The organism is Lentzea rhizosphaerae (genome assembly GCF_042649515.1).
Classification (GTDB): Bacteria; Actinomycetota; Actinomycetes; order Mycobacteriales; family Pseudonocardiaceae; genus Lentzea; species Lentzea aerocolonigenes.
Genome location: NZ_JBHRZI010000017.1, coordinates 57,672 through 114,335, shown reverse-complemented (window position 1 = coordinate 114,335; position 56,664 = coordinate 57,672). Strand labels below are relative to the sequence as shown.

The following is a 56,664-nucleotide window of genomic DNA, read 5'->3' as shown; positions in this document are numbered from 1 at the left end:
GACGGAGATCGCGGCGCTGCTCGGCGGATCCACCTACGGGGCCGTGGTGATCGACCCCGCCGGCGCCGTCTTCGCCATCAACAACAGCCACAAGGGCCTCAGCCGCGCTTACCGGATCACGGGCGCCGCCGCCGTGGAGCTCGCGTCGGGCCCGGCGATGGGCATGATCGACGCGGCGGGCTGCCTGCCGGCGCCGATGCCGCCCCGTGTCGAACCGCCCGCGCCCCGCCCCGAGGTGCCGGCGCCGCCACCGGCTCCGGTTCCGCCCCCGAAGGCGCCGCCTGCTCCGGCGCCAGCCGTTCCGGCGCCGCCTCCGCCCTCGACGGCCACGCCTTCTTCCGTTCCCCCGCAACCGGTTCCGGCGCCGGTGCGCGCCGCGCGACAGAAAACCGAGCCCCACAAGGACCTTCCGCTCGAAGCCGAGACGACGCCGCTGACGAAGTCCCGCAAGTGGGCGATGGTGACGATCATCCTCGTGATGCTCGGTGCCGGGGCGGCCGCCGCCCGCGCCCGCAAATAAATCGGTTGGCGCGCCGAGGCGACATCGCTAGCGTTGCGGACATGTTCTTCATCTGATGAAGCCCCGCAGCGCTCCAGCCGCTGCCTCCGCGACCTGACGTCGCCCAGGTGACCCTTCCGCGGGTCCTTCTCTCACGGCCGTTTTCCGCCGTGCCCTCGCACGCCCTCTTCACGAGGAGGCTTTCGCATGCCTGCCACCACCCCGCCCGAGCCGAGCAACCGCGCCGCCCGCCGCGCGCAGAAGCGAGGCAAGAACGACCAGAACACGCACTTCCAGCTGCCGCAGCAGCGTGTTCCGGCAGTCCAGCCGCGCCAGTTCGTGACCCGTCGCCGCGGAGGATCCGCGTAGCCGACGCCGAACCGGGCGCGACACCGCAGGGGGTGCATTCGATCGAATGCACCCCCTGCTCCCTTCGGGGTTTGATCTCCCGTTCTGTCCGGATCCGATCTAGCCTGAGTTGCTACCGGACCGACAGGATCGGAGGCGCCAGATGAGGATCGCTGACGTTTTGCGCACCAAGGGATCGGCGGTCGCGACAATCGACCCGGACGTCCCCGTGTCCGAACTGCTCAGAACGCTCGCCGAACACAACGTCGGCGCCATCGTCGTAGTCGGCCCGTCCGGCGTGGCGGGAATCGTGTCCGAGCGCGACGTCGTGCGCCGCCTGCACGAACACGGCGCTGACCTGTTGTCTTCACCCGTGTCGGCGATCATGACAACCGACGTGTTCACCTGCTCGCCGTCGGACACGGTGGACAGCCTCACGGTCGTGATGACCGAACGACGCTTCCGCCACGTGCCCGTTCTGTCGGACGGGCAGCTGGTCGGGATCGTCAGCATCGGTGACGTCGTGAAGAGCCGAATCGGACAGCTGGAACAGTCGCAGGACCAGCTGCAGGCGTACATCGCCCAGGGCTGACACCGCGTCCTTCCAACTCATCGCTGTTCGTCGACACCGTCGCCACCGAGCCGCGCTCGGTGGCGACGGTGTCCGCTGCCTGTCTGGCGGGTGGGGCAAGACCATGAGCCCGACGCCCGCTCACACCACCACCGCACCTGCTCGCATCCACGCGACACGCTGTTCTCCGGTGATCGCCGCCTCGCGCCTGGACAGACCTCACCGAGCTACACGGCAGTCCCATCCGCGCTCGCCCGCACCGCCCAACTGATATATCGGCTTATCAACCCACCCTGACCAGCTCCCTAGCAATGAGTCTTTTGACGACGTCGTCAAAAGACTCATTGCCAAAGACGGATTCACGTTCAGCGGGCCCTGCCGACGTTCGGGTCGATGGCGGGCGGCTCGGGGACGTTCTCGGACTTGGTGCCCGACGGCATCGCCCACATGAAGGCACGCATCATCACGTACTGGAGCTTCAGGCCGGTACCGACGTCGCCGGACTCGACGACCTGCTTGAGCGCGGCGAGGATGCCCTTCCAGGTGGCGTCGACCTTGTCGAGGCGCTTGACGCCCTCGGGCCAACCGGAGTTGCGCAGCGTGACACGCGTGCCGCCGTCGACCTCTTCCAACTCCCACGAGACGACGGTCCACGGATCGTCGCGCATGGTGAGCCGTTGAGTGTGGGAGAGCAGCCGCGGCGGATCGACCTCGACGACACGACCGACGACGAACACTCGCTTGCCATCGGGCGACCGGTAGTACAGCGGCGCGCCCGGCTTGAGCTCGGAGTCGAGCACCGCGTCCATCATGGCGCGCTGTTTGCCGTCGAGTTTGGTGATCTCCGCCCACACCTTCTCGATGGGCGCGGCGATCACGATGCTGTGCACCAGCTCGGTGCCGGGTTCAGCCAACGTCCTCATCCTCCTGTCCGGCGCTCTCGACCGCGTGCTTCAGGCCGACGAGCGCCGCGGCCCAGTTCTCCTCGTAGTGGGAGACCCACCGTTGGTGGATCTGCTGAATGGGCACGGGATTCAGGTGATTGACCCGCTTCCGGCCCCGCGGCTCCACGAGCACGAGATCGGCTTCGCGAAGCACACCGAGGTGCTGCATGACGACGTGCCGGCTGGTCTCCAGCGCCTCCACCAGCTCACCCGTGGTGCGCGGGCCAGTGCGCAGGACGTCGAGAATCGCGCGCCGCAGCGGGTTCGCGAGGGCGCGCCAGATGGCGTCATCATCATGTGGCATCTTCATTACGTAATGTTTCTAACACCTGTTCCGGTCACAAGTCGAGACTGTGTCTCGTCCTTGCGGGTATGAGCATTCTTCGAGCAGGTCTCGCGTTCCTCGCCCTGGTCCAGGCGATCGTCGGCGGCTGGTCGCTGCTGGGACCGCAGAACTTCTACGACAACTTCCCGTCGCCGACGAACCGGTGGGTGGCCTACTTCCCGCCGTTCAACGAGCACCTGCTGCGGGACTTCGGCTCGCTCAACCTCGCGTTGTGCGCGGTGCTGGTGTTCGCGGCCGTGACGATGGAACGCAGGCTGATCCAGGCGGCGCTGGTCGGCTACCTGGTGTTCGCCGTTCCGCACCTGATCTTCCACCTGGGTCACCTGTCGCACATGCCGCTGGTCGACCAGGTCGGCAACGTGGTCTCGCTCGCCGGTGTCGTGCTGATCCCGCTGGCGCTTCTGCCGTTGACCCTGAGGATCAGCCGGAACATTGACTCGGGAGTCAACCAGTGATGTGATCACGCCCGCACCCGAACTGGTGCAGACCTTTTCCCTGAATCCGCCGCCCTGGATCGTGGGGAGGAACGAACGTGGAGATCTCTCGGCGTTCGGCGTTGATCGGCGGAGCGGCAGCATTTCCGCTGCTCATGACAGGTTCCGGGCTCGCTCGGGCGGCTACCTGGAAGCTCAAGTGGAGCCCGCAGGCGAACAAGGACGGGCTCGGTGCCTTCGAGGGCGTCGAGGATGACCGGGCCGGCTCGCATCCGGGCACGAAGCACATCTACGCGTCGGGCAACGACTACCGGTTCGACATGCACACCCGCGACCGGGACACGTCGACCGACCGGCAGCGCAATGAGGTCCGCGGTATGAAGGCGGGCGGGAGCAATCTGGAGATCGACAACGGCGAGACGTGGAAGTGGACCTACTCCATGTTCATCCCGAGCTCGTTGAAGTCGACGACGTCGTTCACGCACATCATGCAGACCAAGATGCCCGGCCTCGGCTCCGCGCCCGTGACGGTCATGTCGCTGCGCCGCACCGGTGGCGTGCAGAAGATCGAGTTCAAGGTCACTGAAGGCAACGTCCTCGTCGGCAACGTCGACCTCGAGCCCCTGCACAACAAGTGGATCGACACCGAGGTCGAGATCAAGGTCGGCAACGGCACAGGGCGCGTCCGCTGGGTCGTTCGCGAAGGCGGCCGCACCGTCCTCGATGCGACGAGGAGCAACGTCGACACGTGGCTCGACGACCGGTTGCGCCCGAAGTGGGGCATCTACCGCTCGCTAGGCGACACTTCCGGCTCACTGCAGAACTGCTACCTGCTGCTGCGCAACCTGAAGGCCTATAAGTTCGAATGATGCTGCACGACGTCGCTGACGCCACGCACCAATATATTGGTTTGCTCGACGGGGACCAGCGCGAACACGCCATTCGCGCTGTCACCGACGACGACCTCCGGCATCGCTGGGCGTACACGCCCGGCGCACGACCAGGTCTCGTGCTCGGCGAGCTCAGGCGTGACCAGCGCAAGGCGGTGCACGGCATGCTCGCGACCGTGCTCAGCCCTCACGCCTATGCGCAGGCCGCGGCGGTGATGGCTCTGGAAGACGTGCTCGACCACCGCGAGGGAGGGAACCGCGACCGGCACAGCGGCGACTTCTGGACAGTGCTCTTCGGCACGCCCGGCGGCGACGAGCCGTGGGGGTGGCGCGTCGAAGGACACCACCTGTCGGTCAATGTGGTCGTCGCCGACGGTCGTGTCTCGGCGACCCCGTTCTTCCTCGGTGCGAACCCGGCCCGCGTCACCTACCGCGGCCGCGTCGTCGGCCAACCGTTGCGGCTCGAAGAGGAACTCGCCCGAAACCTGCTCGACCGCATGGGCCCAACCGCCCGCCGCCTGGCCGTCGTGTCGGAGACCGCACCGCACGACATCCGCACCGGCAACGCCCCGCGCGTCAGCCCGTCCGAACCGGTCGGCGTCACGCCGGCCCAACTCGGCAAGTCCGCAGGCGAACTCCTCGTCGACATCGTCCGCTTCTACCTAGACCGGCTGGCGTTCGAGCTCGCCGACGAGGAGCTCGCGCGGATCGACCCGGAGCGCCTGCACTTCTCGTGGGAGGGCTCGCTACGCCGCGGCGAGGGCCACTACTACCGCATCCAGGGCCCGGAACTGCTCATCGAGTACGACAACACGGCCAACGAGGCCAACCACGTCCACACCGTGTGGCGTCGTCATTCGGGTGACTTCGGCGATGACCTGCTCGCCGCCCACTACGACGCGTCACGGCACACTGTCGCCCGTGGAGTGGCCCAGAACGGTTGACCCCAGGATCGACGCAGCCATCGCACTGCAAGAGTGCCTGCGTACCCAAGTGATCACCACCAGCGCCCCTGACCTGCACATCAACACCGTCGCGGGCCTGGACGTCGGCTACCGTAGCAATGACACAGTTGTCGGCGTCTGCGTGGTGTTCGATGCAAAGACGCTGGTCGTCCTCAACGAGGTGGTCGTCGAGGACACCACCGACTTCCCATATATTGCCGGGCTCTTCGCGTTCCGGGAGATGCCCGTTCTGCTGCGCGCTCTCGATCAGGTGACGGTCACGCCGGACCTGTTGGTTGCGGACGGTCAGGGCCTAGCGCACCCGCGCAGGTTCGGTCTGGCATGCCACCTCGGCGTGCACACGGGGATTCCGAGCATCGGCGTCGCGAAGAACGCGATGGGAACCTTCGAGCAGCCTGGCCGCACTCGCGGCTCGATGAGCGACCTCCTCATGGACGACGAGGTCGTCGGCAGGGCGTTGCGGACGCAGGACGACGTGAAGCCCGTCTTCGTCTCGGTCGGGCACAAGATCGACCTGGACCGGGCGTGCGCCGAAGTGCTGCGTCTCGCTCCGCGCTACCGCCTGCCCGAGACCACTCGCCGAGCCGACACCCTCACGCGGCAGGCTGCTTCGTCGGCGTGAAGCTCAGCAGCACGAGCAGGATCGCGCCGCAGACCAGGGCGATGTCCGCGACGTTGCCCACGAACCAGCCGTTGTAGTCGATGAAGTCGACGACGTGCCCACGTGCGAAGCCCGGCGGCCGGAACAGCCGGTCGAGCAGGTGCGTCGTCGCGCCACCCAGCATCAACGCGAGCGCGGACGCCCGCAGCTTGGTCTGCGGCTGCATGCCGTAGCGGGCGAGCAGCACGACGGCGACGGCCGCGACGATGGTGAAGATCCACGTCGACCCCGCGCCGATCGAGAACGCGGCACCGGGGTTGTAGAGGAGCCTGAGCTGCAGGAACTCCCCGAGCACGGGAATGGGCGCGCGACCCGTCAGCGCGCTCTCGGCCCAGAACTTCGTGGCCTGATCCAGCAGCAGCACGAGCACGGCGATGCCCATCACGAGCGGCACGCGGCGAGAGGTGGTGGTGTCCATTTGCGGACGAGCGTAGTTAAGGACACCGCCACTCGGCATCAGACCCTGCTCACGCCCCGAACGGTGACGCTGTCGACGTCGATCGACGCCAGGAATTCCACCGTCGCGCTCGGCGAACCACTTCAAGCACGAAACGCTTCCGACAGGAACGGGTGGGCGTCGACGATCTTGCGCGCGACGTTGACCGAGTCGACCAGCGGATGAAGCGCGAGGGCCTTCACCGCATGCGCACGTTCGCCACTGATGGCGGCCCGGATGGTGGCGCGTTCGACGACCTTCAAAGCGGTGACGAGTCCGACGCCCTCGTCCGGCACCTGGCTGACCGCGAGAGGCCGGGCGCCGTTCGCGTCGACGAGGCTCGGCACCTCGACGACGGCGTCGGCGTCCAGGCAGGACAGCGTCGTCCGGTTCGGAACGTTGAGGATCAACGTGGTGCGGTTGTCGGACGCGATGGCGTGCATCAGGTCGAGCGCGACCTGTTCGTAGCCCCCGCCGTCGAGGTCGTCTGCGTCGCGTTCATCGTCGCGCGTCTCGGCCATGTAGGTCTGTTCGCGTTCGAGCCGCGTCCGATCCCAGCTCTCGAACGACGGCGCGGCGTAGAACCGCTTCTGCTGCTCCAGCAGGAACGCACCCCGCGACGCGCCGGATTCCACCGCCTCGCGCGTGAAGTAGTAGTAGTGCAGGTACTCGTTCGGGATAGCGCTCAACGTCCGCAACCACTCCGCACCGAAGAGCTTGCCCTCTTCGAACGACTCCAGCCGCTCTGTGTCGGCCAGCAGATCCGGCAGCACGTCCCGGCCCCGCACGTGAAACCCGCGCAACCAGCCGAGGTGGTTGAGCCCGGCGTAGTCCAGCCACGCGTCCTCGAGATGCGCGCCGACAGCCCGCGCCACTCGCCTGCCGAGCCCGACGGGGGAGTCGCAGATGCCGATGACCCGATTGCCGAGGTGTGCCGACATCGCTTCGGTGACCATGCCGGCGGGGTTGGTGAAGTTGATGACCCACGCGTCCGGCGCGTGAACTGATATACGGCGTGCGATGTCGAGCGCGACAGGCACGGTGCGCAGCCCGTATGCGACACCGCCGGCGCCGACGGTCTCCTGCCCGAGCACGCCGCACCCCGCCGCGACGCTCTCGTCGGCCGCGCGTCCTGCGAGCCCTCCGACACGGATCGCGGAGAACACGAAGTCCGCCCCGCGCAACGCTTCGTCGAGATCCGTCGAGGTCGTCACCGTCGGCGCATCCGATATATCAGTCGCCAGCTCCGCGAGAACACCGCTGACGGCTGCGAGCCGGGAAGCGTCGATGTCGTGCAGCACCACCTCGGTGATGCGACCTGGGGACCTGTCGGCGAGCAGTGCGCGATACACCAGCGGCACGCGGAAGCCGCCGCCGCCCAGGATGACCAGCTTCATGCCGCGACCAGGTCCATTCCGCATTGTTGAAGCGTACATTTCAGATGCGACGGACGACGAATTGTCGGAGCTCCCGGCTCGATCGCCTGCATTGACTGGGATCGCCACGCTCGACCACGAGCGGAACGGGCCACCTCATCGCCCGTAGTAGTGCTGATCGAGCCTGGTGGCCGCAGTGCAGGGTGGCGTTGATCCAGCTCAGCCGCATGTGCGTCGGTACACGCGCATTCATCTCGAATCTCGCGGAGGGTTCCGTGCGCCGATGAACTGTGATACAAAGAATGGCTTTGTATTTTCGGAATGAATTTTCCGGGAAGACAGAACTATTGTATCACAGGGGGCAAGGTGTTGGCGAGCGAACAGGCACGGATCACCTCTCTGTATGAAAGGCTCGACCACGAACGGAACAAAGCGGCCGCGAAGCTTGCGGCCGTGCTGCGGGACACCACCACCCAGAGGCTGGATCGCGAGGCCGCCGTCGGGGTGCTGACCGGAGAGGTCAGGAAGTACCACGCGGCGGAGGACGGGTTGTGCTTCGGCCGCATCGACTCGGAGAAGGGTGACTGCACCTACATCGGGCGGGTCGGGTTGTTCGACGACGACTTCGAACCGCTCCTGCTGGACTGGCGCGCACCGGCGGCGCGCCCGTTCTACACGGCGACCGCCGCGAATCCGGAAGGCGTCGTGCTGCGGCGGCACTTCCGCGTCCGTGACCGCGAACTGCGAGACTTCCACGACGACGAACTGTTGAGCGACGCGACCGCCCTGCTCGATGCCCTGAACGCACCGCGAACCGCGACGATGCGCGACATCGTCTCGACCATCCAGGCCGAGCAGGACGAGATCATCCGCTTCTCGGGCCCCGGCGTCCTGGTGATCGAAGGAGGCCCCGGCACCGGCAAGACCGCCGTGGCCCTGCACCGCGTGGCGTACCTGCTGTACACGCGCCGTGAACGCCTCTCGCGGCATGGCGTGTTGATCGTCGGACCCAACATCGGCTTCCTCCACTACGTCGGCGACGTCCTGCCGTCGCTGGGGGAGACCGACGTCGTGTTCGCCACGCCTGGCGAGCTGTATCCCGGCGTCGTCGCCGACGTCGAAGACACCCCGCCGCTGCAACGGCTGAAAGGCGATATATCAGTTCTAGACCTGCTGGCCGTCGCCGTCGCCGACCGGCAGGAGCTCCCGGACGAACCCATCGAGATCGAACTCGAGGACGTCGTCGTCCCGCTCGATGCCCACGTCGCCGCCGTCGCGCGCGAGAAGACGCGCTACTACGGCCTGCCGCACAACGCCGCCCGCAAGTACTTCTTCCTTGCGCTCGCCGAGGAGCTCGTCGCGCCGGCGATGCGGTTGATCGGCGTCGACTGGCCGGAGATCGAGGAGGACGTGCGCCACGAGCTCCGGCACAGCCCGGAGCTGCGCGACGCCGTCGACCGGTTGTGGCCTCAGCTCACACCGGAGCGGTTGCTCGCCGACCTCTACGCGGGCCGGTGCTTCCGGATCGGTGTGCCGGAGCTGTACCGGGAGGACGCCGAGGCATGGACGGTGTCCGACGTGCCGTTGCTCGACGAGCTGGCCGAACTGCTCGGCTCGGACGGGTCTGCGGAACGGGCGGCGCAACGCGAAGAGGCTAAACAGCTCGAGTACGCCCGCGGCGTCATGGACGTCCTGTCGATTGACGAGCGGGCAGACGACGACGATTACATCGTTACCGACTTCGTCAACGCCGAGGTGCTGGCAGCCCGGCACGACGTGCGCGATCAGCGTTCTCTGGCTGAGCGTGCCGCAGCCGACCGCACCTGGACGTACGGCCACGTCGTCGTCGATGAGGCCCAAGAACTGTCCGCAATGGACTGGCGTGTGCTGCTGCGCCGGTGCCCCAACAGGTCCATGACCGTCGTTGGCGACCTGGCCCAGCGTCAGGCAGCGGGTGGTGTCCGGAGCTGGGGTTCGGTGTTCGAGCGGTTCACCTACCGCCGGCTCGAGGTCAACTACCGCACACCCGGCGAGATCATGGCTGCCGCCACGCCGGTCCTGAAGCTCGTCGACCCCGACGCGTCGGCGCCGGTGTCGGTGCGCAAGACCGGCGTACGACCGTGGGCCCGCCGCGTGACTGATATATCGGCGGCGGTGCGCGACGAACTCGACGCACACGCCGATGCGCACCACGGACGCACGATCGCCGTGATCGGCGACGGCTGGATGTCGCCGCGTGCATCGAAGGGGTTGGAGTTCGACGTCGTCCTCGTCGTCGAACCACAACGCATGTCACCCGGCGAGCTGTACGTGGCGTTGACGAGGGCGACGCAACGGCTCGGCGTTCTGCACACGGAACCGTTGCCGCGCCATCTAAGAAGTCTCCTCTGAGACCCACGCGAGGTAGTCGTCGTTGCCCCCGACCACGGGGGTGACGATGACCTCGGGAACGTCATAGGCGTGATGCGTCTTGATGTGCGCGACGAGTTCGTCGGCGCGGTTGGCGGCCGTCTTCACGACGCACTGCCATTCCGAGTCGACACGCACCTCGCCGTCCCACCGGTAGACGCTCCGGATCGGCACGATCTGCACGCACGCGCCGAGCCGTGCCTCGACGATGCCCTTCGCCAGTGACTCCGCGGCCTCCGCGGAGTCGACCGTCGTCGTCACCACGCTCGCACCGGTCATAGCCCGTCGATCTCCTTCAGCAACTGGTCCTTCATCTCAGCCGGCGCGAACGACGCGCGCACGGAAGCTCGTGCGAGGCCGGCGAGCTCGTCACGGCTGAACCCGAACCGCTCGTGACACAGCAGGTACTCGCGGTCGAGGTCGGTGTGGAACATGCCGGGGTCGTCGGTGCTGATCGTCACCGGCACCCCGGCCTCCACGAGCCGCGGCAACGGGTGCTCGTCCAGCGACTTCACGGCACCGGTGCGGATGTTCGACGTCGGGCACACCTCGACGGAGACGCCCTCGTCGGCGAGATGCCGCAGCAGCACCGGATCCTGCACCGCACTGACACCGTGCCCGATCCGTTCGGCACGCAGATCCTGCAGTGCAGCCCAGATCTCGCTGGGCGGCGTCGTCTCCCCGGCGTGCGGCACCATGTGCAGCCCCGCGTCGCGCGCCATCGCGAACGCCTCTCGGAACTTCGTCCTCGGCGAGTCCGACTCGAACCCGCCCAGCCCGAACCCGACCAGCCCCTCCGGTCGGTACTCGGTCGCGAACCTCGCACTCGTCATGCCCCAGTCGCGATCCCACACACCGGGCACGTCGAAGATCCACTGCAACGCCACACCGTGCTCCGCGAGTGCCTCATCGAGCCCGGCCTCCAGCGCCTCGACGAGCTCGTCGGGCGCGATGCCGGCCCGCAGGTGGCTCGTCGCGCTGATCGTCAGCTCCGCATATCGGATATTGGTCCGCGCGGCGTCGCGGGCGTATCCGACGACGAGAGTACGGACGTCCTCGCCCGTGGTGACGAGGTCGTTGACGATGCCGTACACGTTGATGAAGTGCCGAAAATCCGTGAACTCGTAGAACTCCCGCAGCGCGGCCTCGTCCGTCGGTACCGGCCCGTCGGGGTGGTTGCGGGCGAGCGCGAGGACGGTGTCGAGGGAGGCCGCACCCACGAGGTGGACGTGCAGCTCGGCTTTCGGCAGCGCGTGGACGAAGTCGGAAATGTGCACGGCCCATGCTCTCAGGTCAAGAGCCGTTCGAGGGGTGACATGTCTTGCAGTCAAGGGGAAGGGTGCAGGGCGAATTCCTGTCACTGGATTCCGCATTGGGGGTGCCTCGTGAGGGGCGCACGAAGAGTCGCACTGCTGACCGCGGTGCTAGTTCTGCCATTCCTGCCCACTACCGCCCACGCAGCCGAGGGGCCGGTGTTCAAGGACGGCGAGGCGCAACCCGTCTTCGACCCGAAGGACGTGGTGAAGGAGAGCCTCTGGGTCCGTGCGCCGGTCGACAGCGACCGCGACGGCAAGGACGACGAGGTCTACACCGAGGTCGTCCGGCCACGCGCCACCGAACGCGGTCTGAAGGTTCCTGTCGTCTACATGGTCAGCCCGTACTTCTCGGGCGGCAACGACGTCGCCAACCACAACGTCGACGTCGAGCTGTACGTGCCGGACAAGCGCAACGGCCGTTTGCTGAAGTCCTCCTCCGACGAACGCATCACCGCTGCCCTCGGCCCGAACCCGATCACCTCGGGCCGGTACGAGGCGTACTTCATCTCGCGCGGGTATGCCGTCGTCTACGCCGAATCGCTCGGCACCGGCAAGTCGACGGGCTGTCCGACGACGGGCGACGTCAACGAGACCATCGGTGCGCGTGTCGTCGTCGACTGGCTCAACGGTCGTGCGTCTGCTCGTACCGCAACGGGTGAAGCCATCAAGGCGACCTGGTCCACCGGCAAGACCGGAATGATGGGCGTCTCCTACAACGGAACGCTGCCCAACGCGGTCGCCTCCACGGGCGTGCGCGGTCTGGAAGCCATCGTGCCGATCGCCGCGATCTCCAGCTGGTACGACTACTACCGCGCGGACGGCGCCGTCGTCGCGCCCGGCACGTTCCAGGGCGAGGACGCCGACGTGCTCGCCGAGTACGTCTACACGCGCGCTGACCGGGAGATCTGCAAGCCGATCATCGCCGAGATCGCGAAGGACCAGGACCGGATCACCGGTGACTACAGCAGGTTCTGGGACAAGCGGAACTATCTCAACGACGTCCGCAAGGTGCGTGCGGCCGTGCTGGCGGTCCACGGCCTCAACGACTGGAACGTCAAGATGACGCACGTCGAGCAGTGGTACTCGGCGTTGAAGAAGGTCGGTGTGCCGCACAAGATCTGGCTGCACCAGTCCGGGCACACGGACGCCGACACGCTGCGATCCGTCGAGTGGCGGCGCACGCTCAACCGCTGGTTCACCCAGTACCTCTGGGGCCACCGCAACGGCATCGACAAGGAACCGAAGGCGACGCTGCAGCGCGAGGACAAGACGTGGGTCGACGAGAAGGACTGGCCGGCTCCCGGCACGTCCGACGTGCGGCTGCGGCTGTCAGCGGGTGGATCTGCCAAGGGCGGCCTCGGGATTCTGCCCGGCCGCGGTGTGGAGAAGCTGACCGACGACGCGACGAAGACGGCCGAGTCGTTGATCGACCAGGCGACCTCGCCGAACCGGCTCTCCTACACCTCCAAGTCGACCGAGAAGCCGTTGCGGCTGTCCGGCAAGTCGACCGCGCACCTGCGGATCGCCTTCGACCGTCCCGCGGCCAACGTGACGACGCTGCTCGTCGACCGTGCCCCGGACGGCAAGTCGCACGTCATCACGCGTGGGTCGACAGACCCGCAGAACCGTGAGCGGCCGGACAAGACGTCGCCGATCAAGCCCGGCAAGTTCTACGACGTCGACGTGCCGATCGTGCCTGACGACTACATCCTGCAGGCCGGTCACCGGCTCGAGTTCGTGCTGATCTCCAGCGACTACGACTACACGCTGCGCCCGAAGCCGGGTGTCGGCCTGTCGCTGGATCTCGCCCGGACGTCGGTGGAACTGCCTGTCGTCGGCGGCTGGCGGGCCTTGTTCCAGACGTTCTGACGTGATGTCGCGCTTCGGCTCGTCTGGGCCGAAGCGCGGCAACGTAGCACCCACCCCCGACAAAACCCCGCGCCAGAGCGGCCCAAGATCTCAACCTGTCCACACCCTCTGAGTTGTCCACAACTTCCCCGCCACCCCGGTTCCCTCCCAGCCCCACCCTCCACAGTGGGCCCATGCCCACAACCCTCCCGAAACCGATCCGCCTCCGCGCCGCAGGCGACCTCTACGCCGCGATCCCGCACCTGATGGGATTCCATCCAGCCGAGTCCCTGGTCGTGCTGGTCCTGAAGGACCACCTGGTCAGCATGACCATGCGCGTCGACCTGCCGCGCCCGCGACATAGGGGCATGCTGGCCGCCCAGCTGGAAGCACCGCTGCTGGAACAGGACGCGGCCGAGGTGATCCTCGTGGTCGTGTGCGCGCCGTCCGCGAACATGCCGGAGCAACTGCCGCACGAGCCGCTCGTCACCGCGCTCCAGCACAGGCTGGGCGGTGTCGGCATCGAAGTCGTCGAGGCGGTCTGGCTCCCGTCCTGCGAGAAGGACGCGCCGTGGCTCTGCTACTTCGACCTCGACTGCCACGGGACGTTGCCGGATCCCCAGCTGTCCGCTGTGGCCGCCGCGTCGGCGCACGACGGCAACGTGACGTTCGAGTCACGCGCGGCTTTGGCGGCGATCGCTGCCCTGGATCCACCTGAGGCACTGGAACGCAGATCCGCGTTGCTCGACGAGCTCATGACGAACTCGGGCGAGCCTGACTCGAGCGTCGAACTGCGCCGGGTGCGCGACGCGATCGACGCCGTGGAGGAGCGCAAGGGACCGTTGCCGGACGCGGAGATCGTCGCGCTGGCCAGGGCCTTGGCGGTGCCCGAGGTGCGAGACGCGAGCATGGGTTTCGCGGCACAGGTGAAGTCCAGGCTGGCCGAACGGCTGTGGCTCGAGCTCACCAGGTCGAGCCCGGCGCCGGAACGAGCGGAACCCGCTTGTCTGCTGGCGTTCTACGCGTATCAGCGCGGCGACGGCGGGATCGCGTCCATCGCGCTCGATGCGGCGGAGGAGGCATGTCCCGGTCACACGCTGACCAAACTGCTGCGCGCCGCCGTCAGTGCCGCGTTTCCGCCTGCGGAGATGAGGGCGCTGTCCATCAATTACCTGGACAGCGCCCGTCGGTTGTTGTCCGGCTCTCAGAGCAGCTCGGGTCGTTCCCAGTCCTGATCAAGGACGTGCTCGGCGAGGAACGCCCACACCGTCTCGTACCAGACCCGAGAGTTTCCGGGGGTGAGAATCCAGTGGTTTTCGGTTGGGTAATAAAGGTACTTCGCATTCACGCCGTGGCGAATGAGGTCGAAGTACAGCCGATGCCCCTCACCGATCGGAACCCGGTAGTCCTTGTCCCCGTGGATGACGAGCATCGGGGTCTTGATGTCCGCGACCCGCAGGTGCGGGGAGTTGGCGAGGATCCGCTCCGGCTGCGTGAGGGGGTCGCCCATCTCCCGCATCCAGAAGTAGGAGCTGTCGGTGCCACCGGAGAACGCGTCGAGGTGCCACAGGGAAGCGTGGGTGACGATCGCGCGGAACCGGTCGGTCTGGGTGGCGATCCAGTTGGCCATGTAGCCGCCGAACGAACCGCCCATGGCCGCTGTCCGGGAAGCGTCGATGTCGGCCCGCTCGACCGCGACGTCCGTGATGGCCATGAGGTCGGTGTAGGGCTCGGCACCCCAGCGGCCCCAACCGGCCTGGATGAAGTCGGGTCCGTATCCGGTGGACAGGGCGGGGTCGGGCAGCAGGACGGCGTAGCCGCGGGCGGCCATCAGCCAGGGGTTCCAGCGCCAGGTCCAGCCGTTCCAGCTCATGACCGGTCCGCCGTGCACCCACAGGACCAACGGGGCAGGAGACTCGGCCGAGGCCCCTTCCGGCAGCACCAGCCAGGAGCGGACGGTCCTGCCGTCGGCGACGACGGTGGAGATCTCGGTGAGGGTGCCGGGCACCGACTCGATGGCACCTGGTGCGCGAAGGCGCTCCGGATCCTGGTCGGCTCCCGTGGCAGCGAACCGCACGGGCTGTGGCGGGTGGTCGACCGAATTGCGCAGTGCGTAGAGCGTGTGGCCGTCCGGGCTCACGACCAGATCGCTGTAGTAGCCGGAGACCGTCAGCTTCGTGATCTCGCCGGTCGCCAGGTCCAGTCGCCAGATCGGCTGGTGCCCGAGGTGGCTGGCGGCGAAGAAGACCGCGGACCCGTCCGGGCTCACCACCGGGTGGTCCGGTTCCTCCTGGAAGTCTGGCGCCAGTGGCGTGATCGAGTCGCCGGCCAGGTCGATGCGGACGAGATCGCGCCGGTACGCGGAGTCCGGAGTGGACTCGCGGAACCGGATCGCGATGACAGCGGTGGAGTCCGGAGTGAACGTGGCGTCGGCGAACGAGTAGCCGTCCTCGGAAGCGATGACACGCGAGGTGCCGCCGTCCGTGGCCACGAGCCGCAGTTCGATCCGGCGGCCGTAGGAGGCGCTCACGTCGACGGCGTGGCCGTGAACGGCCCACTTCCCGTCTGGGCTCAGCGCGATGTCCTCGTCGCTGAGCCTGCTTTCGGAGTCTTCGCTGAGAGTGGTGACCTTCCCGGCGCGGACGTCCGCGAGAGGTGCGGAGAACAGGCGCGGGTAGGCGGGGCCGAGGTCGGAGTCCCAGTACCTGATCGGGTACGACTCGTGCAGGATCGCTGTCACGCCCGCGTCCTCGCGGGCCTTGCGCTTGGCGTCGTCCTCGTCGCCGAACTCCGTGAAGCGGTACGCCGACGACGTGAACACCACCGTCTCGCCCGCGGCACGCAGTTGACCGACTCCGCCGCCCGGTCGCAGGACCTCCTCGGCCTCGCCGCGAACAGGAAGCCGCCACAGCGCCTTCTGCTCCTTCGACTCGCCCGGCTTCGCGAGCGGATCGGGGCGAGAAGACAGGAACAGCAGCGATCCGTCCGGCGCGAACACGGGAGAGGAGTCACCCTTGGCGGAGCGGGTGAGGCGGACGGCCTCCCGCTCGCCGGAGGGGTCGACCTCCCAGAGAGCGCCCTGCCAGGTCTTGCCGTCAGGAGCGAGCGACGAGACGACCGTGACGAGCCGGGTGCCGTCCGGGGACAGCGCGAGCGACGCGAGTCGCGGGGTGGCGTTGTAGCTCTCGAAGGAGGCGAAGTCGGTCATCCCGGCTCAGGCTCCGTGGCGGGCGCGGGTGAACTCCCACGCGTCACGGACGATGCCGGTGAGGTCGGCGCGTTCGGGCTTCCAGCCGAGGTCGGTGCGGGCCCGCTCGGCGGAGGCGACCAGGACGGCCGGGTCGCCGGCGCGCCTGGGGGCGACGACGGCGGGGATCGGGTGACCGGTGACCTCGCGGCAGGTGTCGATGACCTGCTTGACGGAGAAGCCGGTGCCGTTGCCGAGGTTGTAGATCCGGTGCTCGCCGGCGGTGGCGTGGTCGAGCGCGAGGAGGTGGGCGTCCGCGAGGTCCGTGACGTGGATGTAGTCGCGGACGCAGGTGCCGTCCTCGGTGGGCCAGTCCTCGCCGTAGATCGAGATGTGCTCACGCTGCCCGAGCGCGACCTGGAGGACGAGCGGGATGAGGTGGGTCTCGGTCGCGTGGCGCTCGCCGATGCTGCCGTAGGCGCCGGCGACGTTGAAGTACCGCAGGCTCGTCGCCGCAAGGCCGTGCGCCGCGGCGTACGACGTGATCGCGTGGTCGATGGCGAGCTTGGTGGCGCCGTAGGTGTTGGTCGGGGCGGTCGGAGCGGTCTCGGGAATCGGCACCTCCCGCGGCTCGCCGTACGTCGCGGCGGTCGAGGAGAAGACGAGCTTCGGCGTGCCGTGATGCTTCATCGCGTCGAGCAGGCGAATCGCCGTCAGGACGTTGCCCGTCCAATACTTGCCGGGGTCCTGCATGGACTCGCCAACGAGGGACTTCGCCGCGAAGTGCAGAACGCCGTCGAACCCTTCAGCGAGGACATCGCCGATCACCTCGGCGATGTCGCCCTGGATGAAGCGCGCGCCCGAAGGGACGGCGTCCTCGTGGCCGGTGGAGAGATCGTCGAGGACGACCACCTCGTGCCCGGCTTCGAGCAACCGGGCAGCGCACACGCTGCCGACGTATCCGGCCCCGCCCGTGACGAGCAGCTTCACCACAGTCCTCGCATTCCTGATCAAGATCGTTGTTCGCTACCGGTCCCTGCCCGCGCCCGCGGACGGAACCGCCGTGAAGAGCCTCGGCCGCGTGAGCGAGCGCGAGGCGAAGCCGGCGAGCACCGACCGTTCGACCTCGTCGTGCCGCTCGACGGGAACGAGGGCGATGGCCGAGCCGCCGAAGCCGCCGCCGACCATCCGCGCGCCGAGAGCACCCGCCGCCATGGCGGAGTCGACAGCGACGTCGAGCTCGAGGCAGGAGATCCGGTAGTCGTCCCGGAGACTCGCGTGCGAGCCCGAGAGGAGGGGGCCGACGTCGGCGAGTTTGCCCGCGCGGAGCAGCTCGACCGTGCGCAGGACCCTGTCGTTCTCGGTCACGACGTGCCGCACCAGCGGACGCAGCTCTTCGGGCAGCCGGACGAGCGTCTGGTCGAGTTCGGCGATGTCGATGTCGCGCAGCGCGGGGACGCCGAGGATCTCGGCGGCACGTTCGCAGCCCGCTCGCCGGGCGCCGTAGCCGCCGTCGACGAGAGCGTGGCTGGCACGGGTGTCGATGACCAGCACCTCGAGCCCGCTGGCAGCCGCGTCGAACGCGACCTGTTCCGGCTTGCCGGAGCGCACGTCGTAAAACAGGGCGTGCGCTTCGATGCAGCACAGCGATGCCGTCTGGTCCAGGATGCCGGTTGGCGCGCCCACGAAGTCGTTCTCGGAGCTCTGCACCCAGCGCGCGATGTCCGTCCGCTCGGCGTCGACGCCGGCGAGTCCGAGCAGCGCGAGCGCGACGGCGCACTCCAGGGCGTGCGACGAGGAGAGACCAGCCCCCGCGGGCACGTCGCCCGCGATGACGAGGTCAGCTCCGCCGGTGACGGCGATTCCCTGCTCGCGCAGGGCCCAGGCGACTCCGCTGGGGTACGCGGCCCACCCCTTGACGGTCCCCGGAACTAGCTCGCTCACCACGACCGGGTCCGCGTCCTGCACCCCGCCGTCGTCGCCGAGCGTGCTGACGGTCAGCACGCCGTCCGTGCGGGCCGATGCCGCGACCGCGATGCGGTGGGGCAACGCGAACGGCAGCACGTAGCCGTCGTTGTAGTCGGTGTGCTCGCCGATGAGGTTGACGCGGCCAGGGGCCGACCAGACTCCCTCGGGCGTGCGTCCGTGAAGGCGCTGGAACGCTTCGGCCGCCTTCGTCGCCGGTGTCGTCGTCTGAGTCACCGGGCGAGCACCAGGACGGCGTGGGCGACCGCGGGGTCGAGCTCGGCGAGGTTGCCGTTGCCGCCGCGCACGTGCACGACCTTGGCGCCGGCGAGCGCCTCGACCTGCACGGTGCCGCCCGGCACGACGCCTGCGTCCTTCAGCTCGGCCATGAGGTCGGGGTCCAGCTGGACGTGCTCGGCGATGCGCCGCACCTCGACGCGGCCGCCGCCGCGGCGGGCCACCTCGTCCACGCGCACCAGGTCTGCCTCGGCGGGCGGGGCGGGCTCGCCGTCGCCCAGCTTGTCGAGGCCGGGGATCGGGTTGCCGTAGGGCGAGGTGGTGGGGTTGCCGAGCAGCTTGATGAGCTTGCGCTCGACCGCCTCGCTCATCACGTGCTCCCATCGGCACGCCTCGCTGTGCACGTGCTCCCACTCGAGGCCGATGATGTCCACGAGGAGGCGCTCGGCGAGCCGGTGCTTGCGCATGACGGCGATCGCGAGGTTGCGGCCCTGCTCGGTGAGCTCGAGGTGGCGGTCCTCCGCCACGACCACCAGGCCGTCACGCTCCATGCGGCCGACGGTCTGGCTCACCGTCGGTCCACTTTGGCCGAGACGCTCGGCGATGCGGGCGCGCAGTGGCACGACGCCCTCTTCTTCGAGCTCGTAGATCGTGCGGAGATACATCTCCGTGGTGTCGATGAGGTCGTTCACACCCGCTCCCCTTCGTATGGTGTCAATGGTAGTCGTGCCGGGGGACACAGGTGTCCACGCGGGTGCAGGATGTGAGCCGTGCATCCCTTGATCACTCCTGAGGCCCTCGCCGACGCGCTGAGTGCGCGACCGGCCACCGTCGTGCTGGACGTCCGGTGGCGTCTTGGCGGGCCACCCGGACGCCAAGACTACGAGGTCAGCCACGTGCCCGGCGCGGTGTACGTGGATCTGGACACCGAGCTGTCGGCCCCGCCCGGTGTCGGCGGCAGGCATCCGCTGCCGGATCCGGAGCGGTTGCAGGAGGTGCTGCGCCGCGCGGGCGTGCGCGAGGGCGGTCAGGTCGTGGCCTACGACGCAGGGGACGGCTCGGTCGCGGCGCGGGTGTGGTGGCTGTTGCGGTGGGCCGGGTACGGCGAGGTCGCGGTGCTGGACGGCGGGTTCGCCGCGTGGGAGGCGGCCGGGCTGCCCGTCACCGCGGAGGAGCCTGAGGTGCTGTCGGGCGACTCGGCCGGTGACGTGGTGGTGAGGCCCGGGCAGATGCCTGTGCTGGACGCGGACGAGGCGGCAGCGCTCGCTCAGGAGGGCGTGTTGCTCGACGCGCGGGCGGCGGCTCGGTACCGCGGTGAGACCGAGCCGGTTGACCCCAAGGCCGGGCATGTTCCGGGTGCGCTCAACGCGCCATCCTCCGGGCACGTCGGTGCCGACGGGCGGTGGCTCGGTGCGGCGGAGCTGGCTGAGCGGTTCGCCGGCATCGGGGTGTCGGGTGACGTGGCCGTGGGGGCGTACTGCGGGTCGGGGGTGACCGCTTCGTCCGTGGTGCTGGCGCTGGAGGTTGCTGGGATCACGTCGGCCGAGAAGCCCGCGGCGCTGTACGCCGGGTCGTGGTCCAACTGGTGCGCGCTGGACCGCGAAGTCGCTACCGGCGGCTGACGCGGGCCGGCGGGTCAGGCGTTCGGAATGCGTTCGAAGCCCTGGGTGGTGAGCTTCAGGGCGGTGGCGCAGGTGTCGATCTCCTCGATCGCCAGCACGCTCACCGAGAAGGCCGGGGTGATGACTGCCGGGTCGTCGGTCAGCATGACGGTGACCTGGCAGTCCTCCTTGGAGGCGCTGACCTGCCATGCCGTGTTGCCGCCGATTTCGATCTGCTTCTTCTCGCCCTCCTGGTCCGTCACGTCCGGGACCGTGACCATCTGGGTGATGACGGTGGACGGGCCGGTCGTGGTCTGGATGCAGCCACCGTCCGCCGAGGACTTGCCGCCGGTGGCGGCCTCGATGTCCGCGGGTTTGAGGACGCCGCAGGTCTCAAGGCCGGAGGCCTTCTTCTTGGTGGTGATCTTCACGTCGCCCGGTTTCTGGCCGGTGGGGTCCGCCTGCTTGGTGGACGAGGTGCTGGTGGGCGGCTTCTTCGAGGTCGAGGTGGGGTCGGCGGGTTCGGGGGCGGCGTTGGTGTCGGCCACCGCGTTGCCCTTGACCTGTTCGCTGCAGCCCGTGACGGCGGCGAGGGTCAGGGTCAGAGCGAGGAGGATGGCCGCTGGTCGCAGGTGCATGTCGCCTCTGACCCCTGTTCGGTGAGATCGGTTCCGGATTCGGGCCCCGGCGAGGAGGAACTGTAGGTGGCCCGGAGGTGCCGGGCACGGGTGGCGGCCAACACGTGATCACCGGTTCGACCGATCGGTGGGTAGGTTGCTGGTCATGGGTAAGCCAGCCGCTGTTGTCTGGGACAGGTCCTTCCTCGGGTACGACCTCGGTGGCGACCATCCGCTGAACCCCGTCCGGCTCGACCTCACGGTTCGGCTCGCCACGGAGCTCGGGGTGCTGGACGGGGTCGACCTGCGGGTGCCTGCGGCTGCCAGCGACGAAGAGATCGAGCTGGTGCATCGGCCCGGATATCTGAGCGCGGTGCAGGCGGCGCCGACGGCCGGGTGGGACGTCGGGCACGGGCTGGGGACGCCGGACAACCCCGTGTTCGAGCGGATGCACGAGGCTTCGGCACTGGTCGTGGGCGGGTCGCTGGCGGCGGCTCGGGCCATCGCGTCGGGTGAGGCGGACCGGGCGGTCAACATCGCCGGTGGGTTGCACCACGCCATGCCGGACAGTGCGGCGGGGTTCTGCGTCTACAACGACTGCGCCGTGGCCATCGAGTGGTTGTTGCGCAGCGGGGTCGAGCGCATCGCGTACGTCGACGTCGACGTCCATCACGGCGACGGGGTGCAGACGGCGTTCTGGGACGACCCGCGGGTGCTGACGATCTCGTTGCACCAGCATCCGATGAGCCTGTGGCCGGGGACCGGGTGGGCCGGCGAGGTCGGTGGCGCGGGGGCCGAGGGGAGTGCGGTCAACGTGCCGTTGCCTGCCGGGACGCGGGACGGTGGGTGGCTGCGGGCGTTTCACGCCACAGTGCCCGCGTTGCTCAAGGCGTTCCGGCCGCAGGTGCTGGTCACGCAGTGCGGTGTCGACACGCACAGGGAGGACCCGCTCGCGGACCTGGCGCTCAGCGTCGACGGGCACCGGGCGATCTACCAGGCGTTCCGCGAGCTGGTCAACGAGCACGGGTACAAGTGGCTCGCGCTGGGCGGCGGCGGGTACGAGCTGCTCAGGGTCGTGCCGCGGTCCTGGACGCACCTGCTCGCGACCGTGCTGGACCGCGACGTCGACCCGGCGCGGCTGTTGCCCGCGGACTGGGTGGCGCATGCGACACGGATCGCACCCGACTGGCCATTGCCTGTGTCGATGACCGATGGATGCGACCCTGTGCACCAGCCGTGGGGCGGGGACGCGGAGGAACCAGTGGACAAGGCGATCCGGGACACGCGTCGTGCGGTGTTCCCGTTGCACGGACTCGATCCGGACGACCCCAGGGACTAGAAGCCAATGGGCTCCACAGATGGGCACCGGGACCCGTTCGACTTCCCCCGGCACTGGGAGGCGGACGTCGTTCTCAGCGACGGCGGCACCGTCCACCTGCGACCGATCACGCCCGACGACGGCGACAAGCTCAGGGAGTTCCACGGGAGGCTGTCGGAGCGGACGCGGTACTTCCGCTACTTCGGGCCATACCCGCGGATTCCGCAGCGGGACCTCGAGCGGTTCAGCACCGTCGACCACCACGACCGGGTGGCGCTCGTCGCGTTGCTCGGCGACGACATCGTCGCGGTCGGCAGGTTCGACCGACTGCAAGGTGGCGATCACCAGGGAGATTCGGCCGAGGTCGCGTTCGTCGTCGAGGACGGCCACCAGGGGCGCGGGCTGGGCAGCATCCTGCTCGAACACCTCGCCGCCGCGGCCAGAGAGGTCGGGCTCACCCGGTTCGAGGCCGAGGTGCTCGCCGAGAACGGGCAGATGGTCCGGGTGTTCCGCGACGCCGGCTACCAGGTCAGCAGGGCCTTCGAGGAGGGCGTGCTGCACCTGGAGTTCGCCATCGACCCCACCGACGAGTCCGTCGCCGTCGCCAGGGCCCGTGAGCAGGCCGCCGAGGCCCGCAGCGTCCACAACCTGCTGCACCCGCGCAGCGTCGCCGTCATCGGCGCCTCCACCGACCCCACCAAGATCGGTCACGCGGTCCTCAAGAACCTTCTCGAAGCCGACTTCACCGGCCCCGTCTATCCGGTCAACGCCGAGCACCGGGCGGTCAGGGGCGTGCGGGCCTATCCGACCGTGCTCGACATCCCCGACGACGTCGACCTCGCCGTCGTCGCCGTCCCCGCCGCCAGCGTCGACGAGGTCATGGATGGATGCCTCGCCAAGGGCGTGAAGGCGCTCGTCGTCGTCAGCTCCGGCTACGGCGAGACGGGACCGGACGGTCTGTCTGCCGAACGCAGGCTTGCTGCCGAGGCGAGAGCGCACGGCATGCGCGTCGTCGGGCCCAACGCGCTCGGCGTGCTCAACCTCGATCCCAAGGTCCGCCTCAACGCGAGCCTCGCCCCGAAGCTCCCCGCACGCGGCCGCGCCGGCTTCTTCTGCCAGTCCGGCGCCCTCGGCACCGCCATCCTCGCCAACGCCGCGGGCTGGGGCCTCGGCCTGTCCACGTTCGTCTCGGCGGGCAACCGCGCCGACGTCTCCGGCAACGACCTCCTGCAGTACTGGGAGACCGATCCCGCCACCGACGTCGTCCTGCTCTACCTGGAGTCGTTCGGCAACCCGCGCAAGTTCGCGAGGCTCGCGCGCCGGCTCGGCCGCACCAAACCCATCGTCGCGGTGAAGTCCGGCCGCCACGCCGTGGTGCCCGGCCTCGCCGCCACCGGCGCCAAGGTCGACGAGGCGAGCGTGCAGGCGCTGTTCGAGCAGGCCGGCGTCATCCGGGTCGACTCGCTGGCCCAGATGTTCGACACCGCGCTCCTGCTCGCTCACCAGCCGTTGCCCCAGGGCAAGCGCGTCGCCGTCGTCGGCAACTCCACCGCCATCGGCCTGCTCGCCGCCGACACGTTGCTGGCCCAGGACCTCGACCTCGCGGGCGACCCCGTCGACGTCGGCGCCCAGGCCACCCCCGAGGAGTTCGCGAAGGCGGTCAAGGAGGCCCTCGACCGTCCTGACACCGACGCCCTCGTCGTCGTGTTCGTCCCGCCGATCGCGGTCCCCGGCGCCGCCTACGCCCGCGCGCTCAAGGACGCCGCGCACCGCACGAAACCGATCGTCTCCACGTTCCTCGCGGTCGAGGGCATTCCAGACGAGCTGAAAATGCCCGGCAAGGGCTCGATTCCCAGCTACGCCAGTCCGGAACGCGCCGTTCTCGCATTGGCTCGCGCCGTCCGCTACGCCCACTGGCGCGCCGCACCCCAGGGCACCTTCATCAGACCGGAGGGCATCGACACCGAACGCGCGCGGTCCATTGTGGACGGGACGAGCGTCGAGCTCAGGCTCGACGACGACCAAGCCGTCGAACTGCTCGCGTGCTACGGCATCGACGTAGTCCCGTTCCGCATCGCCCACAGCGCCGAGGAAGCCGCCCAGGCCGCGGACGAGCTCGGCTACCCCGTCGCGATGAAGGCCACCAGCGAACGCCTGCGCCACCGCACGGACCTCGTCGGCGTCCGGCTCGACATCGCCCAGCAGGAATCGGTCAAGGCCGCCTACCACGACCTCGCGGCGCTGTCGGGCAAGCCGGGTGTGTACGTGCAACGCATGGCGCCCAAGGGAGTCAGCTGCGTGCTGGGCCTGCAGGACGACCCGAGCTTCGGCACGTTGGTCTGGTTCGGACTGTCAGGTCTCGTCAGCGACCTCCTCGGCGACCGCGCGTACCGGGCAGTACCCCTCACCGACACCGACGCCGCGGAACTCGTTGCGGCACCGAAAGCAGCGCCTCTGCTGACCGGCTACCGCGGCGACGAACCCGCAGACCTGAAAGCACTTCAGGATCTGGTGCTCCGTTTGGCGGCACTGGCGGAGGACCTTCCGGAGGTGCGCTCGCTGAAGCTCGAACCCGTTCTTGCTTCTGCCGCAGGGGCTTTCGTCAGCAGCGCGCGCATCGTCATCGGCCCACCTCCGTCCCTGCACGATGCCGGTCCACGCCGTCTGCGCTGATCGTGTTACGGCACCGATTCTGTTGTCTCATTCACGCGAGGGTATGGACATGCGCCGCATCGCCGCCTAGGTTTCCGGCATCGCCGAGCAACGCTGCCAAGGTGCGTCGGCGCATGCCCGTGGGACCAGAAGAATCGCTGTAAGAGGGACGAATGACGCCGAGAGCGCTCCTCCGCCTGGTGGCGACGACATGTGCGGCTGTGCTGCTCCTCGCTTCGTGCGCGGGCGGCGACAAGTCCACCATGGTGGGAAAGGTCAGCGCCGACGACCGCATGACCATCGCCGTGTCGTACGACCAGCCGGGCATGGCGGTGCGCAGGCTCGACGGCAGCTACCGCGGTTTCGACGTCGACGTGGCCAAGTTCATCGCGAACGAGCTGGGCGTCGACGAGCAGAACATCACCTGGAAGGAAGCGCAGCCCGGCAACCGGGAGACGCTGCTGACCAGCGGTGAAGCCGACATGGTCGTCTCCACGTACTCGATCACGGACAAGCGCAAGGAGATCGTCGACTTCGTCGGCCCCTACTTCGTCGCGGGCCAGGACCTGCTGGTGCGCATGAACGAGACCCGCATCGAGGGCCCGAAGTCGCTCAACGCCAGCCTGCGCCTGTGCTCCACGGCGGGCTCCACCTCCGCCGCGTACGTGCGCGACCAGTTCGCCAAGGACGTGAACCTGGTCGAGTACGCGAAGTTCAGCGACTGCGTCACGGCACTGCTGGCCAACAACGTCGACGCCGTCACCACCGACGACGTCCTGCTCGCGGGCTACGCAGCCCAGAACCCCGAGCTCCTGCGGGTCGTCGGCGAGCCGTTCAGCAAGGAGGAATACGGCGTCGGCCTGCACCGCGACGACCCCGGCAGCAAGTCGAAGGTCCAGGCAGCGCTGCAGAAGATGATCGACAGCGGTGCCTGGCGCAAGTCGCTGGAGGCCAACATCGGATCTTCCGGCTACAAGATCCCCGACCCGCCGAAGCTGGCCCCCTGATCGCACAGAAGGTGACGTAGGCTCACGTCACGTGAACCGCGTCCCGCCGCACCGCGCTGATCGACCCGTTCGCGCGGGCATCCCAGAACACGGCCGAGTCCCGCGCTACTACGCGGTCAAGGCAGAGCTGTTCGACCTCGTCGAGACCCTCGGTGAAGGCACCGTTCTGCCGTCCGAGCGCGAGCTCGCCGAACGGTTCTCCGTCTCGCGCGTGACGCTCCGCCAGGCCGTCAGCGAGCTCGTGCTCGAAGGCAAGCTCATCCGCCGCCAGGGCAGCGGCACGTTCGTCGCGCCGCCGAAGCTCGTCCAGCCGTTGTCGCTGGTCAGCTACACCGAAGGCATGCGCAGGCAGGGCGTCGAACCGAACCGCACCGTGATCACCGTCGAGGAGCTCGGCGCCGACGACGGCCTGGCCCGCGACCTGATGATCGAACCCGGCGACCCGGTCGTGCACCTGGAACGGGTCCTGCTCGCCGACGACGAGCGCATCGGCCTCGAGTCGACCTACCTGAGCCTCGGCCGCTTCCCCGGCCTGCTGGAGAAGCTCGACCCGGCCGGATCGCTCTACGCGTGCCTCACCGAACGGCTCGGCGTGCGGTTCGCCGAAGCCGAGGAGCGCGTCGAAACCGTGCTCGCCACGCCCCGTGAGGCGCTGCTCATCGGCACGAACCCCGCACTGCCGATGCTGTTGCTGCACCGCGTCTCCTACGACGTCGACGGGCACCCGGTCGAGCGCGCCCGGTCGCTGTACCGCGGTGATCGGTTCAGCTTCGTGGCGAGGCTGCACGCCGACCGTTAGGCCATATCGTCAGAGACGGAACAGGATCGGTTCCCGAAGCGTCTGAGGATCATGGCGCTGGAACCGGAGATCGGGCTCGTCGGCAGGGACGACATCACCGCACTGGTGGAGTCGCTGGTCGAACGCCGCCACAAGCACCCCCTGCCGGTGATCGTCGCCTACGGCCCGGGCGGCAGCGGCAAGACGTCGCTGCTCGACCACGTCCGCCGGCGCTACCGCGACGCCCCCACGGCCAAGGTCGACCTCGACCGGGCGGGTTCCCGCTCCTGCAAGGACATCCTCGACGTCGCGGCCGAGCAGCTGCGCTCCTACCGGCACGCCGAGTTCGGCCGCATGCGGCTGCCGCGCTACGCCCTCGCCCGCCTCGCGCTGCGCCCTGAGATGGACGCTGAGATGGGCGCTGAGATGGGCGCGGGCATCGGCGACGACCCGCACCACCGGGCACGGGAGCTCGCCGCCAAGCAGATGACGAGGCTGGTCGCGGTCGCCGACGCCGCCGAGGTCGTCGAGATGCTGCCGCCCGCCCAGGGACTCGGCAAGGTGCTGCGGCCGCTCCTGCTTCGGCTCATCGGGCTCGCGGTCGTCGCACCGCGCCCGTTGCGGTGGCTGCTGGGCGGCCCGCGGATCGCGAGTGCGTTGCGGTGGTTCGAGAACTACGTCGGACGACCGAAGTTCGACGCCGCGCTCGTGCACATGTGGGGCCTCCACCGCGCCGGTGACTCGCTGGAGATCGACCGGTTGCTGGTCGCCGCGTTCCTCGCCGACATCACGGCCGCCTACCGGTTCCGCGGCTACCGCAGGATGAACAGCCTGCTGCTGCTCGACGGCGCCGACCTGCTCGACGGCATCGACTCCTACCTGCCACCGAAACGTCCGCGGCCCGCCGCGCGGGCGACGGACTTCCTGAGCCTGCTCGCCGAACGGCGCGTCCAGGAACCGCACGTGCCGCTGCTCGTCATCGCCACCAAGCAGTCGGCGCCGCCACAGGCCGATTCCGTGCCAGCGGTGTTCAAGCCGGTGCATCTGGAGCCGTTCACGTTGGCGCAGACGCGGCAGTTCCTCGCCGAGTGGAACCGCACCCGCAACAGCACCGTCGAGTCCGAGGCGCTCATCGAGGAGCTGCAGGAGGTCACGCACGGCCACCCGCTCGCGGTGCGGCTCGCGATCCAGCTCGTGCAGTTCGTGTTCGCCCGCGACCAGGTGCTGCCGTCGGTGCGTTCGGTGTTCGACGAGCGGCTGCCGGTCGACGAGACCACGACGTTCCAGGACGCCACGGTCGGCGACTACCTGCTTCTCCGCTTCTTCCAACGGATTCCCGGCGCGGAGGAGATGCCGGAACGCGAGGCGGCGCGCGAGATCTTCGCCCGTCTCGCCGCCCCGCGCGTGCTTGACCGGCACGTGATCCGCGCACTGCTGCCGGCGTCGTGGTCGGCCGAGAACATGCGCGCTCTGCTGGCACAGCTCAGCTTCGTGCGGCAGGACGGCGACAACTTCGTGCTGCACCCGCTGTTGCGCGACCTGCTGGTGCGCAGGCTTCGCGAGGTGCCGGAAGGCCAGCCGTTCTCGCACACGAAGGTCCACCGTTTGCTCAAGGACCGCTACGACAGCCTCGGGCAACGCGAAGACGCGCTCTACCACGCACTCGCGCTCGGCGAAGTCCACCTCGTCGCGCACAGGTTGCGTCCCCACGTCGACGAGCGCAGCGACCGATGGATCGCCGAGCTCGCGGCCGTCGCCGAGGCGCCGATGCCGCCGGGGGAGGGCGAACCGGAGTTCGAGGAGGAGCCCCGCACGTGGTGGGAGCGCCTCAGAACAGGCACGAGACGCAACATTCACCGCCGCTACGACCGCGTGGTGCGGCCTGAGACCGGGCTGCTGGAGGACGCGGTCATCGCCACGTGGGAACTGCGCTCCCGCAGCAGGATCGTCCGCCCGACCGTCGAGATGTACGACCGGGTGTTGCGCACCCATCAGGAGCTCGACGGCGCCGAGGAACACCTGACCGCTTACCGGACAACGAAACGCGTGCTCGAAAACGACATCCCCGCGTCGCCGCCGGGGGCGTTGCCGCGCTCGTCCACCATCGGCAGGTACCCGTACCCGCGACGCTGGCCCGGTCGCAACGCGTTGCGCCGCGTCGCGGTCTACCTCGTCGCCGTGCTGCTCGTGTTGTACGGCGCGGCTTTCTACCTCCAGAGCAGCAACAACTGTCTGCGCTACGGCATCTACGACCCAGTCGATCTCATCGCCGACCTCGCGGGCAAGCGACCTAATCTGTCCAAAGTGGATGGCGTGCAGTGCATCGGCCTGAGCGAGAAACCAGGCCGGTTCGCCTACGGTGACCCGGCGCTGCAGAACAACGACGACGCCGAGGTCGAGGAGCTCGCGAAGCTCATCGCCGAGGAGAACGACCGCGCGGCCAAGGTGAAGGACCGCCGCGTCGTCACGATCGTCGTCGCCACGATGCTCAGCTCCAACGAGCGCGTGAAGCGCGACCTGTCGGCAGGGGTGAACGAGCTGCGCGGCGCCTATCTCGCCCAGCGCGACTGGAACCAGCTCGACGGGCTCGGCCGCAACCCGTTGGTGCGTCTCGTTCTCGCGAACTTCGGTGGTGAGTCGAAGTACGCGGAGAGGGTCGCGGGCGAGATCCGCGCGTACGCCGAGCGTGACCCGAACGTGATCGCGGTGACGGGACTCGGGCAGAGCCGCGGGACCACGTTGTCGGCACTCGGGATCCTGGGCCCGGCGAAGGACCACCCGAACGGCATCCCGATGGTCGGCTCGTCCTTGTCGTCGACGAACTTCAGCGAGAAGCCCTACTTCTTCCGCATCGCCCCGGCCAACGACCGTCAGGCCCAGGTCGCCGCACGGATCATCGAACGCACCGAAGCGTTGCGCGACCGCCCGGTGCACCTCGTGCGCAGCACCGGTGACGAGTACAGCGCGGATCTCGCCGACGAGTTCCGCGAGGTGCTCAAGCCCGAGCAGCACGACTACGACGAGACGGCGAACACGGTGACCGCTCAGCTCGGCACCGTGGTGGCGGACATCTGCGGCAAGTCGCCGAAGCCGTTGATCCTCTACACCGGCCGCGCCGCCGAGGTCGGCGGACTGCTGACCGAGCTGAGTCACAGCAACTGCACCGACCCCGTGGTGTTCGGCGGGGACGACCTGACCCAGCTGGAGACGACCAACTTCACCGATCTGGAAGACATCAAACGATTCGCTGACGGAAGGCTCTACTTCACGACGTTCGCGTGGACACCCGGACACGAGTCGATTCCCCAGTCGACGCAACAGTTCTTCACCACCTACGAGGCGGCGCAGAAGCGGCACGCGAGACGGGCTTTTCTTTCGGGCCCCAACGGACACGTCCTGCTCGCGTACGACGCCGTCAGCGTCGTCGCGCGCTCGACCTGGGTTGAGGCGTCACGGGAAGACGTTTTCCAGAAGCTGCGCACTATGAGTGACTTCCCTGGCGCGTCCGGGAGGCTGACGTTCGCCCGTCCCGGCGCGACCGGCCTGTCCGGTGCGGACCCGGCCGACAAGCTCGTCGTGGGGCAGATCGTCAAGCTGGACAACGGGTTCCTCGTGTCTCGACACGTCACGCACGAGGGTGCGTAACGGATCCGCGACGTGACTGCGGGTCACGGAACCTCGTGTGAGTGCAGGAAGATACCGCCCGTTCGCACTCGTTTCCCGCTCAGGTCGCGGAGGTACTGTTGACGGTACGAACTCTGGATGTCCGCAACGGTGCGGAGGAGCGGGGGTGTGCCGTGTCCTTCAAGACGGAGTTCCTCGCTGAGCTCGAGGACTGCCTGCGCGGCTACGGCGCGGTCCCGGTGAGCAACCCCGACGCACTCGCGTTGTTCATCGAGTTCGTGCGAGCGCTTCCGGAGAGCGACCAGAAGCTGCGGTGCCTCGAGGGCGTCGATCAGGGCTCGGGATCGTTCTGGAACAACCCGGCGGTGTGGTGGGAGCAGGTGCCGCGGTTCGGCGCGGGACTGCCGCGTTGCGGTTCGGCGGAGTGCCGAAAGCTGCTCGATGACATGCTCGACGAGGCCATCAGCGACGAGATCGACGTGCTGGAGATGGAGATCAGGGAACTGCCCAGCTGATCTCCGCACGCCAGCCGGCGCCGCCACCTGTTACGGCCGCGGCGCCGGGGTTCACTGATCGAACACAGTTGTCACTTGGCGGAGACGAGCGACTTGAAGAGTTCCCGATAGCGGTGGAGCGCCAGTCGCAGGTCTTCGGTCTGTGGGTCACCGTTTCCCTTGAGCTGCTCGGTGAGCGAACGGTGACGGGTCGTGAGTTCCTCGATGGCCCGCTTCACGAGGTCGTCGGCCTTGCGGACGGCGGCCTTCGGGTCGTCGACGAACTCGTACTGCACGGCCTGCCACTCGTCTTCCAGCCGGCCGACGGTCTGCTGGGAGCGAGCCGACTGCTGTGAGGTCGCGTGCTGCTCGTGTGACGGCCGCTCTTCGTGGATCGTGCGCTGGTCCTGGGCGGTCCGCTCGTCTTGTGCGGTCCGCTGGTCCCGGGCCGTGCGCTGATCCTGAGCAGTGCGCTGGTCCTGCGTCGTGCGTGGATCCTGGGCCGTGCGCGGGTCCTGCGACGACCGGGGGTCCGGGGCCGTGCGCTGCTCCTGAGCCGTGCGCTGGTCGTCTCCCTGGCGCTGCTCGTGCATCTGCCGCTGCTCATGAGCCGACTGCTGCGGAGGAGCGGACGCGGGATCGTTGGTCACCGGAGCCTTCCTCACTGGGGCCTCAGACATCGGTCTTCTCCTTCCGCGCGGCTTCGCGGTCCTTGCGCGGGCCCGCGCCGTGTTCGAGCAGATCCGTGAACAGTTCGCGGTAGTGCACCATCGCAGTGCGCAGATCCTCCGTGCTCGCCTCGCCGATCTCCTGGCGCTCGGAGATGTCGTGCGCCTTGCGGTAGTGGTCGAGGGTCCGCGCGTGCTCGACGGACAGCACGCTCAGCTGCGCCTCGTAACCCTCGGTGGGGTAGCCGCGCTCGGACATCAGATCGGTCACGAGCCGGTCGGCGTCCGCGATCGCACTCTCCGGCGAGTCGACGAACTTGGCCTGCACGTCCGCCCAGTGCCGGCGGTAACTGTCCTGCGCCGCAGGGGAAAGCGGCTTCAGGTCGAACTCGCTGTGGCGGTGCTCCCGCTCGGCGAGTTCTTTCTCCGCGGCGGTTCTGCTGTCACTGTCAGAGACCGCGCGGTCGTATTCGGGGCCGAAGCGGTCGCGCAGCTTCTTGCGCTGCATCGCGGGCCTCAGCACGAAGAAGAGGACCGCCAGCACGACGATAACCGCGGCCACGAGGCCGATGATGGCGCCCGTTGACATGGAAAACCTCCAAGACAGGCCATAACTCTGCTGTCCTGGAGGCTTTCCCACGTACTCGCAGCGGAAACATCAACCCTTGATACAAACCACCTGCTTGAGCTTCGCGACCACCTCGACCAGGTCGGACTGGTTCGCCATCACGGTGTCGATGTCCTTGTAGGCGCCCGGAATCTCGTCCACCACACCGGAGTCCTTGCGGCACTCGACACCACTTGTCTGGGCGGCGAGATCCTGCGCGGTGAACGTCTTGCGGGCCTTGTTGCGCGACATCTTCCGGCCGGCACCGTGCGACGCCGACTGGAACGAGTCAGGGTTCCCGAGCCCGCGCACGATGTACGAGCCGGTGCCCATCGAGCCGGGAATGATGCCCAGCTCGCCACGTCCGGCGCGGATCGCGCCCTTGCGGGTCACCAGCACGTCCTCGCCGAAGTGCGTCTCCTCCGCCACATAATTGTGGTGACAGGAGATCGGCTCCTCGAAGAGGACTCGCGGGAACTCGGCGCGCAGCACGTCGCACACCAAACGCAGCATGACCGCGCGGTTACGGCGTGCGTAGTCCTGCGCCCAGTACAGGTCGTGCCGGTACGCCGCCATCTCGGGCGTGCCCGAGAGGAACACGGCGAGGTCCGGGTCCGGCAGCTCGGCGTTGTGCGCGAGGGTGCGCGCCACCGAGATGTGGTGCTGCGCCAGCTCGTTGCCGATGCCACGCGACCCCGAGTGCAGCATGACCCACACGCGCTGGTCGGTGTCGAGGCAGACCTCCAGGAAGTGGTTGCCGCCGCCGAGCGTGCCCATCTGGTGCATCGCCTTGTCGGCGCGCGCCTTGACCGCCGGCGTCAGGTCGTCGAACCGCTTCCAGAACGAACCCCAGTCGGACGCGTCCCTCTCAGTGAACGCGGTCGCCTTGTGCTGGCCGAAACCGACGGGGACCACGGCCTCCATGCGGGATCGCAGACCGCGCAGTGTCTCCGGCAGGTCGCTCGCCGTGAGCGAGGTGCGCACGGCGGTCATGCCGCAGCCGATGTCCACGCCGACGGCCGCGGGGGAGACGGCGTCGCGCAACGCGATCACCGATCCCACCGTGGCGCCCTTGCCGTAATGCACGTCCGGCATCACCGCAATGTGCTTGACGGCCCACGGCAGCGCGGAGATGTTCTGGAGCTGTCGCATGGCGAACTCCTCGACCTCGTCCGGTCGAGTCCACATGCGGATGTCCACGTTCTGACCGCGGATCAGGGTTGCTGCCATGACTTCAGGTTAGGCTGCGCTCTTGTTGATCCACAAAGGAGTTTCATGGGGAGTTTCGAGGGCCGTCTCGGCGCTCACGAACTCCCACGTGCCCCTGCGGACCTTCGCCTTGCTCATGTCGCCGCCGATGGTCGTGACGAACGCGCGCACGGTCGGCAGGTCGTTGACGTCCGCGATGAGGATCGCCTTGTTCTGCAACGTGACGCTGCCGCCGCCGAGCTTCTCGCGCGCAACCGCGTCGTTGAGAAGGCCTTCGCGGACCTGCTTCGCGGTGATGCCGTCGACCTCGACCTGGACGGCGTCGACCTTCGGCGAGTTCGACGGCAGGAAGCGGAACGTGAGCACCGACTCCTGCCGGAACTGCTTGCTGATCGTGGAGGCGGTGTGGCGCAGGCTCTCCTCGCCGAGCGTGACGTCGAACTTGCGGGACCGCTCCAACGTCGTCTGCTGGAGGCTGCTCGACCAGAACACGCCGTCAAGCAGCGTGGAGCGGGTGGTGACGCCGCCGTTGGCGAGCACGATGCCGCGGACCTCGCGGTCGAACGCGACCAGCCTGTCCCGCAGGCGCGGGTCGTTCGGATCGGTGATGACGGCGGTGTTGTTCGTCGCGAAGATCTCCGGGCACGGCAGCGGTGCGCCCGCCGCCGTGCCCGTGGAGACCGTGAAGGCCAGTACCGACGTGACTGCCACGAGAAGCTTTCGCATGCGGCACAACGTATTGGCTCGGGCTGGGCGCGGCACACCCCGTTCCACTCAGCGGGCCACCGCTTGTTCGTGCTGGCACGGCGATGGTGAGGTTTGACCAGGCTTCGCCACGATCGCGTCTGCCCTACCCGTGTCCAGGTGATTGACAGCCGCTTGGAACGTGAAAATACTTCAGCGTCATGGATCGCGTGTGCGTCATCGGGGCGGGTTCTTCCGGCATCGCCGCATGTCAGGTGCTCGGCGCCCGCGGCATCGAGTTCGACTGCTACGAGACCGGGTCCGAGATCGGTGGCAACTGGCGCTACCTGAACGACAACGGCATGTCCTCCGCCTACCGCTCGCTCCACATCAACACCTCGCGGCAGATGATGGAGTTCAAGTCGTTCCCGATGCCGGCGCACCTGCCCGCGTATCCGTCGCACTTCCAGATCGCCGAGTACTTCGACGACTTCGTCAAGCACCACGGGTTCGGCGACCGCATCCGGTTCCGGACCGAGGTCACGTCGGTCACCGTCGCATCCAGGGGCGCATCCGGGGGTGCATCCGGTGGATATTCGGTCACCACCCGCGATCGTGACACCGGTGAAGAGGTCTCACGAACGTATGGCTCTGTAATCGTCGCGAACGGCCATCACTGGTCACCGCGGATGCCGGAGCCCGCGTTCCCCGGTTCGTTCGACGGCGAGGAGATGCACGCGCACTTCTACAAGAGGCCGGAGCGTTTCGCGGACAAGAAGGTGCTGGTGCTCGGCATCGGCAACTCGGCCTGCGACATCGCGGTCGAGTCGTCACGCGTCTCCGCGCGGACGTTCCTGGCGATGCGCCGCGGCGCGCACATCATGCCGAAGTACCTCTTCGGAATGCCGACCGACCACCTGACGACGTCGCCACTTGCCCGCTTCGCGCCGGCCTGGCTGCAGGCGCTCTCGCTCCGGGCGATGCTGCGGCTCGCGCGCGGCAAGCTCTCCGACTACGGCCTGCCCGAACCTTCACACGCCATCCTCGCCGCGCACCCGACGGTGTCCGACGACCTGCTGACCCGGCTCGGGCACGGTGACATCACCGTGAAGCCGAACATCGACCGTCTGGACGGCTCCGGGGTCGTGTTCGCGGACGGCAGCCGGGAGGACGTCGACGTGATCGTCTACTGCACCGGGTACAAGGTCGACTTCCCGTTCCTGGACGCCGCCTCGTTCCCCGCCGTGTCGTCCCCGGACAACGAGGTGTCGCTGTACCGGCGGGTCGTGGACCCGGACCATCCCGGGTTGTACTTCCTCGGGCTGATCCAGCCGCTCGGGGCGATCATGCCGCTCGCCGAGGCGCAGTCCGAGTGGATCGCCGACCTCGTGTCCGGGCGTGCGGGGCTGCCGTCAGTTCCGGAGATGAAGGCGGAGATCGCCGCGTATCGGGAGTCGCTGCGGAGCCGGTACGTGAAGTCGAAGCGGCACACGCTGGAGGTCGACTTCCTCGGGTATCAGCGGGAGCTGCGGGAGGAGCGCCGGGCGGGCGCGGCACGTCGCTGACGAGCCCTGGGAGAAAGTCCGCGAGGCGCTCGTCAACGCCCTGGCGCGTCCCCGACACCTTTGCAATGAGTCTTTTGACTTCGTCCGCAAACGTTTTTTGCATCCGGGGTAGGTGGGTCGCAACTGATGTATCAGCCGATATATCAGTTGCCGGGAGGGGCTCTGAGCTGGAGCGGAGGCGGTTGGGCGGCGAAAACGATCGTGGTGGGTGCGGTTGCGTGGGTACGGTCGGCCGGTGACTGGTGCTGTGTCGTCGGGTGTTCAGGTGATCGTTCTCAACGGTGGGTCCAGCTCGGGCAAGTCGGGGATCGCGCGCTGTCTGCAGGCGCTGTTGCCCGAGGCCTGGCTGGCGATCGGGGTCGACACGTTGATCGACGTGATGCCCGCGCGGTTGCAGCTCGGGTCCGAGGGGATCGGGTTCGCCGACGGCGGTGAGGTGAGCGTCGGGGCCGAGTTCCGGCTGCTCGAGGACGCGTGGATGGAAGGCGTTGCCGCGATGGTGCGCGTGGGGGCGCGGGTGATCGTGGACGACGTGTTCCTCGGCGGGGTCGAGTCACGGCAGCGGTGGGAGAAGGTGCTGGACGGGCTCGACGTGTTGTGGGTCGGGGTGCGCTGTGACGCCGTCGTCGCCGCGGGGAGGGAGCTCGCTCGCGGGGATCGGGTGTCCGGGATGGCCGAGGCCCAGGCCGATCTGGTGCATCGCGGGATGACCTACGACGTCGAGGTCGACACCGGACGGGCCGAGGCGGTCGAGTGCGCGAAGGTGATCGCTGCGAGGGTCGGCAAGCGCTGAACCCAGAGCGTGCTCGTATCCAATATATTGCCGTGAATCCGGCGGGCGCCTCGCCGGATCGGTCAACGGAGCGTTCGGTCAGCAGCAGTCGCAGCTGGTGCAGCAGTCGTCCATCCCTCTCACCTCCCCTCCGGTGGGCACCACGGTGAACAGTCGGTGCCGACCATGTTCACCAGGTCTGAACGGAGTCGCGTCAGCCGGGACAGTTCCGCGTCGATCTCGGCGATGTGGCGCCGCAGCAGTTCCTCGGCCGGTTCGCACGGGCATTCGCCGGTGTCGCGGATGGCCAGCAACGACGAGATCTCACGCAGGGTCAGTCCCAGGCGCTGGCAGTCGCGGATGAACCGGATCCGGTCGGCGGCCGACGACGGGTACTGCCGGTAGCCCGACGAGGTGCGCGGCGGCGGTGCGAGCAGGCCCGCGCGTTCGTAGTACCGGACCGTGTCGGGCCGGACCCCGACCTGACGTGCGAGCTCGGCGACTCTCATGCGACCAACGCTAAACCTGTGAGCGCACTCCAAGGTCAAGCGCTCCCCAACGAAAAGCGGGGTTGCCGACGTCACGCCGGCAGCCCCGCCCGAAAGAAACGCCCGAGAAAACGCTCAGTGCACGCCGAGCACGCCGTCCACCCTGCGCGGAATGCCCAACGGGTTCGCGTCCTGCAGCTCCGCCGGCAGCAACGCGTCCGGCCACGACTGGTACGTCACCGGGGCGATCCAGCGGCGGATCGACGTGGCGCCCACGGACGTGTGCAGCGGGTTCGTCGTCGACGGCCACGGTCCGCCGTGGTGCTGGCCCCACGCCACCGCGACACCGGTCGGCCAGGCGTTGAAGATCAGCCGGCCCGCGACGCGCCGCAGGATCTCGGCGATCTCACCTGCCTCCGCGTGGTCCGACTCGGCGGCGTGCACCGTGCCGGTCAGCGTGCCCGGCAGCTTCGCGAGCACCGAGTGCAGTTCCGACGGCGACGAGTACGTCACGACCAGGGCGGCCGGGCCGAAGTGCTCCTCGGTCAGCTTCTCGAGGTTCTCCTCGAACACCGACACCTCAACGCTGAACAGCCGCGGCGAGACGGCCCACGCCTCGTCCGGCTTCGTACCGGTGGACACCACGGACACCAGGTCCGAGGCGGCCAGCGCGTCCGTCGAAGCCGTGTAGGAGTCGCACATCCGCTCGTTGAGCATCGCGCCACCCGCGGTCGCCGCGACGGCCTCGCCCAGCGCGGGCACGAGCGATGCTGGCGCGAACACCAGACCGGGGTTCGTGCAGAACTGCCCGACCCCCATCGTCAGCGACTGCGCGAACCCGGCCGCGATGGCCGAGGTCGCCGCACCCGGCAGGATCACCGTCGGGTTCACGCTGCCCAGCTCGCCGTAGAACGGGATCGGGTCCGGCCGGCCCTGCGCCAGGTCGAACAGCGCCCGCCCGCCACCGGTCGACCCGGTGAAGCCCACAGCGCGGACGACCGGGTGCTGCACCAGCGCCACACCGGCCTCGGTCCCGTACACGATGCCGAACACACCTTCGGGCGCGCCGGCGTCGCGCAACGCGTCCACGACCACCCGTGCGGTCTCGCGCGAGGTCGACGGGTGCGCCGAATGTGCCTTCACCACAACGGAACAACCCGACGCCAGCGCGGAAGCCGTGTCACCACCGGCCACCGAGAACGCGAACGGGAAGTTCGACGCCGAGAACACCGCAACCGTCCCAAGAGGACGGAGAACCCGGCGCAGCACCGGCCGGGGCGGAATGATGTCGGGGTTCGCGGAGTCCAAAGTGGCCTCGACGTAGCTGCCCTCGCGCAGCACCTCCGCGAACAACCGCAGCTGGTTCGTCGTGCGTTTCAGTTCCGTCGTCAGCCGCGGCACGCCGAGCGCCGTTTCGCTGTCCGCCGTGGAAACCAGCAACGACGACTCGGCGTCCAGCGCGTCCGCGACCTTCTCCAGCACCACGGCGCGGTCCGCCGCCGGAACGACCGACCACGCCGGGAACGCCACAGCCGCAGCCGAAGCGATCCGGTCCACCTCGCTGTCGGGGGTCTTCGCAACCGGTTCGCCGAACGGCTCACCGGTGCGCGGGTTGTATCCCTGCACGACGTGGCTCAACGCCCTGCCTCCTTGACTGCCGTGTCGAAATCGGGGCCGCACCAGACCCCGCCCACGTACTTCGCCGCGTACGACGAGGGATCGAGCTCACCGCCGTGCTTCTCCAGCACCTCGGCCGCGAACACCTCGGAGTCGTCCTGCGGCTCGTAACCCAGCGCGCGGGCCTCGTCCAGCGAGAACCAGCCGCGCGTGTTGTCCGAAACGCCCCACACGATCCGGAATCCCGGCGACGCAACGGATAGACACGCCTCGAACAGGCGCGCGCCGTCGTCCGGTGACATCCACGTCGACAGCATCCGCACGTCACGTGGCTTCTCGAAGCACGAACCGATGCGGACCGCGATCACGTCCATGCCGTAGCGGTCCGCGTACAGCGATCCCAACGCCTCCAGCGCCACCTTGGACACGCCGTAGTAGGTGTCCGGGCGGGGGAAGACGTAGTCACCGGCCTCACCGTCGGCCCGCTCCAGATACCCGACGGCGTGGTTCGAGCTGGCCAGAACCACCCGACGAACACCCTGACGCCGCGCGGCTTCCAGCACCGTGTGCGTGCCGTCGATGTTGACGCTGAGGATCTTGTCCCACGCCTCTTCCAGGCTGTGGCCGCCGAGGTGGATCACCGCGTCGACGTCCTTCATCGCGGCTTCCATCGCGGCCATGTCGGTCACCGAGGCCTGGACCAGCTCGACGTTCTCGCCGTCGGCCGCCGCGGGTAGCTCCGCGATGTCCAGCAGCCGCAGGACGCGGCCCTGCGCCGCGAGGCGGGTACGCATGAGCGTGCCCACCCCGCCACCGGCGCCGGTGATCAGGATGCGTGCGGTCACGGGTTGGACCCCTCCGTCTTGTGCAGATGTTTCGGTGGAACGCGCTCAGCGACCGAACTGGCGGAGAAGCTCGGTGATCGTCCGGGCGGCGTCCAGCAGAGCGGAGACGACCTGCCGCTCGTGCTCGGGGTCCAGTCTGCCCAGAGGAACCGAGCAACTCATAGCGTCCAGAACGGGGTTTCGGTACGGCAACGCCACCGCGAAGCAGCCCAGTCCGGGCGTGTTCTCCTCGCGCTCGTGGGCGTACCCGACGTTGCGGAACCCGGCGAGCTGCTCGTGCAGCGCGGCCCGATCGGTCACGGTGTTGGGGGTCAACGGCGTCAGCACGTCCGGGAGGATCAGGTCGACCTCCTCCGGCGTGCGCGTCGAGAGCACCGCCTTGCCCAGCGACGTCGAATGCGCGGGCAGCCGGCGGCCGACGCGGGACACGACCCGCAGGTGGTGCTCGGACTCGCGGCTCGCCAGGTAGACGACGTCCGCGCCGTCCAAACGGGCAAGGTGCACGGTCTCGTTGATCTCCTGGCGGACCTGCTCCATCACGCGGATCGCCGCGCGCACCACCGGGTCGTGGTCCAGATAGGACGTACCGACGAGCAGCGCGCGCACACCGATGCCGTAGGTGCCGCGGTCCGAGTCGACCTCCACCCAGCCACGCGCGACCAGCGTCTGCAACAGCATGTACAGGCTGGACTTGGGATAGCTGAGCTCGCGGTGCAGCTCCGTGAGCGTCAGCCTGCGGTCGGACGCGGAGAGCACTTCGAGCAGCTCGACCGTGCGGTCCGCGGACTTCACCGCGCCCGGACGGGCCGTGCCCTTGTCGATCGGCGACGCCACCTGGCCTCCTCGGCCGTCTTCTGGAAACCGGTAAGCAACTTGCCCAACTCGCCCTTGACACGTTGCTGTGCTGATTCTTACAGTCCTGCATCAGGTTCACAAGTACGACCCCGGTTCACATATCTGAACACGAAGGGCTGCAACGATGCGCCGTAGAACCGCCACAACACTCGCCACGCTCAGCGTGGCCTTGCTGCTCGCAGGCTGCGGCAGCAGTGGCAACACGGCGTCCTCGAACAAGGACCCGAACAAGCCCCTCGAGGTGTGGACCCGCTCGACGGAGGCGACCGCGAAGGTCTACGAGAAGATCTTCAAGTCCTTCACCGAGAAGACCGGTGTGCAGGTCGACTACAAGCCGATCTTCAACGACTTCGACAAGCAGGTGCAGCAGCGCGCCGCGTCGAAGGACCTCCCCGACGTCGTCATCACCGACACCGGCTCGCTCGGCAACTTCGTCAAGCAGGGCTGGACGACGGAGATCAAGCGCGAGGACGTCGCGGGCGGCAACGACATCGTCGACCGCGCGTGGAACAACGGGAAGGGCGCGGATGGCAAGTACTACGCCATCCCGTACTCCACCCAGGCGATGGTCACGCTCATCCGCAAGGACTGGCGCGAGAAGCTCGGCAAGCCGATCCCGACGACGTGGGACGAGTTAGACGATCTAGCGCGTGCGTTCACCCGTAACGACCCTGATGGCAACGGGCAGAACGACACCTACGGCATGCTCGTGCCGGGCACGACCGACCGCGGCTACCTCGCGTGGTGGGCGTCGAGCTACATCTGGCAGGGCGGCGGCGACATCCTGGACGAAGAGGGTGGCGGCAAGTTCTCCGTCGGCATCGACTCGCCGGAGTCGACCAAGGCGGTCGAGCGGCTGCGCAAGCTCTTCTGCGAGGACAAGGTCATGCAGCCCGGTTCGCTGACGCTGGGCACCAACGACGCGCACCCGCTGTTCGAGTCGGGCAAGAGCGGCATCTACCTCACGGGCCCGTACATGATCGGCCGCTTCGACAAGTCGGTCGGCAAGGACAAGTACGAGGTCATCGCGTCCCCGCGCGGCCCGGCCGGCGCCACGGTGCTCGGCGAGGGCGAGGACATCTACCTGATGGCCGGCTCCGCCAAGACCGCGGACCAGAAGAAGCTCGCCGAGTACCTGATCACGCCCGAGGCGCAGCAGGCGGGCATGAAGGGCGACCCGCAGCCGGTGGTCCGCCTGCCCGTCAACAAGAACGTCGACGTCAACGCGACCTACAACGACCCGCGCTGGGCGACCGTGGCGGGCGTGTACTCCAGCGAGGCGCGGCCGTTCCCGAGCGTTCCGAACTTCGCGCCCTTCCGGCAGAAGACCTCGGAGATCCTGAACTCCATCTTCGCGAAGTGCCCCGCCGACTCCTCGGCTGAGCTCAAGTCCCTGGCGGACACGCTGAAGAAGGAGCTTGAGAACCAGAAGGCGTCGCAGTGACGGCAGTTGCGTCAACCAGCGACACCCGAGACGTGGGCTCGACGGCTAGTGGCGGCGGTGCCGTCGAAACCCACCCCGTGAGGCGGCGCCGCCGGCGCCGCCTCACGGGAGCCACCTTCATCCCGTGGTTGTTCCTGCTCCCCGCCGCGCTGATCTTCCTCGTCTTCAAGTTCATCCCGATGGCGGAAGGCATCCGCCTCTCGCTGTTCGAGGTCCGGCCGTTCCTCGGCGACATCTTCGTCGGCTTCAAGAACTACGCGACGATCCTGTCCGACGAGAAGTTCCTGACGGCCAGCTGGCACACGCTCGTTCTCGCCGGTGGTCAGACGATCGGCGCCATGGTCATCGGCTTCTGGCTGGCACTGCTGCTGGAAGGTCACACCAAGTCGTTGTGGTTCGTGCGGTCCGCGGTGTTCCTGCCCGTCGTGGCGGCCACCGCGGTCATCGGTGAGATCTGGCGGCTGTTCTTCTACCCGGCACCGGAAGGCTTCCTCAACGAGGTCATCTCGTGGGTCGGCCTCGGGCCCTGGGAGTACATCCACGACACCGACACCTCCCTGGTGTCGGTCATGTTCGTCGGCATCTGGAAGCACGCGCCGTACGACATGGTGCTCATCCTCGCCGGGCTCGCCGGCATCGACCGCCAGCAGTACGAGGCCGCCGCGATCGACGGTGCCTCGACGTGGCAGCGGATCTGGAACGTGACGCTGCCCGCGTTGCGCCCGGTCATCACGATCCTGCTGACGCTGGCGGCGATCCGCGGCCTGCGCGTCTTCACCGAGGTGTACGTGCTCACCGGCGGTGGTCCGGCGGGGTCGACCGACGTCTGGATGACCCGCGTCTACACCACCGCGTTCGAACAGTCGGAAGCCGGTCTCGCATCGGCGGGCTCGGTGTTGCTTTTCCTCGTTACGCTCGTTCTCACGGTCAGCGTTCAGTGGTACCGCCGGAGGAAGGAGGCGCGATGAGCGTCAACTCGAGCCGCTTCGACAGCGCCATCGGCTGGTCCACCCGCCAGGACGCGTGGGTCAGCAGGGGCATCCGGTTCCTCTTGAGCGCCCTCGCTGTAATCCTTTTCTGCGGCCCGTTGCTGGTCATCTTCTCCGGCGCGTTCGACGACAACCCGGACCCGACCCAGCTCTCGGTGATCCCGGACAACCCGTCGCTGATCAACTTCCAGGTCGCGACGGAGAACAAGATCTGGCACTACCTGACGAACTCGCTGATCATCGCTGGCGGCGCCCTGCTGTTGCAGCTGTCGGTGAGCGTGTTCGCCGCCTACGCGTTGGCGCGCAAGAAGTTCCGCGGTCAGGCCATCGCACTGCTGGTCATCCTCGCCACGATGATGTTGCCGGAGGAGGTCATCGCGATCCCGCTGTCGCTGGTGATCGGAGACCTACCACTGGTGCACGTGAGTCTCAAGGGCACCCTGCTCGGCGTCATCCTCCCGTTGGGGGCGTGGGGTTTCTCCATCTTCGTCATGACGGAGTTCATGAAGGAGATCCCCGCCGAACTGGAGGAAGCGGCCAAAGTGGACGGTGCCGGGGAGCTGCGTCTCTTCGCGCAGATCATCCTTCCCCTGTGCAAGCCCGCGCTCGGCGTCATCGCCGTGTTCGGCTTCAACATGATCTGGGAGCAGTACCTGCTCCCCCTGATCGTCGCCGCTGACCCCTCCGATTACACGCTCACGGTCGCACTTCTCGCGCTCAGATCCGACGACATGGTCGGTACGGGCATCGTGCTGGCCGGAGCGTTGCTGGCGCTGGTGCCGAGCCTGGTCGTGTACCTGTCGCTGCAGAAGTCCTTCCTGCGTGGGATCACCACCGGAGCGATCAAGGGATGAGTGTCTGGTATGCAACTCGATGGTGTGCTGTTCTTCCCGGTGACCCCGTTCGACACCGAGGGGAACATCGCGTACGACGTGCTGGCTGAGCACGTCAAGCACGGTGTCTCCGCCGGGCCGGGCGCGGTGTTCGCCGCCTGCGGCACCGGCGAGTTCCACGCGCTGGGACTGGAGGAGTTCGAGCGTGCGGTGGCCGTCGCGGTCGAAGCGACCGCGGGCAAGGTCCCGGTGTTCGCCGGCGCGGGCGGTTCGGTCGTCGCGACCAAGCAGTTCATCCAGGCGGCGGAACGTGCTGGTGCTCAGGGCATCCTGCTGCTGCCGCCGTACCTCGTGACGAACCCGGCCGCGGGTCTCGTGCGGTACGTCGCGGAGGCCGCCGCGGTCACCGAGCTGCCGATCATCGTGTACCAGCGCAACAACGCGCGGTTCACGCCGGAGACCGCCGTCGAGGTCGCGCGGATCCCCAACGTCGTGGGCTTCAAGGACGGCATCGGCGACCTCGACCAGATGCAGCGGATCGTGCTGTCGGTCCGCGCGGGCGTCGACAAGCCGTTCCAGTTCTTCAACGGCCTGCCCACCGCCGAGATGACCCAGCTCGCGTACCGCGGCATCGGGGTCGAGCTGTACTCGTCCGCGGTGTTCTGCTTCGCGCCGGAGATCTCGATCGGCTTCTACAACGCCGTGCAGGCGGGCGACACCGAGCTGGTGAACCGTTTTCTGCACGAGTTCTACAAGCCGCTCGTCGAGCTGCGCGACAAGGTCCCCGGCTACGCGGTCGCCCTGGTGAAGGCGGCGGTGCGCGCGAACGGACTCGACGTCGGTGGCGTGCGGCCGCCGCTCGTCGACCCGGCCGACGAGCACCTGGCCGCTCTGGACAAGATCATCGCCGCGGGCAAGGCTCTGCTGGCATGAAGATCACCGAGATCGTCCTGACTCCGATCGCGTTCCGCGACCCGCCGCTGCTGAACGCCGCCGGCGTGCACGAGCCGTGGGCGCTGCGCACGATCGTCGAGGTGCACACCGACGAGGGCATTTCAGGGCTGGGGGAGACCTACGGCGACCTCGCGCACCTGGAGCGCTCACGGTCCGTTGTGGACTCTCTGATCGGGCTCGACGTGTTCGCGTTGAACGAGATGCACGCGCGCGTGTCCGCGGTGCTGGGCGGTGAGGTCGGGCCGGACAAGCACGGCCTGACCGGGAAGATCACCGCGGAGAGCACCGTCGACCGCGTGTACTCGCCGTTCGAGGTGGCGTGCCTGGACATCCAGGGCAAGGCGCTGGGGCGGCCGGTGCACGACCTGCTGGGCGGCGCGATCCGTTCCGCCGTCCCGTACTCCGCCTACCTGTTCTACAAGTGGGACGGGCACCCCGGTGCCGAGCCGGACGAGTGGGGCGAGGCGATCGACCCCGCCGGCATCGTGGCGCAGGCGCGGAAGATGATCGGCGAGTACGGGTTCGGGTCGATCAAGCTCAAGGGCGGGGTGTTCCCTCCGGAGCAGGAGATCGAGGCGATCCGCGCGCTGCGCGAGGCGTTCCCGGACCACCCCCTGCGGCTCGACCCGAACGCTGCCTGGTCGACCGCGACGTCGTTGAAGGTCGCGGAAGAGCTCGACGGCGTGCTGGAGTACCTGGAGGACCCGACCCCGGAGATCTCCGGTATGGCGGAGGTGGCCGCGAAGGCGCCGATGCCGTTGGCCACCAACATGTGCGTGGTCGCGTTCGAGCACCTCAAGCCGTCGGTGGAACAGGACGCCGTGCAGGTGCTCCTGTCCGACCACCACTACTGGGGCGGGCTGCAGCGGTCGCGGCAGCTGGGCATGATCTGCCAGACGTTCGGCATCGGCCTGTCGATGCACTCGAACTCGCACCTGGGCATCTCGCTGGCCGCGATGACGCACCTGGCCGCGGCGACGCCGACCCTGAGCTACGCCTGCGACACGCACTACCCGTGGAACGCGGCCGACGAGGTCGTGGAGCCGGGCGTGCTGTCCTTTGTGGACGGCGCGGTGCCGGTGCCGACGTCGCCTGGCCTCGGTGTGTCGCTGGATCGCGATGCGTTGGCGCGACTGGCCGAGAACTACGTCAAGTGCGGCATCACGTCACGTGACGACACGGGGTACATGCAGCAGTTCGACCCGAGCTACGAGAGGAAGCGTCCCCGGTGGTGAAGTCGGTTGTCCACGCCTATCCGTGGGACCTGATCGGTGACCCGGACGCCGTCGCGCGGTACCAGGAACTCGGTGTCGACGCCATCGCCCTCGCCGCGTCGTACCACACCGTGCGGGCCGCGACGCCGTTGCACCCGTCGCACCGGCTGGTCGACGCGCGGCACGCGGCGTTCTACCTTCCCGTGCGCACGGCGAACTTCGGCCGCCTCGTGCCCGCGGAACCGTCCTGGATGGACAGTTCCGACTCGTTCGGTGAAGCGGCCGCTCTGGTTCGCGCTGCCGGACTGCCGGTGTACGCGTGGACCGTGCTCACGCACAACTCGCGCCTGGGTGACCTGCATCCGGACGTGACCGTGGTGAACGCGTTCGGGGACCGCTACCCGTACGCGTTGTGCACGGCCCAGCCCGATGTCGTCGAGTACACCTCGGTGCTGGTGTCCGAGGTGCTGGAGCTCGGTGCGCCGGACGGGATCATCCTAGAGGCCTGCGGGCCGCTGGGGTTCTCCCACGGTGGTCACCACGAGAAGACCGACGGCACGGACTGGAACGCGGTGCAGCAGAAGCTGTTGTCGCTGTGCTTCTGCTCTGCCTGCACCGCCCTGTATGCCGACCCGGATGCCCTGCGTGCAGCGGTCCGGGTTGGGGTTGATCGTGGTGCACCTCAAAAAATTGGCACCGTGGAGGAGGCGTTGGGTGCGCTCGCGGAAGACGTTCAGGCCGTGCGGACAGGTGTCGTGCGGTCGTTGCGGCAGAAGCTGGTCGGAGAGATCCGTGCTGCCGCTCCTTCGGTTCGCGTTGGTATGCACGTGACAGCGGATCCTTGGGGAACCGGGCCGTTCGCGACCGTCGCCGGCGGTCTGGGTGCGGACGTCGACGTGCTGACGACGATGTGCTGGCCCGGACCGGACGTCGCGGTGCCGGGCATCGAGGCTCTGCGCGCCGTCGCTCCGGACACGCGGATCGCCGCGTACGTGCTGGGGTTGCCGCCGAAGCCCGCGGACGGTGCCGCGCTGTCGAAGGAGTGGCTGACGTATCTGGACGCCGGCGTGGAGGAGTTCCACCTCTACCACGGGGGTCTCGCGTCCGCTTCACGGCTGGAAGCTCTGCGAGAGGCTGTAACAGCCGTTAGCCGGTAACTGTTAAGCGAACTGCTGCAACCCGATGTGAGCGCGGTTCCGTCCTCTGACCATGAGGCACATGGGAACCGTAGTTGGCACTGGCGTCCTGCTGCTGGTGATCTCGGCCTGTGGCAGTGCGCAGAACGCGGGCACTGGGGCAGGTGGCGGTCCGACGTTGCCGACCGCCACCTCGCCGTCTGAAGTGCCACCGGGCATCGCACCCGGAGAGATCCCGCCGGACGGCAAACCGGTGACGAAGCTGGACACCAACGCTTTGTCGTCGGAGTATCCGCGCACCGTGTGGACACAGGGAGACGGGAAGACCGTCGGTGTCATCGCCCAGGAGGGCGGGTGCGGGAAGGCCAGCGCGTCCGTGCTGGAGCAGTCGGCGAGCGTCGTGAAGATCGAGCTCGTCGAGACGCTGCCCCTGGACAAGCAGGCCTGCACCATGGACATCCGCTTCCCTCCGCTCACGGTGCAGCTCACCGAACCCCTTGGTGAGCGCACGGTCGCGTTGACGTCGCGGCAGGAACAGAAGTAGACCTCCTCCCCACGGTGCCCGGTCGGCAACTGCCCCGCCGGCCGGGCATCTCTTCTTCCTCGGTTCACCTGGCCCCTTGGCCCGGTTTGCAAGGATGGTGCGCATGAGAAACGTCGTCGCTGCCGTTGCTCTCGCCGTTGTGCTCACCGGCTGCTCGTCGGGCGCCCCGTCGGACAAGCAGTCGGGCGCGCCCGGAACCGGCTCACCCACCTCGGGCACGTCCGCGCCCGGCTCCACCGGTTCGTCCGGCGCGAACCCCACCGCGCCCGTCCAACCTCCGGTGTCGATCTCGGAGGAGAAGCCGGTCGTCCCGCCCAACGTCACGCCGGTGCCCAAGGAAAAGGTCATCTCGACATCGTTGTCAGACCTCTACCGTTCCGAGGCGTACGTCTTCGGCGACGGTCGTGACATCGAGGTCTTCGGCGTGGGCGGCGGCTGCAAGGAGGCCCGCGCGGAGGTGACGGCCCAGTCCGCCGAGCTCGTCCAGATCACGCTCGTGACGATCACCAAGCAGCCTCCGGGCACGGTGTGCACCCAGGAGATCCGCCAGGTGCCGCTGACCGTGCGCCTGGACGCTCCGCTGGGCGATCGTCGCCTGGTTCTGGAGTCTCGCGAGGAGACCGGCTGATATATGGATCTTCAGCCGACCCGCTGATATATCGCATATCGCCGACGCCCCAGGCATCTCGCGGGCTTCGGCTACCTCGCTTGTTGTTGACAAGGCAGCGCACACACGCCCTCGCGTGCGCTGCCTTGTTGTCAAATCATGCGACCGCTGTCGTCGCTGCTGCCTGGCGTCTTTCCACACCGACGGCCTAGGTCCTGCTGCACGGTCGCCGACTTCCGCGCGCCTTCTTGACGGCACCCTGCCGCGGAGTAGATAGTGGTTTAACTAGTTAACTAGATAAAGAGGCAAGGGTGATCGAGTTCCGGATCGACCGTCGCTCCGGCGTGGCCGCCTACCAGCAGCTCGTCAACCAGACGAAGCACGCACTGCGACTGGGTCTGTTGCGGCCGGGGGACCAGCTGCCCACGGTGAAGGAGGTCGTGACCACGACCTCGATCAACCCGAACACCGTGCTGAAGGCATACCGGGAGCTGGAACGCGAAGGCCTCGCGGAGGGACGGCGCGGGGTGGGGACGTTCGTGTCCGTGTCCGCCGCACCGGCTCAGCCGGACGCGGACCAGTTGCGCGCGGAACTGGCCGGCTGGATGAGACGGGCACGGCAGGACGGACTGGACCGCGAGTACGTCGAGGCTCTTGTCAAAGCGGAACTGGACCTGCACTACGAAGGAGAAGGACGTTGACCACGATCGCGCTCGACGCGACGGCGCTCACCATGCGCTACCGACGCGGCTGGGGGCTGCGCGACTGCACGTTCGGACTGCCCGCCGGCCGGATCTCGGCGCTGATCGGCCCCAACGGCGCGGGCAAGAGCACGCTCATGCGCATCGCCACGGGACTGCAGCGCCAGACGAGCGGGGAGATCAGGGTGCTCGGGCAGGCGCCCGGCAAGCACGGCGCGAACCGGCGGCTCGCGTTCCTCGGCCAGGACAAGCCGCTGTTCAAGGGGTTCACCGTCGAGGAGATGCTGCGGGCGGGAGCGAAGCTGAACCCCGGCTGGGACGACCAGTACGCCCAACGGCTCGTGCGTGAGGCGGGCGTGCCGTTCGACGCGAAGATCGGCACGTTGTCCGGCGGGCAGCGCACCCGAGTCGCGCTCGCCATCGCGATGGGAAGGCGCCCCGAGCTGGTGATGCTCGACGAGCCGCTGGCCGACCTGGATCCCATCGCGCGACAGGAGGTCATGCACGCCGTGCTCGCCGAAGTCGCCGAAACGGGCATGACGGTGCTGCTGTCCTCGCACGTGATCGCCGACCTCGACGGGGTTTGCGACCACCTGTTGCTGCTCGCCGACGGGCAGGTCCGGTTGCAGGGTGACGTCGAGGATCTGCTGACGCAACACCGGGTTCTGGTCGGATCGCGAGAGCTGGTGCTGCCGGACGGCGTCGTGGAGGCGCGCACGACCGGACGTCAGGCGACAGTGCTCGCCCGCACCTCCGACGTCCCCGGCTGGGACAACAACGAGCCGTCGCTGGAAGAACTGGCTCTGGCCTACCTGCGATCCGCGAGGACGGTGGCGGCATGACCTGGGTGGCGTGGCGGCAGCAACGGCTGCAGATCTTCCTCAGCCTCGGCATCATCGTCGGGCTCGCCGCGGTGATGACCATCGTCCGGTTCGACGCGCAGTCGATCACCGACGAACGGCTCGTCGACGAGCGGTACGGCACGTACGTCAACTACCTGCGCCTCGTGCTGCTCGCTCTGCCGGTGCTGCTCGGCGTGTTCACCGGCGGCCCGCTCTTCGGCCGCGAGATCGAACACGGGACGCACGTGTTCAGCCTGACCCAGTCGATCGGCCGGACCCGGTGGTGGGCGAGCAAGATCGTGGTGGCGGGATTGCCGGTCATCGCCGGCATGACCCTGCTCGGGCTGCTCAACTCGTGGGCGTCCGCGCCGCTGCGGGCCGTGATGTTCGGCGGCAGGCTGGTGACGCCGACGTTCGAGATCGAGGGCCTCACCCTCGGCGCCTACACGGCGCTGGCCTTCACGCTCAGTGCGACCATCGGACTGCTGGTGCGCAACACGCTGGCCGCCATGGTCATCACGGTGGTCGCGTACGTCCCGCTGATCGGGTTGGTGGGCAACGCGCTGCGCCCGGCCTACGCGACACCGGTCACGTCGACGGACGACAAGATGCCCGCCGGTGCGTGGATCGTCAGCTCGTCCTACGTGGACGCGGCCGGCAACCCTGCCCCGTTCTCGCCCGCCGCCTGCACCACGGGCATCCCCGAGTGCATGCGCGCGCAGGGAGTCGTGCGTCAGGTGGGGTTCCAGCCGGACGACCGGTTCTGGTCGTTCCAGGCCATCGAGGCCGGCCTGTTCGTGGCACTGGCGGCTCTGGTCGTCGGGGCCGGTGCGTGGGCGGTTCACCACCGGCTGCGCATGGCTTAGGCGCCGGGGGGAAACCCGACGCGGTTGTTCACTGCCGCCCGGCACCTGGAACCAGCATCCATTCATGCGGCGCCTTCTACCTGGTCCTTAGCAATGGGGCTTTTGACGACGTCGTCAAAAGGCCCATTGCCAAGGCCGTGAAACAGAGCAGCCGGAGCCAACTGATATATCGGTTGGCCCCGGCTGCGGTGTGCGGGTGGATCAGCGCCGGAAGCTGATCTGCAGGGTCGGTGCGGACGTCTCGGCGAAGAAGTCGTTGCCCTTGTCGTCGACGACGACGAACGCGGGGAAGTCCTCGACCTCGATCTTCCAGACCGCTTCCATCCCGAGTTCGGGGTACTCGAGCACCTCGACCTTGCGGATGCAGTCCTGCGCCAGACGCGCCGCCGGACCGCCGATGGAACCCAGGTAGAAGCCGCCGTGCGACGCGCAGGCGTTCGTGACCTGCTTGGAGCGGTTGCCCTTGGCGAGCATCACCAGCGAACCGCCCGCGGCCTGGAACTGCTCGACGTAGGAGTCCATGCGCCCGGCCGTCGTCGGGCCGAACGACCCGGACGCGTAGCCCTCCGGCGTCTTGGCCGGGCCGGCGTAGTAGACCGGGTGGTCCTTGAGGTACTGCGGCATGTCCTCGCCGGCGTCGAGGCGTTCCTTGATCTTGGCGTGCGCGATGTCGCGGGCCACGACCAGCGGTCCGGTGAGGGACACGCGGGTCTTCACCGGGAGCTTGGTGAGGACCTCGCGGATCTCCGCCATCGGCCGGGTGAGGTCGATGCGGACGACCTCGTCGGACAGGTCCTCGCCCTCCACCTCGGGCAGGAACTGGGCCGGGTCGCGCTCCAGCTGCTCCAGGAACACGCCCTCGGGCGTGATGCGGGCCTTGGCCTGGCGGTCGGCCGAGCACGAGACCGCGACGCCGACCGGCAGGGACGCGCCGTGGCGAGGGAGACGGATGACGCGCACGTCGTGGCAGAAGTACTTGCCGCCGAACTGGGCGCCGATGCCGAAGTTGCGGGTGAGCTCCAGGACCTGCTGCTCGAGGTCCTTGTCGCGGAACGCGTGGCCCGACGGCGAGCCCTCAGTCGGCAGATTGTCGAGGTACCGGGCCGAGGCGAGCTTCGCGACCTTGAGGTTCTGCTCGGCGGACAGGCCACCGACGACGATCGCCAGGTGGTACGGCGGGCACGCGGCGGTGCCGAGCGAGCGCAGCTTCTCGTCGAGGAACGACGCGAGGCGCTTCGGGTTCAGAACCGCCTTCGTCTCCTGGTAGAGGAACGTCTTGTTCGCGCTGCCGCCGCCCTTGGCCATGAACAGGAACTCGTAGACGGGCTCCTGGCCGGGCTTGTGGAACACCTCGATCTGCGCGGGCAGGTTCGTGCCGGTGTTCTTCTCGTCCCAGAACGTCAGCGGCGCCATCTGCGAGTAGCGCAGGTTGAGCTCCTGGTACGCCTCGAAGACGCCGCGGGCCAGAGCCTGCTCGTCGTTGCCGCCGGTGAGGACGGTCTCCGAGCGCTTGCCCATGATGATCGCCGTGCCGGTGTCCTGGCACATCGGCAGGACACCACCGGAGGAGATGGCCGCGTTGCGCAGCAGGTCCATGGCGACGAACCGGTCGTTGCCCGAGGCCTCGGGGTCGTCGATGATCTTGCGCAGCTGGGCGAGGTGCGACGGGCGCAGCAGGTGCTGGATGTCGCGGATGGCTTCCTTCGCCAGCAGCGTCAGCGTCTCGGGGGCGATCTCGAGGAACTTGCGGTCACCGGCCTCGATCAGCTTCACCCCGTCGGAGGTGACGAGGCGGTACTCGGTCTCGGTGTCCTTCGCGAGCGGCAGGACGTCGGTGTACTCGAAAGTGGTGGGCACGTCGTACACAACTCCAACGGTGTGCAGTTCGGATCAGAAAACCGTACCGCCACCAATGGGACGTATCGATGTGATCCCCGACCACCGCGGTGTTCCGTGCCCCACAAACACGGAAGGCCGGGGCGGCCCCCGGCCGTCCCGACCTTCCTTCGTGTGCGACGACGGGCGTCGCGTGGCTTGGTAACGCCCGACCGTGCCGTGAGTTGAGTCACAAGTCAATACTGCCGGACGGGTGAGTTACGAGGCGTACGCCCGCAGCTTCGCCGCTCGCTCGCCCTGGCGGAGCTTCGACATGACCTCGCGCTCGATCTGGCGCACCCGCTCCCGCGACAGCCCGAACCGCTTGCCGATCTGGTCCAGCGTGCGGGGCTGACCGTCCTCGAGGCCGTAGCGCAGCCGGATCACGGCCTGCTCGCGCGGTTCGAGGGTCGCCAGCACGCGGCGCAGGTCGTCCTGCAGCAGGCCGGAGATGACGGCGCTCTCGGCGTCGGTCGCGTCCGAGTCCTCGATGAAGTCACCGAGGGGAGCGTCCTCCTCCGTGCCGACCGGCATGTCCAGCGATACCGGGTCACGTGCGTGGTCGAGCAGGTCGGCGACCTTGTCGACGGACAGGCCCGACTCCTTCGCGAGCTCCTCGTTCGTCGCCTCGCGGCCGAGCGTCTGGTGCAGGTCGCGCTTGATCCGCGCGAGCTTGTTCACCTGCTCGACGAGGTGGACGGGGAGGCGGATGGTGCGGCCCTGGTCGGCCATGCCGCGGGTGATGGCCTGGCGGATCCACCACGTCGCGTAGGTCGAGAACTTGAAGCCCTTGGTGTAGTCGAACTTCTCGACCGCGCGGATCAGGCCCAGGTTGCCCTCCTGGATCAGGTCCAGCAGCGGCATGCCGCGGCCCGTGTAGCGCTTGGCGAGCGACACGACGAGGCGCAGGTTTGCCTTGAGCAGGTGGTCCTTGGCGCGGCGGCCGTCGCGGACGAGCTCCCCGAGCTCTTCACGACGGGTGGGAGTGAGGCGCTTGGTCGTCTCCATGACGTGCTGCGCGAACACACCGGCCTCGATGCGCTTGGCGAGCTCCACCTCCTCCTCGGCGGTGAGGAGCGCGGTCTTGCCGATTCCGTTCAGGTAGACTCGAACCAGATCTGCTGCTGGCCCCTGCGCGTCGAGGTCGTGGTCGACGACAGGCGTGTTCTCTCCGACTTCACGGTCGGAGATCCTCGTGACGGTCATGGATCTCCCTCCCCCTGCTGCGGGCGGCGACAAGTCGCGTGGCGGTCAAGGCGGCGCGGCGCTGCGCCCTGGTTACCGGTTGCGGCGGGCCCGCTCGGGATCCCATCGCTAGCTGGCTGATACCTGGGTAACGAAGACGATTCCGAATTCGTTCCCGACTTCCTGACCTGAAGACGTCACCGCTGTCACAGCGGTTGCGCGACTAATCTGAGGATTGGCTGAGAACCGTTTAGTCAGACCTCGACGAGCACGGTGAACGGACCGTCGTTCACGCTCCGTACCTTCATCTCGGCCCTGAATCGTCCTGTTTCGACGCGGGCGCCCTTTTGGCGCAGTTCCTGCACGACGGCGTTCACCAACGGTTCCGCGTGCTCGGGCCTTGCGGCCGCCGTCCAGGACGGACGGCGGCCCTTGCGCGTGTCTCCGTAGAGGGTGAACTGGCTGACGACCAGCAGCGGAGCGCCGGTCGACTCACATGACTGCTCGTCGTCGAGGATGCGCAGGCCGTGCAGCTTCTGCGCCATTTTGCGGGCGTGCTCGGCCGAGTCGTCGTGGTGGACGCCGAGCAGCACCAGCAATCCGGGCTCGTCGATGGCGCCGACGATCTCCCCTTCGACTTCCACACTCGCCTCTGTGACGCGCGCCACAACCGCTTTCACGCCGGAATCAGCATTCCGTGCCGAATGAGATCACGAACGATCGGCAAGGCGGCTTCTGCATCGATTTCTCCGTAAGCGAACTCGAGCAGCGCGAGCAGGTCCTCCAACGACAGCGCACCCGTGCAGCCGGCGACGAGCTTGGCGGTCGCCTCGTCGACCTCGTGCTGCCAGCCCGGCCCGTCGGTGCGGTGCAGGCGGGCGACGACCTTGCGCCAGCCCTCCTCGCTCGGCTCGGACACCTCCTCGAGCAGGACGGTGTCGGCGACCCGGAACCTCTGGCTCAGCAGGTCGGGGTTCGCGCGCAGCCACGCGACGTTGTCGAGCCACCGCGCCGCCTCCGGGCCCAGCGGGTCGTCGTAGGCGTGGCGCAGGTCCTCGCACACGACCTGGGAGTGCATCTCGTCGGTGCGCCGCAGCGTCACGTAGCCGAAGCCGACGCCGTCGACCTGGTTCTGCTCGAACCAGTCCAGCCACGCCGCGGCCTTCCGCTGCCCCTCCGGACTGCGCGGGTCGACGCCCGCGTCCTTGAGCCACGTGCCGACGTACAGGGCGGGCTCGGCGATGTCGCGCTGCACGAACCACGCGTCGATCCCGCCGCGCGGCAGCCAGCTCGAGACCCTCTCCTCCCAGTCCTCGCCCCTGCGGTGCACCCACGACGCCAGCAGCTGGCCGACGCCGCCCTCGTTGAGGAACGCGGGCAGCTGCCGGATGACCAGCGCCGACGCGTCGTCGCCGCCGAGGCCGGAGTCGCGGTACACGTAGTCGACGCGCGGAGGGCCGACGACGAACGGTGGATTGCACACAACCTGGTCGAACCGCCGGTTGCGGACCGGGCCGAACCACTCGCCCTGCAGCGTCTCGACGTCGAGGCCGTTGATGCGGAACGTGCCCTGAGCGAGCCTCAGTGCGCGCTCGGACAGGTCGGTCGCGGTGATGCGTTCGGCGTGCGTGCTGGCGTGCAGGGCCTGGACGCCGCAGCCGGTGCCGAGGTCGAGCAACGTGCCGACAGGCGTGCGCTTGGTGGCGCGGGCGAGGCTGATGGACGCGTGGCCGACGCCGAGGACGTGGTCCTCGGGGACCGCTCCGCCACGCAGGTCGGAGTCGAGGTCGGCGATGACCCACCAGTTGTCCTCGTACGGCCGCACGTCGAGACCGGCTTTGAAGTCTCCTGCGTTCTTGTCGGCAGTCAGGATCTCGTTGGTGACGGCGTCGTCGATGTCGACACCGGCGAGCGCCTTGCGGACGTCCTGCTCCGGCTCCTGGTCGCCGAGCAGGAACAGTCGGATCAGCGTGCCGAGCGACCCGGCGTCCCTGCTGGCGCGGCGGGCGGGCTCCGGCTCGCCCCGGCCGAGTGCGGAGTGGGCCTGCGGGCCGAGGGCGTCGACGACGCCGTCCGCGGTGTAGCCGGCGTTCAGGAAGGCTTCGCGCAGGCGGGCGCAGAGATCAGCGGAAAGATCGGGGTGCACGGGTCGACATGCTTTCACGGCCTCGTCAGTGGCGCGTGATCGACAGGGCGATGGCCATGGCGAGCCGTTGGTCGGGATCGTCGAGGGGGAGCGGCGTCACCTCGGCCATCTTCTGCATCCGGTACCGCAGCGTGTTCGGGTGCACGTTGAGTTCCCGCGCCGCCGCCCGCACATCGCCCTGCGCCGCGAGCCACGCCTTGAGCGTCACCGCGTACTGCGTGCCGTACTCGGCGTCGTACCGCAATATATTGGATATGGGCCCGCGCGTCGGCAGACGTCCTGCCTCGGCGACGGCGGCGAGCCGGTGCAGCAGGACCTGCGCCCACGCGTCGTCGTACACGACGGGCGAACCGGTGGAAAGCGCGAGGCATTCGTCGGCTTCCTGTCTTGACGTGGGCAGCTGCGTCGCCTCGGCCGGCCCGCCGATGCCGGCCAGCACGGTGGCCTCCGCAGGCAGCTCGCGAACCAGCGACCGCACCCACTCGACGGCGTCGTCGGCGGCGGGGATGACCGTGTAGAGGACGTTGCCGAACAGCGCGCTGCGTCCCGGCCGCGACCAACCGAAGCCCGCGGTGGCCCGCTGGAACGCGAGCACCGCCGCCCCGTGCTCACCTTCGCCCGCGTGGGCCTGCACCGCGATCACGCGCAGGTCCGCGGACGGCAGACCGAGGCGCGCGACGTCGGCCGACTCCGGCTGTTCGAGCAGCCGGATCACCAGATCCGCCTCGGCCTGACGTTCCAGATCCGTAGACGCACGGGACCTGAGCAGGTGCAACGCCGCCGTTCGCGCCCCGTCCACCAACGCAGCACTGCGAGCCGCGTCCACGGGCCCGGTCACCTCGACCCAGACGGACCCGAGCAGCTCACGTCCCGCCCGGACCGCGGCGACCAGCCGGTTGCCCAGCTGTGGCGTCAACTTCGGCACGAAGATCGGTTCGTCCGACGACGCGAGGTGAGTGAACACCCCGAACTCGTCGAGCGCCCGGCGGGCCTCTTCGGGAACGCGCCGCCCGAGGATCGTCTGGACGCGCACCGGGTCCACGTCCTCCTGCCGGTAGGAGTAGGCGAGCACGCGGGACTGCTGGTCCTCGATCGTCACCGGCCCGCCCACGACCCCCGCGATGACGTCGGCCAGTCCGAACAGGTCACCCGTGCGCGTACCGCCGTTGACCAGCGTCTGCGTGACGTTGGCGAGCTGACTCCACGGCACAGAAGGATCCACGAGCAACACGGCCGCCCCGGACTTCTTCGCCGCGGCGATCACCCGCTCGTCGAGCGGCGGCTTCCCGTGCAGCACTACGGCGGACGCCGCCGTGGACGACACCAGCCGCGCCGCCGCGGCAACCGACGGCGTACCCAGCCCGAGCAGGACGTCGCCCGCGGCGGCCGGCATGTTTTCCGCCGGATCATGCAGGGCAACCCCACGTAGTTCGGCATCGCGGCCCCTAGGAGCGCACGCCAGATGCGTACCCAGGCTGCCGAGCACGTCCACGAG

Annotated in this window: 54 protein-coding genes (2 of these 54 running past the window's edge); 30 read left to right on the top strand and 24 right to left on the bottom strand. The window is 68.3% G+C overall.

The window, feature by feature from the left end; translation table 11 throughout:
• The 3 genes from ACFOWZ_RS22075 to ACFOWZ_RS22065 all read left to right on the top strand — a co-directional run.
• Positions 1–520 carry the 3' portion of a DUF6923 family protein gene (locus tag ACFOWZ_RS22075; RefSeq protein ID WP_382375365.1) on the top strand. The gene continues 671 nt to the left of window position 1, outside the view, so the window shows 520 of its 1,191 coding nt (coding positions 672–1,191); its start codon lies beyond the left edge, outside the window; its stop codon occupies positions 518–520.
• A gap of 186 nt (positions 521–706) precedes the next feature.
• On the top strand, positions 707–868 hold the full coding sequence (locus tag ACFOWZ_RS22070; RefSeq protein ID WP_156093530.1) for a hypothetical protein: 162 nt from the start codon (positions 707–709) through the stop codon (positions 866–868).
• Positions 869–1,010: 142 nt separating this feature from the next.
• Positions 1,011–1,439, top strand: a complete 429-nt coding sequence (locus tag ACFOWZ_RS22065; RefSeq protein ID WP_382375363.1) for a CBS domain-containing protein — start codon at positions 1,011–1,013, stop codon at positions 1,437–1,439.
• 344 nt (positions 1,440–1,783) lie between these two features.
• Here ACFOWZ_RS22065 and ACFOWZ_RS22060 read toward each other — a convergent pair whose 3' ends face one another.
• Positions 1,784–2,341 (bottom strand): SRPBCC domain-containing protein, encoded by a 558-nt coding sequence (locus ACFOWZ_RS22060; RefSeq protein WP_382375361.1) that lies wholly within the window; start codon positions 2,339–2,341, stop codon positions 1,784–1,786.
• A complete protein-coding gene (locus ACFOWZ_RS22055; RefSeq protein WP_156093529.1) occupies positions 2,325–2,666 on the bottom strand; it encodes an ArsR/SmtB family transcription factor in 342 nt (113 codons plus the stop codon). The genes ACFOWZ_RS22060 and ACFOWZ_RS22055 overlap by 17 nt, the downstream gene beginning before the upstream one ends.
• Before the next feature lie 68 nt (positions 2,667–2,734).
• Here ACFOWZ_RS22055 and ACFOWZ_RS22050 point away from each other — a divergent pair, with 68 nt between their 5' ends.
• The 4 genes from ACFOWZ_RS22050 (at position 2,735) to ACFOWZ_RS22035 (ending at position 5,619) form a co-directional block, all read left to right on the top strand.
• Positions 2,735–3,163, top strand: coding sequence for a hypothetical protein (locus ACFOWZ_RS22050; RefSeq protein ID WP_382375358.1), 429 nt, complete (start codon positions 2,735–2,737; stop codon positions 3,161–3,163).
• Between the two features lie 77 nt (positions 3,164–3,240).
• Positions 3,241–4,011 carry a Tat pathway signal sequence domain protein gene (locus ACFOWZ_RS22045; RefSeq protein ID WP_382375356.1) on the top strand — a complete coding sequence of 257 codons (771 nt, stop codon included), beginning with the start codon at positions 3,241–3,243 and terminating at the stop codon, positions 4,009–4,011.
• Positions 4,011–4,976 (top strand): DUF3500 domain-containing protein, encoded by a 966-nt coding sequence (locus ACFOWZ_RS22040; RefSeq protein ID WP_382375354.1) that lies wholly within the window; start codon positions 4,011–4,013, stop codon positions 4,974–4,976. The genes ACFOWZ_RS22045 and ACFOWZ_RS22040 overlap by 1 nt, the downstream gene beginning before the upstream one ends.
• Positions 4,977–5,025: 49 nt before the next feature.
• A complete protein-coding gene (locus ACFOWZ_RS22035; RefSeq protein WP_382375352.1) occupies positions 5,026–5,619 on the top strand; it encodes an endonuclease V in 594 nt (197 codons plus the stop codon).
• Here ACFOWZ_RS22035 and lspA read toward each other — a convergent pair.
• Both lspA and ACFOWZ_RS22025 read right to left on the bottom strand, forming a co-directional pair.
• On the bottom strand, positions 5,591–6,076 hold the full coding sequence (gene lspA / locus ACFOWZ_RS22030) for a signal peptidase II (RefSeq protein ID WP_030464896.1): 486 nt from the start codon (positions 6,074–6,076) through the stop codon (positions 5,591–5,593). The two genes, ACFOWZ_RS22035 and lspA, sit on opposite strands and share 29 nt — an antisense overlap.
• 122 nt (positions 6,077–6,198) lie before the next feature.
• Complete coding sequence (locus ACFOWZ_RS22025; RefSeq protein ID WP_382375350.1) at positions 6,199–7,491, bottom strand: 6-phospho-beta-glucosidase; 1,293 nt, start codon at positions 7,489–7,491, stop codon at positions 6,199–6,201.
• Positions 7,492–7,923: 432 nt separating this feature from the next.
• Between ACFOWZ_RS22025 and ACFOWZ_RS22020 the strand changes: the two genes are divergently transcribed.
• Positions 7,924–9,861: a helicase gene (locus ACFOWZ_RS22020; RefSeq protein WP_382375348.1), complete on the top strand. Its 1,938-nt coding sequence runs from the start codon at positions 7,924–7,926 to the stop codon at positions 9,859–9,861.
• Here the strand turns inward: ACFOWZ_RS22020 and cutA are convergent.
• Together cutA and add are read right to left on the bottom strand one after the other, a co-directional pair.
• Complete coding sequence (gene cutA / locus ACFOWZ_RS22015) at positions 9,844–10,158, bottom strand: divalent-cation tolerance protein CutA (RefSeq protein WP_382375346.1); 315 nt, start codon at positions 10,156–10,158, stop codon at positions 9,844–9,846. The two genes, ACFOWZ_RS22020 and cutA, sit on opposite strands and share 18 nt — an antisense overlap.
• Complete coding sequence (gene add / locus ACFOWZ_RS22010) at positions 10,155–11,156, bottom strand: adenosine deaminase (RefSeq protein ID WP_382375344.1); 1,002 nt, start codon at positions 11,154–11,156, stop codon at positions 10,155–10,157. The genes cutA and add overlap by 4 nt, the downstream gene beginning before the upstream one ends.
• A 108-nt stretch (positions 11,157–11,264) precedes the next feature.
• Between add and ACFOWZ_RS22005 the strand changes: the two genes are divergently transcribed.
• Together ACFOWZ_RS22005 and ACFOWZ_RS22000 are read left to right on the top strand one after the other, a co-directional pair.
• The gene (locus ACFOWZ_RS22005) at positions 11,265–13,064 is read left to right on the top strand and encodes a Xaa-Pro dipeptidyl-peptidase (RefSeq protein WP_382375342.1); all 1,800 of its coding nucleotides are present in this window, start codon (positions 11,265–11,267) and stop codon (positions 13,062–13,064) included.
• Positions 13,065–13,237: 173 nt separating this feature from the next.
• On the top strand, positions 13,238–14,278 hold the full coding sequence (locus ACFOWZ_RS22000) for a DUF4192 domain-containing protein (RefSeq protein WP_382375340.1): 1,041 nt from the start codon (positions 13,238–13,240) through the stop codon (positions 14,276–14,278).
• Here ACFOWZ_RS22000 and ACFOWZ_RS21995 read toward each other — a convergent pair.
• From ACFOWZ_RS21995 to ACFOWZ_RS21980, 4 genes are read right to left on the bottom strand one after another with little or no spacing between them, the layout of a single operon-like run.
• Positions 14,248–16,251: a S9 family peptidase gene (locus tag ACFOWZ_RS21995; RefSeq protein WP_382375338.1), complete on the bottom strand. Its 2,004-nt coding sequence runs from the start codon at positions 16,249–16,251 to the stop codon at positions 14,248–14,250. The two genes, ACFOWZ_RS22000 and ACFOWZ_RS21995, sit on opposite strands and share 31 nt — an antisense overlap.
• 6 nt (positions 16,252–16,257) lie before the next feature.
• On the bottom strand, positions 16,258–17,220 hold the full coding sequence (gene galE, locus ACFOWZ_RS21990) for a UDP-glucose 4-epimerase GalE (RefSeq protein ID WP_382375336.1): 963 nt from the start codon (positions 17,218–17,220) through the stop codon (positions 16,258–16,260).
• Between the two features lie 36 nt (positions 17,221–17,256).
• A complete protein-coding gene (gene galK / locus ACFOWZ_RS21985) occupies positions 17,257–18,432 on the bottom strand; it encodes a galactokinase (RefSeq protein ID WP_382375334.1) in 1,176 nt (391 codons plus the stop codon).
• The gene (locus ACFOWZ_RS21980) at positions 18,429–19,124 is read right to left on the bottom strand and encodes a metal-dependent transcriptional regulator (RefSeq protein ID WP_382375332.1); all 696 of its coding nucleotides are present in this window, start codon (positions 19,122–19,124) and stop codon (positions 18,429–18,431) included. Before ACFOWZ_RS21980 ends, galK begins: the two co-directional genes overlap by 4 nt.
• Positions 19,125–19,202: 78 nt before the next feature.
• Here ACFOWZ_RS21980 and ACFOWZ_RS21975 point away from each other — a divergent pair, with 78 nt between their 5' ends.
• Positions 19,203–20,054, top strand: coding sequence for a sulfurtransferase (locus tag ACFOWZ_RS21975; RefSeq protein ID WP_382375330.1), 852 nt, complete (start codon positions 19,203–19,205; stop codon positions 20,052–20,054).
• Positions 20,055–20,068: 14 nt separating this feature from the next.
• Here the strand turns inward: ACFOWZ_RS21975 and ACFOWZ_RS21970 are convergent, their stop codons facing one another.
• Positions 20,069–20,671: a hypothetical protein gene (locus ACFOWZ_RS21970; protein WP_382375328.1), complete on the bottom strand. Its 603-nt coding sequence runs from the start codon at positions 20,669–20,671 to the stop codon at positions 20,069–20,071.
• A gap of 145 nt (positions 20,672–20,816) precedes the next feature.
• On the opposite strand from ACFOWZ_RS21970, the gene ACFOWZ_RS21965 reads away from it, so the two are divergent.
• The 6 genes from ACFOWZ_RS21965 to ACFOWZ_RS21940 all read left to right on the top strand — a co-directional run bounded on the left by ACFOWZ_RS21965 (position 20,817) and on the right by ACFOWZ_RS21940 (position 30,544).
• The gene (locus tag ACFOWZ_RS21965) at positions 20,817–21,989 is read left to right on the top strand and encodes an acetoin utilization protein AcuC (protein ID WP_382375326.1); all 1,173 of its coding nucleotides are present in this window, start codon (positions 20,817–20,819) and stop codon (positions 21,987–21,989) included.
• Positions 21,990–21,995: 6 nt separating this feature from the next.
• Entirely contained in the window at positions 21,996–24,641 is a 2,646-nt protein-coding gene (locus ACFOWZ_RS21960) for a bifunctional acetate--CoA ligase family protein/GNAT family N-acetyltransferase (RefSeq protein WP_382375324.1), read from the top strand.
• Between the two features lie 152 nt (positions 24,642–24,793).
• Positions 24,794–25,627, top strand: coding sequence for a glutamate ABC transporter substrate-binding protein (locus tag ACFOWZ_RS21955; protein WP_382375322.1), 834 nt, complete (start codon positions 24,794–24,796; stop codon positions 25,625–25,627).
• Between the two features lie 31 nt (positions 25,628–25,658).
• On the top strand, positions 25,659–26,426 hold the full coding sequence (locus tag ACFOWZ_RS21950; RefSeq protein ID WP_382375320.1) for a GntR family transcriptional regulator: 768 nt from the start codon (positions 25,659–25,661) through the stop codon (positions 26,424–26,426).
• Positions 26,427–26,477: 51 nt separating this feature from the next.
• Positions 26,478–30,050 (top strand): hypothetical protein, encoded by a 3,573-nt coding sequence (locus tag ACFOWZ_RS21945; protein ID WP_382375318.1) that lies wholly within the window; start codon positions 26,478–26,480, stop codon positions 30,048–30,050.
• A 152-nt stretch (positions 30,051–30,202) separates the two neighbouring features.
• Positions 30,203–30,544, top strand: coding sequence for a hypothetical protein (locus ACFOWZ_RS21940; protein ID WP_030464878.1), 342 nt, complete (start codon positions 30,203–30,205; stop codon positions 30,542–30,544).
• 71 nt (positions 30,545–30,615) lie between these two features.
• On the opposite strand, the gene ACFOWZ_RS21935 is transcribed toward ACFOWZ_RS21940, so the two are convergent.
• From ACFOWZ_RS21935 to ACFOWZ_RS21920, 4 genes are all read right to left on the bottom strand, one after another.
• Positions 30,616–31,203 (bottom strand): hypothetical protein, encoded by a 588-nt coding sequence (locus tag ACFOWZ_RS21935; RefSeq protein WP_382375316.1) that lies wholly within the window; start codon positions 31,201–31,203, stop codon positions 30,616–30,618.
• Positions 31,196–31,753, bottom strand: a complete 558-nt coding sequence (locus ACFOWZ_RS21930) for a hypothetical protein (protein ID WP_382375314.1) — start codon at positions 31,751–31,753, stop codon at positions 31,196–31,198. The genes ACFOWZ_RS21935 and ACFOWZ_RS21930 overlap by 8 nt, the downstream gene beginning before the upstream one ends.
• A 96-nt stretch (positions 31,754–31,849) precedes the next feature.
• Positions 31,850–33,028 (bottom strand): RtcB family protein, encoded by a 1,179-nt coding sequence (locus ACFOWZ_RS21925; protein ID WP_382375312.1) that lies wholly within the window; start codon positions 33,026–33,028, stop codon positions 31,850–31,852.
• A gap of 9 nt (positions 33,029–33,037) precedes the next feature.
• Positions 33,038–33,733 carry a hypothetical protein gene (locus tag ACFOWZ_RS21920; protein WP_382375310.1) on the bottom strand — a complete coding sequence of 232 codons (696 nt, stop codon included), beginning with the start codon at positions 33,731–33,733 and terminating at the stop codon, positions 33,038–33,040.
• A gap of 179 nt (positions 33,734–33,912) precedes the next feature.
• Between ACFOWZ_RS21920 and ACFOWZ_RS21915 the strand changes: the two genes are divergently transcribed.
• Entirely contained in the window at positions 33,913–35,256 is a 1,344-nt protein-coding gene (locus ACFOWZ_RS21915) for a flavin-containing monooxygenase (RefSeq protein WP_382375308.1), read from the top strand.
• Positions 35,257–35,491: 235 nt separating this feature from the next.
• On the top strand, positions 35,492–36,049 hold the full coding sequence (gene cpt, locus ACFOWZ_RS21910; protein ID WP_382375306.1) for a chloramphenicol phosphotransferase CPT: 558 nt from the start codon (positions 35,492–35,494) through the stop codon (positions 36,047–36,049).
• 119 nt (positions 36,050–36,168) lie between these two features.
• Here the strand turns inward: cpt and ACFOWZ_RS21905 are convergent, their stop codons facing one another.
• From ACFOWZ_RS21905 to ACFOWZ_RS21890, 4 genes are all read right to left on the bottom strand, one after another.
• Positions 36,169–36,537, bottom strand: a complete 369-nt coding sequence (locus tag ACFOWZ_RS21905) for a heavy metal-responsive transcriptional regulator (RefSeq protein WP_382375304.1) — start codon at positions 36,535–36,537, stop codon at positions 36,169–36,171.
• Between the two features lie 114 nt (positions 36,538–36,651).
• Positions 36,652–38,154: an aldehyde dehydrogenase (NADP(+)) gene (locus ACFOWZ_RS21900; protein WP_382375302.1), complete on the bottom strand. Its 1,503-nt coding sequence runs from the start codon at positions 38,152–38,154 to the stop codon at positions 36,652–36,654.
• Complete coding sequence (locus tag ACFOWZ_RS21895; protein ID WP_382375300.1) at positions 38,151–38,978, bottom strand: NAD-dependent epimerase/dehydratase family protein; 828 nt, start codon at positions 38,976–38,978, stop codon at positions 38,151–38,153. Before ACFOWZ_RS21895 ends, ACFOWZ_RS21900 begins: the two co-directional genes overlap by 4 nt.
• 45 nt (positions 38,979–39,023) lie before the next feature.
• Positions 39,024–39,812, bottom strand: coding sequence for an IclR family transcriptional regulator (locus ACFOWZ_RS21890; RefSeq protein ID WP_382375298.1), 789 nt, complete (start codon positions 39,810–39,812; stop codon positions 39,024–39,026).
• 145 nt (positions 39,813–39,957) lie between these two features.
• Here ACFOWZ_RS21890 and ACFOWZ_RS21885 point away from each other — a divergent pair, with 145 nt between their 5' ends.
• The 11 genes from ACFOWZ_RS21885 to ACFOWZ_RS21835 all read left to right on the top strand — a co-directional run bounded on the left by ACFOWZ_RS21885 (position 39,958) and on the right by ACFOWZ_RS21835 (position 49,963).
• Positions 39,958–41,277, top strand: a complete 1,320-nt coding sequence (locus ACFOWZ_RS21885; protein ID WP_382375296.1) for an ABC transporter substrate-binding protein — start codon at positions 39,958–39,960, stop codon at positions 41,275–41,277.
• A 77-nt stretch (positions 41,278–41,354) separates the two neighbouring features.
• Positions 41,355–42,245 (top strand): carbohydrate ABC transporter permease, encoded by an 891-nt coding sequence (locus ACFOWZ_RS21880; RefSeq protein WP_030464866.1) that lies wholly within the window; start codon positions 41,355–41,357, stop codon positions 42,243–42,245.
• Complete coding sequence (locus ACFOWZ_RS21875; RefSeq protein WP_382375294.1) at positions 42,242–43,120, top strand: carbohydrate ABC transporter permease; 879 nt, start codon at positions 42,242–42,244, stop codon at positions 43,118–43,120. Before ACFOWZ_RS21880 ends, ACFOWZ_RS21875 begins: the two co-directional genes overlap by 4 nt.
• 9 nt (positions 43,121–43,129) lie before the next feature.
• A complete protein-coding gene (locus ACFOWZ_RS21870) occupies positions 43,130–44,032 on the top strand; it encodes a 5-dehydro-4-deoxyglucarate dehydratase (RefSeq protein ID WP_382375292.1) in 903 nt (300 codons plus the stop codon).
• The gene (locus ACFOWZ_RS21865; protein WP_382375290.1) at positions 44,029–45,288 is read left to right on the top strand and encodes a glucarate dehydratase family protein; all 1,260 of its coding nucleotides are present in this window, start codon (positions 44,029–44,031) and stop codon (positions 45,286–45,288) included. The genes ACFOWZ_RS21870 and ACFOWZ_RS21865 overlap by 4 nt, the downstream gene beginning before the upstream one ends.
• Positions 45,285–46,424 carry a hypothetical protein gene (locus ACFOWZ_RS21860; RefSeq protein WP_382375288.1) on the top strand — a complete coding sequence of 380 codons (1,140 nt, stop codon included), beginning with the start codon at positions 45,285–45,287 and terminating at the stop codon, positions 46,422–46,424. The genes ACFOWZ_RS21865 and ACFOWZ_RS21860 overlap by 4 nt, the downstream gene beginning before the upstream one ends.
• A gap of 61 nt (positions 46,425–46,485) precedes the next feature.
• Positions 46,486–46,947, top strand: a complete 462-nt coding sequence (locus ACFOWZ_RS21855) for a hypothetical protein (protein ID WP_382375286.1) — start codon at positions 46,486–46,488, stop codon at positions 46,945–46,947.
• Positions 46,948–47,050: 103 nt separating this feature from the next.
• The gene (locus ACFOWZ_RS21850; protein ID WP_382375284.1) at positions 47,051–47,575 is read left to right on the top strand and encodes a hypothetical protein; all 525 of its coding nucleotides are present in this window, start codon (positions 47,051–47,053) and stop codon (positions 47,573–47,575) included.
• A gap of 290 nt (positions 47,576–47,865) precedes the next feature.
• On the top strand, positions 47,866–48,255 hold the full coding sequence (locus tag ACFOWZ_RS21845; protein WP_382375282.1) for a GntR family transcriptional regulator: 390 nt from the start codon (positions 47,866–47,868) through the stop codon (positions 48,253–48,255).
• Positions 48,252–49,097, top strand: a complete 846-nt coding sequence (locus tag ACFOWZ_RS21840) for an ABC transporter ATP-binding protein (RefSeq protein WP_382375280.1) — start codon at positions 48,252–48,254, stop codon at positions 49,095–49,097. The genes ACFOWZ_RS21845 and ACFOWZ_RS21840 overlap by 4 nt, the downstream gene beginning before the upstream one ends.
• Entirely contained in the window at positions 49,094–49,963 is an 870-nt protein-coding gene (locus tag ACFOWZ_RS21835; RefSeq protein ID WP_382375278.1) for an ABC transporter permease, read from the top strand. Before ACFOWZ_RS21840 ends, ACFOWZ_RS21835 begins: the two co-directional genes overlap by 4 nt.
• Positions 49,964–50,164: 201 nt before the next feature.
• Here ACFOWZ_RS21835 and ACFOWZ_RS21830 read toward each other — a convergent pair whose 3' ends face one another.
• The 5 genes from ACFOWZ_RS21830 to ACFOWZ_RS21810 form a co-directional block, all read right to left on the bottom strand.
• On the bottom strand, positions 50,165–51,829 hold the full coding sequence (locus ACFOWZ_RS21830) for a fumarate hydratase (protein WP_382375276.1): 1,665 nt from the start codon (positions 51,827–51,829) through the stop codon (positions 50,165–50,167).
• Positions 51,830–52,057: 228 nt separating this feature from the next.
• The gene (locus ACFOWZ_RS21825; RefSeq protein ID WP_030464855.1) at positions 52,058–53,044 is read right to left on the bottom strand and encodes a sigma-70 family RNA polymerase sigma factor; all 987 of its coding nucleotides are present in this window, start codon (positions 53,042–53,044) and stop codon (positions 52,058–52,060) included.
• Positions 53,045–53,277: 233 nt separating this feature from the next.
• A complete protein-coding gene (gene dtd, locus ACFOWZ_RS21820) occupies positions 53,278–53,703 on the bottom strand; it encodes a D-aminoacyl-tRNA deacylase (RefSeq protein ID WP_382375274.1) in 426 nt (141 codons plus the stop codon).
• The gene (locus tag ACFOWZ_RS21815; RefSeq protein WP_382375272.1) at positions 53,700–55,169 is read right to left on the bottom strand and encodes a DUF7782 domain-containing protein; all 1,470 of its coding nucleotides are present in this window, start codon (positions 55,167–55,169) and stop codon (positions 53,700–53,702) included. The genes dtd and ACFOWZ_RS21815 overlap by 4 nt, the downstream gene beginning before the upstream one ends.
• Positions 55,170–55,194: 25 nt before the next feature.
• Positions 55,195–56,664, bottom strand: the 3' portion of a protein-coding gene (locus tag ACFOWZ_RS21810) for a PucR family transcriptional regulator (protein WP_382375270.1). It continues 18 nt past the right edge of the window; 1,470 of the gene's 1,488 nt are visible here — the last part of the coding sequence; its start codon lies off the right edge, out of view; the stop codon is at positions 55,195–55,197.

Excerpts from the sequence above, each read along its gene's own strand:
- ACFOWZ_RS21920 (WP_382375310.1), bottom strand. The coding sequence starts at position 33,733 with ATGCGAAAGCTTCTCGTGGCAGTCACGTCGGTACTGGCCTTCACGGTC.
- ACFOWZ_RS21935 (WP_382375316.1), bottom strand. The coding sequence starts at position 31,203 with ATGTCTGAGGCCCCAGTGAGGAAGGCTCCGGTGACCAACGATCCCGCG.
- ACFOWZ_RS21960 (WP_382375324.1), top strand. The coding sequence starts at position 21,996 with ATGGGCTCCACAGATGGGCACCGGGACCCGTTCGACTTCCCCCGGCAC.
- ACFOWZ_RS21835 (WP_382375278.1), top strand. The coding sequence starts at position 49,094 with ATGACCTGGGTGGCGTGGCGGCAGCAACGGCTGCAGATCTTCCTCAGC.
- ACFOWZ_RS21945 (WP_382375318.1), top strand. The coding sequence starts at position 26,478 with ATGGCGCTGGAACCGGAGATCGGGCTCGTCGGCAGGGACGACATCACC.
- ACFOWZ_RS22050 (WP_382375358.1), top strand. The coding sequence starts at position 2,735 with ATGAGCATTCTTCGAGCAGGTCTCGCGTTCCTCGCCCTGGTCCAGGCG.
- ACFOWZ_RS21870 (WP_382375292.1), top strand. The coding sequence starts at position 43,130 with ATGCAACTCGATGGTGTGCTGTTCTTCCCGGTGACCCCGTTCGACACC.
- ACFOWZ_RS21915 (WP_382375308.1), top strand. The coding sequence starts at position 33,913 with ATGGATCGCGTGTGCGTCATCGGGGCGGGTTCTTCCGGCATCGCCGCA.
- ACFOWZ_RS22065 (WP_382375363.1), top strand. The coding sequence starts at position 1,011 with ATGAGGATCGCTGACGTTTTGCGCACCAAGGGATCGGCGGTCGCGACA.
- ACFOWZ_RS22055 (WP_156093529.1), bottom strand. The coding sequence starts at position 2,666 with ATGCCACATGATGATGACGCCATCTGGCGCGCCCTCGCGAACCCGCTG.
- ACFOWZ_RS22070 (WP_156093530.1), top strand. The coding sequence starts at position 707 with ATGCCTGCCACCACCCCGCCCGAGCCGAGCAACCGCGCCGCCCGCCGC.
- ACFOWZ_RS21995 (WP_382375338.1), bottom strand. The coding sequence starts at position 16,251 with ATGACCGACTTCGCCTCCTTCGAGAGCTACAACGCCACCCCGCGACTC.
- ACFOWZ_RS21850 (WP_382375284.1), top strand. The coding sequence starts at position 47,051 with ATGAGAAACGTCGTCGCTGCCGTTGCTCTCGCCGTTGTGCTCACCGGC.
- ACFOWZ_RS21865 (WP_382375290.1), top strand. The coding sequence starts at position 44,029 with ATGAAGATCACCGAGATCGTCCTGACTCCGATCGCGTTCCGCGACCCG.
- ACFOWZ_RS21905 (WP_382375304.1), bottom strand. The coding sequence starts at position 36,537 with ATGAGAGTCGCCGAGCTCGCACGTCAGGTCGGGGTCCGGCCCGACACG.
- ACFOWZ_RS21885 (WP_382375296.1), top strand. The coding sequence starts at position 39,958 with ATGCGCCGTAGAACCGCCACAACACTCGCCACGCTCAGCGTGGCCTTG.
- ACFOWZ_RS21970 (WP_382375328.1), bottom strand. The coding sequence starts at position 20,671 with ATGCACCTGCGACCAGCGGCCATCCTCCTCGCTCTGACCCTGACCCTC.
- ACFOWZ_RS21965 (WP_382375326.1), top strand. The coding sequence starts at position 20,817 with ATGGGTAAGCCAGCCGCTGTTGTCTGGGACAGGTCCTTCCTCGGGTAC.
- lspA (WP_030464896.1), bottom strand. The coding sequence starts at position 6,076 with ATGGACACCACCACCTCTCGCCGCGTGCCGCTCGTGATGGGCATCGCC.
- ACFOWZ_RS22060 (WP_382375361.1), bottom strand. The coding sequence starts at position 2,341 with ATGAGGACGTTGGCTGAACCCGGCACCGAGCTGGTGCACAGCATCGTG.
- ACFOWZ_RS21875 (WP_382375294.1), top strand. The coding sequence starts at position 42,242 with ATGAGCGTCAACTCGAGCCGCTTCGACAGCGCCATCGGCTGGTCCACC.
- ACFOWZ_RS21855 (WP_382375286.1), top strand. The coding sequence starts at position 46,486 with ATGGGAACCGTAGTTGGCACTGGCGTCCTGCTGCTGGTGATCTCGGCC.
- cutA (WP_382375346.1), bottom strand. The coding sequence starts at position 10,158 with ATGACCGGTGCGAGCGTGGTGACGACGACGGTCGACTCCGCGGAGGCC.
- ACFOWZ_RS22040 (WP_382375354.1), top strand. The coding sequence starts at position 4,011 with ATGCTGCACGACGTCGCTGACGCCACGCACCAATATATTGGTTTGCTC.
- ACFOWZ_RS21955 (WP_382375322.1), top strand. The coding sequence starts at position 24,794 with ATGACGCCGAGAGCGCTCCTCCGCCTGGTGGCGACGACATGTGCGGCT.
- ACFOWZ_RS22000 (WP_382375340.1), top strand. The coding sequence starts at position 13,238 with ATGCCCACAACCCTCCCGAAACCGATCCGCCTCCGCGCCGCAGGCGAC.
- ACFOWZ_RS22025 (WP_382375350.1), bottom strand. The coding sequence starts at position 7,491 with ATGAAGCTGGTCATCCTGGGCGGCGGCGGCTTCCGCGTGCCGCTGGTG.
- ACFOWZ_RS21825 (WP_030464855.1), bottom strand. The coding sequence starts at position 53,044 with ATGACCGTCACGAGGATCTCCGACCGTGAAGTCGGAGAGAACACGCCT.
- ACFOWZ_RS21925 (WP_382375312.1), bottom strand. The coding sequence starts at position 33,028 with ATGGCAGCAACCCTGATCCGCGGTCAGAACGTGGACATCCGCATGTGG.